The organism is Leifsonia sp. 2TAF2, from assembly GCF_052115085.1.
In the GTDB taxonomy this organism is placed as follows: domain Bacteria; phylum Actinomycetota; class Actinomycetes; order Actinomycetales; family Microbacteriaceae; genus Leifsonia.
Genome location: NZ_JBFRFY010000001.1, coordinates 566067 through 621434, shown reverse-complemented (window position 1 = coordinate 621434; position 55368 = coordinate 566067). Strand labels below are relative to the sequence as shown.

General features: G+C 68.8%; 53 protein-coding genes (2 of these 53 running past the window's edge). 13 read left to right on the top strand and 40 right to left on the bottom strand.

Annotated elements, in window-relative coordinates:
• On the bottom strand, window positions 1-988 hold the 5' portion of the coding sequence (locus AB4Z18_RS02925; protein ID WP_441781206.1) for a substrate-binding domain-containing protein. It extends 110 nt beyond the left edge of the window; 988 of the gene's 1098 nt are visible here — the first part of the coding sequence; the start codon lies at window positions 986-988; the stop codon falls past the left edge of the window.
• Between the two features lie 151 nt (window positions 989-1139).
• On the opposite strand from AB4Z18_RS02925, the gene AB4Z18_RS02920 reads away from it, so the two are divergent.
• Window positions 1140-2135 (top strand): LacI family DNA-binding transcriptional regulator, encoded by a 996-nt coding sequence (locus AB4Z18_RS02920; RefSeq protein ID WP_441781205.1) that lies wholly within the window; start codon window positions 1140-1142, stop codon window positions 2133-2135.
• Window positions 2132-3028 (top strand): PfkB family carbohydrate kinase, encoded by an 897-nt coding sequence (locus tag AB4Z18_RS02915; RefSeq protein WP_441781204.1) that lies wholly within the window; start codon window positions 2132-2134, stop codon window positions 3026-3028. The genes AB4Z18_RS02920 and AB4Z18_RS02915 overlap by 4 nt, the downstream gene beginning before the upstream one ends.
• Window positions 3029-3072: 44 nt before the next feature.
• On the opposite strand, the gene AB4Z18_RS02910 is transcribed toward AB4Z18_RS02915, so the two are convergent.
• On the bottom strand, window positions 3073-3516 hold the full coding sequence (locus AB4Z18_RS02910; RefSeq protein WP_441781203.1) for a DUF1905 domain-containing protein: 444 nt from the start codon (window positions 3514-3516) through the stop codon (window positions 3073-3075).
• Window positions 3517-3664: 148 nt separating this feature from the next.
• Here AB4Z18_RS02910 and AB4Z18_RS02905 point away from each other — a divergent pair, with 148 nt between their 5' ends.
• Window positions 3665-4237 (top strand): dihydrofolate reductase family protein, encoded by a 573-nt coding sequence (locus AB4Z18_RS02905; RefSeq protein ID WP_441781202.1) that lies wholly within the window; start codon window positions 3665-3667, stop codon window positions 4235-4237.
• Window positions 4238-4253: 16 nt separating this feature from the next.
• On the opposite strand, the gene AB4Z18_RS02900 is transcribed toward AB4Z18_RS02905, so the two are convergent.
• The 11 genes from AB4Z18_RS02900 to AB4Z18_RS02850 form a co-directional block, all read right to left on the bottom strand.
• The gene (locus tag AB4Z18_RS02900) at window positions 4254-5882 is read right to left on the bottom strand and encodes a GH39 family glycosyl hydrolase (RefSeq protein WP_441781201.1); all 1629 of its coding nucleotides are present in this window, start codon (window positions 5880-5882) and stop codon (window positions 4254-4256) included.
• Between the two features lie 32 nt (window positions 5883-5914).
• Window positions 5915-9139 carry a glycoside hydrolase family 2 TIM barrel-domain containing protein gene (locus tag AB4Z18_RS02895; RefSeq protein WP_441781200.1) on the bottom strand — a complete coding sequence of 1075 codons (3225 nt, stop codon included), beginning with the start codon at window positions 9137-9139 and terminating at the stop codon, window positions 5915-5917.
• 53 nt (window positions 9140-9192) lie between these two features.
• Window positions 9193-9606, bottom strand: a complete 414-nt coding sequence (locus AB4Z18_RS02890) for an RbsD/FucU family protein (protein ID WP_441781199.1) — start codon at window positions 9604-9606, stop codon at window positions 9193-9195.
• Window positions 9603-10673: an aldo/keto reductase family protein gene (locus AB4Z18_RS02885; RefSeq protein ID WP_441781198.1), complete on the bottom strand. Its 1071-nt coding sequence runs from the start codon at window positions 10671-10673 to the stop codon at window positions 9603-9605. The genes AB4Z18_RS02890 and AB4Z18_RS02885 overlap by 4 nt, the downstream gene beginning before the upstream one ends.
• Before the next feature lie 53 nt (window positions 10674-10726).
• The gene (locus AB4Z18_RS02880) at window positions 10727-11707 is read right to left on the bottom strand and encodes a zinc-binding dehydrogenase (protein ID WP_441782962.1); all 981 of its coding nucleotides are present in this window, start codon (window positions 11705-11707) and stop codon (window positions 10727-10729) included.
• A 20-nt stretch (window positions 11708-11727) separates the two neighbouring features.
• Entirely contained in the window at window positions 11728-13278 is a 1551-nt protein-coding gene (locus AB4Z18_RS02875; protein ID WP_441781197.1) for an alpha-L-fucosidase, read from the bottom strand.
• Between the two features lie 20 nt (window positions 13279-13298).
• On the bottom strand, window positions 13299-14168 hold the full coding sequence (locus AB4Z18_RS02870) for a carbohydrate ABC transporter permease (RefSeq protein ID WP_441781196.1): 870 nt from the start codon (window positions 14166-14168) through the stop codon (window positions 13299-13301).
• Window positions 14161-15120, bottom strand: a complete 960-nt coding sequence (locus tag AB4Z18_RS02865; protein ID WP_441781195.1) for a carbohydrate ABC transporter permease — start codon at window positions 15118-15120, stop codon at window positions 14161-14163. The genes AB4Z18_RS02870 and AB4Z18_RS02865 overlap by 8 nt, the downstream gene beginning before the upstream one ends.
• The gene (locus AB4Z18_RS02860; protein ID WP_441781194.1) at window positions 15117-16388 is read right to left on the bottom strand and encodes an ABC transporter substrate-binding protein; all 1272 of its coding nucleotides are present in this window, start codon (window positions 16386-16388) and stop codon (window positions 15117-15119) included. Before AB4Z18_RS02860 ends, AB4Z18_RS02865 begins: the two co-directional genes overlap by 4 nt.
• A 90-nt stretch (window positions 16389-16478) precedes the next feature.
• A complete protein-coding gene (locus AB4Z18_RS02855; RefSeq protein ID WP_441781193.1) occupies window positions 16479-17465 on the bottom strand; it encodes a Gfo/Idh/MocA family protein in 987 nt (328 codons plus the stop codon).
• Window positions 17462-18295 (bottom strand): sugar phosphate isomerase/epimerase family protein, encoded by an 834-nt coding sequence (locus tag AB4Z18_RS02850; RefSeq protein ID WP_441781192.1) that lies wholly within the window; start codon window positions 18293-18295, stop codon window positions 17462-17464. The genes AB4Z18_RS02855 and AB4Z18_RS02850 overlap by 4 nt, the downstream gene beginning before the upstream one ends.
• A 98-nt stretch (window positions 18296-18393) precedes the next feature.
• Between AB4Z18_RS02850 and AB4Z18_RS02845 the strand changes: the two genes are divergently transcribed.
• The 5 genes from AB4Z18_RS02845 (at window position 18394) to AB4Z18_RS02825 (ending at window position 23073) form a co-directional block, all read left to right on the top strand.
• On the top strand, window positions 18394-19428 hold the full coding sequence (locus AB4Z18_RS02845; protein ID WP_441781191.1) for a LacI family DNA-binding transcriptional regulator: 1035 nt from the start codon (window positions 18394-18396) through the stop codon (window positions 19426-19428).
• Entirely contained in the window at window positions 19425-20147 is a 723-nt protein-coding gene (locus AB4Z18_RS02840) for an SDR family oxidoreductase (protein ID WP_441781190.1), read from the top strand. Before AB4Z18_RS02845 ends, AB4Z18_RS02840 begins: the two co-directional genes overlap by 4 nt.
• Before the next feature lie 41 nt (window positions 20148-20188).
• On the top strand, window positions 20189-20926 hold the full coding sequence (locus AB4Z18_RS02835) for an SDR family NAD(P)-dependent oxidoreductase (RefSeq protein WP_441781189.1): 738 nt from the start codon (window positions 20189-20191) through the stop codon (window positions 20924-20926).
• Window positions 20927-20974: 48 nt separating this feature from the next.
• The gene (locus AB4Z18_RS02830) at window positions 20975-21955 is read left to right on the top strand and encodes an NAD-dependent epimerase/dehydratase family protein (RefSeq protein ID WP_441781188.1); all 981 of its coding nucleotides are present in this window, start codon (window positions 20975-20977) and stop codon (window positions 21953-21955) included.
• Window positions 21956-22077: 122 nt separating this feature from the next.
• Window positions 22078-23073 carry a LacI family DNA-binding transcriptional regulator gene (locus AB4Z18_RS02825; RefSeq protein ID WP_441781187.1) on the top strand — a complete coding sequence of 332 codons (996 nt, stop codon included), beginning with the start codon at window positions 22078-22080 and terminating at the stop codon, window positions 23071-23073.
• Window positions 23074-23092: 19 nt separating this feature from the next.
• Here the strand turns inward: AB4Z18_RS02825 and AB4Z18_RS02820 are convergent, their stop codons facing one another.
• Window positions 23093-24280, bottom strand: coding sequence for a metallophosphoesterase family protein (locus AB4Z18_RS02820; RefSeq protein WP_441781186.1), 1188 nt, complete (start codon window positions 24278-24280; stop codon window positions 23093-23095).
• Window positions 24281-24706: 426 nt separating this feature from the next.
• Between AB4Z18_RS02820 and AB4Z18_RS02815 the strand changes: the two genes are divergently transcribed.
• Entirely contained in the window at window positions 24707-27589 is a 2883-nt protein-coding gene (locus AB4Z18_RS02815; protein ID WP_441781185.1) for an alkaline phosphatase family protein, read from the top strand.
• A gap of 71 nt (window positions 27590-27660) precedes the next feature.
• On the opposite strand, the gene AB4Z18_RS02810 is transcribed toward AB4Z18_RS02815, so the two are convergent.
• Entirely contained in the window at window positions 27661-28317 is a 657-nt protein-coding gene (locus AB4Z18_RS02810; RefSeq protein WP_441781184.1) for a TetR/AcrR family transcriptional regulator, read from the bottom strand.
• Between the two features lie 25 nt (window positions 28318-28342).
• On the opposite strand from AB4Z18_RS02810, the gene AB4Z18_RS02805 reads away from it, so the two are divergent.
• Window positions 28343-29200: an alpha/beta fold hydrolase gene (locus AB4Z18_RS02805; RefSeq protein ID WP_441781183.1), complete on the top strand. Its 858-nt coding sequence runs from the start codon at window positions 28343-28345 to the stop codon at window positions 29198-29200.
• 54 nt (window positions 29201-29254) lie between these two features.
• Here AB4Z18_RS02805 and AB4Z18_RS02800 read toward each other — a convergent pair whose 3' ends face one another.
• Together AB4Z18_RS02800 and AB4Z18_RS02795 are read right to left on the bottom strand one after the other, a co-directional pair.
• Window positions 29255-29446 carry a hypothetical protein gene (locus AB4Z18_RS02800; protein WP_441781182.1) on the bottom strand — a complete coding sequence of 64 codons (192 nt, stop codon included), beginning with the start codon at window positions 29444-29446 and terminating at the stop codon, window positions 29255-29257.
• A 233-nt stretch (window positions 29447-29679) separates the two neighbouring features.
• Window positions 29680-29883 carry a hypothetical protein gene (locus AB4Z18_RS02795; RefSeq protein ID WP_441781181.1) on the bottom strand — a complete coding sequence of 68 codons (204 nt, stop codon included), beginning with the start codon at window positions 29881-29883 and terminating at the stop codon, window positions 29680-29682.
• Window positions 29884-30013: 130 nt separating this feature from the next.
• Between AB4Z18_RS02795 and AB4Z18_RS02790 the strand changes: the two genes are divergently transcribed.
• Window positions 30014-30328, top strand: coding sequence for a hypothetical protein (locus tag AB4Z18_RS02790; protein ID WP_441781180.1), 315 nt, complete (start codon window positions 30014-30016; stop codon window positions 30326-30328).
• Window positions 30329-30422: 94 nt separating this feature from the next.
• Here AB4Z18_RS02790 and AB4Z18_RS02785 read toward each other — a convergent pair whose 3' ends face one another.
• The 15 genes from AB4Z18_RS02785 to AB4Z18_RS02715 form a co-directional block, all read right to left on the bottom strand.
• A complete protein-coding gene (locus AB4Z18_RS02785; RefSeq protein WP_441781179.1) occupies window positions 30423-32270 on the bottom strand; it encodes a glycoside hydrolase family 3 protein in 1848 nt (615 codons plus the stop codon).
• A 9-nt stretch (window positions 32271-32279) separates the two neighbouring features.
• Window positions 32280-33494, bottom strand: coding sequence for an acetyl-CoA C-acetyltransferase (locus tag AB4Z18_RS02780; RefSeq protein WP_441781178.1), 1215 nt, complete (start codon window positions 33492-33494; stop codon window positions 32280-32282).
• Window positions 33487-34137 (bottom strand): CoA transferase subunit B, encoded by a 651-nt coding sequence (locus tag AB4Z18_RS02775; protein ID WP_441781177.1) that lies wholly within the window; start codon window positions 34135-34137, stop codon window positions 33487-33489. The genes AB4Z18_RS02780 and AB4Z18_RS02775 overlap by 8 nt, the downstream gene beginning before the upstream one ends.
• A gap of 1 nt (window position 34138) precedes the next feature.
• Window positions 34139-34921 (bottom strand): CoA transferase subunit A, encoded by a 783-nt coding sequence (locus AB4Z18_RS02770; RefSeq protein ID WP_441781176.1) that lies wholly within the window; start codon window positions 34919-34921, stop codon window positions 34139-34141.
• Entirely contained in the window at window positions 34914-36092 is a 1179-nt protein-coding gene (gene pcaDC, locus AB4Z18_RS02765) for a bifunctional 3-oxoadipate enol-lactonase/4-carboxymuconolactone decarboxylase PcaDC (protein ID WP_441781175.1), read from the bottom strand. The genes AB4Z18_RS02770 and pcaDC overlap by 8 nt, the downstream gene beginning before the upstream one ends.
• On the bottom strand, window positions 36089-37213 hold the full coding sequence (locus tag AB4Z18_RS02760; RefSeq protein ID WP_441781174.1) for a lyase family protein: 1125 nt from the start codon (window positions 37211-37213) through the stop codon (window positions 36089-36091). The genes pcaDC and AB4Z18_RS02760 overlap by 4 nt, the downstream gene beginning before the upstream one ends.
• On the bottom strand, window positions 37206-37763 hold the full coding sequence (gene pcaG / locus AB4Z18_RS02755) for a protocatechuate 3,4-dioxygenase subunit alpha (protein ID WP_441781173.1): 558 nt from the start codon (window positions 37761-37763) through the stop codon (window positions 37206-37208). The genes AB4Z18_RS02760 and pcaG overlap by 8 nt, the downstream gene beginning before the upstream one ends.
• Complete coding sequence (gene pcaH / locus AB4Z18_RS02750) at window positions 37756-38532, bottom strand: protocatechuate 3,4-dioxygenase subunit beta (protein WP_441781172.1); 777 nt, start codon at window positions 38530-38532, stop codon at window positions 37756-37758. Before pcaH ends, pcaG begins: the two co-directional genes overlap by 8 nt.
• A 9-nt stretch (window positions 38533-38541) precedes the next feature.
• Window positions 38542-39705, bottom strand: a complete 1164-nt coding sequence (locus AB4Z18_RS02745) for a 4-hydroxybenzoate 3-monooxygenase (protein ID WP_441781171.1) — start codon at window positions 39703-39705, stop codon at window positions 38542-38544.
• Between the two features lie 16 nt (window positions 39706-39721).
• Entirely contained in the window at window positions 39722-40921 is a 1200-nt protein-coding gene (locus tag AB4Z18_RS02740) for an alpha/beta hydrolase family protein (protein ID WP_441782961.1), read from the bottom strand.
• A gap of 20 nt (window positions 40922-40941) precedes the next feature.
• Window positions 40942-41742, bottom strand: coding sequence for an SDR family NAD(P)-dependent oxidoreductase (locus tag AB4Z18_RS02735; protein ID WP_441781170.1), 801 nt, complete (start codon window positions 41740-41742; stop codon window positions 40942-40944).
• The gene (locus tag AB4Z18_RS02730) at window positions 41739-42728 is read right to left on the bottom strand and encodes a fumarylacetoacetate hydrolase family protein (RefSeq protein ID WP_441781169.1); all 990 of its coding nucleotides are present in this window, start codon (window positions 42726-42728) and stop codon (window positions 41739-41741) included. The genes AB4Z18_RS02735 and AB4Z18_RS02730 overlap by 4 nt, the downstream gene beginning before the upstream one ends.
• The gene (locus AB4Z18_RS02725) at window positions 42725-43858 is read right to left on the bottom strand and encodes an FAD-dependent monooxygenase (protein ID WP_441781168.1); all 1134 of its coding nucleotides are present in this window, start codon (window positions 43856-43858) and stop codon (window positions 42725-42727) included. The genes AB4Z18_RS02730 and AB4Z18_RS02725 overlap by 4 nt, the downstream gene beginning before the upstream one ends.
• 68 nt (window positions 43859-43926) lie before the next feature.
• Window positions 43927-44925, bottom strand: coding sequence for a cyclase family protein (locus AB4Z18_RS02720; protein ID WP_441781167.1), 999 nt, complete (start codon window positions 44923-44925; stop codon window positions 43927-43929).
• Between the two features lie 2 nt (window positions 44926-44927).
• Window positions 44928-45947 carry a VOC family protein gene (locus tag AB4Z18_RS02715; protein ID WP_441781166.1) on the bottom strand — a complete coding sequence of 340 codons (1020 nt, stop codon included), beginning with the start codon at window positions 45945-45947 and terminating at the stop codon, window positions 44928-44930.
• Window positions 45948-46171: 224 nt separating this feature from the next.
• Between AB4Z18_RS02715 and AB4Z18_RS02710 the strand changes: the two genes are divergently transcribed.
• Together AB4Z18_RS02710 and AB4Z18_RS02705 are read left to right on the top strand one after the other, a co-directional pair.
• Window positions 46172-47440: an ROK family protein gene (locus AB4Z18_RS02710; RefSeq protein ID WP_441781165.1), complete on the top strand. Its 1269-nt coding sequence runs from the start codon at window positions 46172-46174 to the stop codon at window positions 47438-47440.
• A complete protein-coding gene (locus AB4Z18_RS02705; RefSeq protein ID WP_441781164.1) occupies window positions 47437-48756 on the top strand; it encodes a restriction endonuclease subunit R in 1320 nt (439 codons plus the stop codon). Before AB4Z18_RS02710 ends, AB4Z18_RS02705 begins: the two co-directional genes overlap by 4 nt.
• On the opposite strand, the gene AB4Z18_RS02700 is transcribed toward AB4Z18_RS02705, so the two are convergent.
• The 8 genes in view from AB4Z18_RS02700 to AB4Z18_RS02665 are tightly spaced (at most 43 nt apart) and all read right to left on the bottom strand, a layout consistent with a single transcriptional unit that may run on beyond the window.
• Window positions 48738-49607, bottom strand: coding sequence for a ThuA domain-containing protein (locus AB4Z18_RS02700; RefSeq protein WP_441781163.1), 870 nt, complete (start codon window positions 49605-49607; stop codon window positions 48738-48740). The two genes, AB4Z18_RS02705 and AB4Z18_RS02700, sit on opposite strands and share 19 nt — an antisense overlap.
• Window positions 49607-50614, bottom strand: a complete 1008-nt coding sequence (locus AB4Z18_RS02695) for a sugar phosphate isomerase/epimerase family protein (RefSeq protein WP_441781162.1) — start codon at window positions 50612-50614, stop codon at window positions 49607-49609. Before AB4Z18_RS02695 ends, AB4Z18_RS02700 begins: the two co-directional genes overlap by 1 nt.
• 43 nt (window positions 50615-50657) lie before the next feature.
• Complete coding sequence (locus tag AB4Z18_RS02690) at window positions 50658-51842, bottom strand: Gfo/Idh/MocA family protein (RefSeq protein WP_441781161.1); 1185 nt, start codon at window positions 51840-51842, stop codon at window positions 50658-50660.
• Window positions 51839-52255 carry a C-glycoside deglycosidase beta subunit domain-containing protein gene (locus AB4Z18_RS02685; protein WP_441781160.1) on the bottom strand — a complete coding sequence of 139 codons (417 nt, stop codon included), beginning with the start codon at window positions 52253-52255 and terminating at the stop codon, window positions 51839-51841. Before AB4Z18_RS02685 ends, AB4Z18_RS02690 begins: the two co-directional genes overlap by 4 nt.
• 12 nt (window positions 52256-52267) lie before the next feature.
• The gene (locus tag AB4Z18_RS02680) at window positions 52268-53050 is read right to left on the bottom strand and encodes a nuclear transport factor 2 family protein (protein ID WP_441781159.1); all 783 of its coding nucleotides are present in this window, start codon (window positions 53048-53050) and stop codon (window positions 52268-52270) included.
• A 16-nt stretch (window positions 53051-53066) separates the two neighbouring features.
• On the bottom strand, window positions 53067-54119 hold the full coding sequence (locus tag AB4Z18_RS02675; protein WP_441781158.1) for a sugar phosphate isomerase/epimerase family protein: 1053 nt from the start codon (window positions 54117-54119) through the stop codon (window positions 53067-53069).
• Window positions 54116-55225 (bottom strand): sugar phosphate isomerase/epimerase family protein, encoded by a 1110-nt coding sequence (locus AB4Z18_RS02670; RefSeq protein WP_441781157.1) that lies wholly within the window; start codon window positions 55223-55225, stop codon window positions 54116-54118. The genes AB4Z18_RS02675 and AB4Z18_RS02670 overlap by 4 nt, the downstream gene beginning before the upstream one ends.
• Window positions 55222-55368 carry the 3' end of a C-glycoside deglycosidase beta subunit domain-containing protein gene (locus tag AB4Z18_RS02665; RefSeq protein WP_441781156.1) on the bottom strand. 252 nt of this gene lie beyond the right edge of the window, so the window shows 147 of its 399 coding nt (coding positions 253-399); its start codon lies off the right edge, out of view — the gene reads right to left on this strand; its stop codon occupies window positions 55222-55224. Before AB4Z18_RS02665 ends, AB4Z18_RS02670 begins: the two co-directional genes overlap by 4 nt.

The following is a 55368-nucleotide window of genomic DNA, read 5'->3' as shown; positions in this document are numbered from 1 at the left end:
ATGAGGTCTTCGGCTTCTCCCCGGTCTTCGCGAGCTTGACGATGGCCTCCATGCCGAGCGACGCCATCTTGGACGGGTACTGCTGGCTGGTCGCGCCGATGATGCCCGACTTCACCTGGCTGACGCCGGTGCATCCGCCGTCGATCGAGACCAGGATGACGTCCTTGGTCTTACCGGCCGCCTGGAGCGCCTGGTAGGCGCCGTACGCCGCCGGCTCGTTGATCGTGTAGACCACGTTGACGTTGGGGTCCTTGGCGAGGATCGTCTCCATGGCCGTTCGGCCGTCGGCTGCATCACCGTTCGTCGGCTGGTGGCCGGCGATCGTGTACGAGCCGCCCTTGCCGCCCGTGTAGTTGCCGCTTTTGGCCTCGCTGCCGTTCTTCTTGGTGTCGGGGACGGTGATCCCCATCCCCTTGAGGAAGCCCTGGTCGCGGTTGAGGTCGACGGAGACGACCTGGGTGTTGAACAGGTCGAGCATGGCGATGTCGGCGGACTTGCCGTTCAGCTGCCCGGCGGCCCACTTGCCGATCGCTTCGCCTGCGGCGAAGTTGTCGGTGGCGAAGGTGATGTCGACCGAGGACGGCGGCGTCGGAACGGTGTCGAGCGCGATGACGAAAAGGCCTGCCTTACGGGCCTTGTCGATGGCGTTCTGAACGCCAGGCCCGTTGGGGGTGATGAGGATGCCTTTGTCGCCGCGGCCGATGGCGGATTCGATGGCCTGCACCTGAGTGGAGACGTCACCGTCCTGCTTGCCTGCGGCGAGGGTGAGGTTGACGCCCGCCTTCTTGGCGTCGGCCTTGGCGGCGTCTTCCATGGAGACGAAGTACGGGTTGGTGGTCGTCTTCACGATGAGGGAGACGCCCACTTTGTCAGAACCGGAGCCGGAGCCGGAGCCGGAGCAGCCCGCGAGACCGAGGGCGGCTATCGAGGCGATCGCCGTAGCGGCGAGAATGCGCTTGCCGGCGGAGTGAGGTGCTGTGAGATTCAACGGTGAACTCCTCTAGGTGCGTGGATCCGCCGTCAATTGACAACGGTGTCATGGTTAGGTTTAGAGCATGGAGGAGGCTATAGTCAAGCAACATCACTCAATTGGAGACAAAAACGTGACATCGGTGTCAGGTTCCCCCAGACGGTCGACGATGCGCGATGTCGCCACTCTGGCCGGCGTAGGCGTCAAGACGGTCAGCCGCGTCATCAACGGTGAGCCGCACGTGTCCGCGGCGACGATCGAACGGGTCCAGAGAGCCGTCGCCGACCTGAATTTCCAGCCCGACCTGCACGCGGGCAATCTCCGCCGCACAGACCGACGCACCGGCACGATCGGGCTTCTGGTCGGAAGCGTCTCGAACCCGTTCTCCGGCGCGCTGCATCGCGCCGTCGAGGACAGAGCTGCGCAGCGCGGAGTCGCGGTCTTCGCCTCCAGCCTCGACGATGACCCCAACCAGGAGGAGAAGGCGGTCGACGCGTTCCTGAAGCGCCGGGTCGACGGCCTGATCCTCACGACCATCAAACCCAGCCAGGCCTATCTCCTGGCGGAACAGAGGCACGGCACGCCGCTGGTGTTCATCGACCGCGAACCGACCGGGCTGGAGGCCGACGCCGTCGTGTCCAGCAACGCCGACGGCGCGGCCGAAGCAACGCGCCATCTCATCGGGTACGGCCACCGGCACATCGCCTATCTCGGTGACCGGCCCGAGATCCAGACCGCCCGCGAACGCAAACGCGGCTTCATGGAGGAGCTCGGCCGGGCCGGCATCGCCACAGGAGAAGTCACGATCGTCGAGGCCGTGACCGACGAGGCTCAGGCGGAGGCCGCGGTCGCATCGCTTTTCACCGCATCCACCCCTCCGACCGCCATCTTCAGCGCGCAGAACCTGATAACGATGGGCGCTCTCCGCGCCCTCCGGCGCCTCGGGGCCCACCGCAGGGTCGCGCTGGTGGGCTTCGATGACGTCGAACTGGCCGACCTCCTGGAGCCGGGCCTCACGGTCGTGGCCCAGGATGCAGCCCAGATCGGGCACCGTGCTGCCGAACGCATCTTCGCCCGGCTCGACGGCGCCGAATTGGAATCCCAGACCTTCGTCGTGCCCACCACTCTGATCCGCCGCGGTTCCGGCGAGATCCGGCCATCGTGACCACGCCGACGATCTCGGTCATCGGCGATGCGCTGATCGACGAACTCCGCTCGCCCACCGCCGTCGAGGAACACGTGGGTGGTGCGGGCCTCAACGTCGCGGTCGGGCTCGCTCGGCTCGGACTCCCCGCTTCACTGCTCGCCATGGTGGGCGATGATCGGGCCGGCGACGACATTCGTGCGTACCTGGCATCGTTCGGTGTCCGCCTCATAGCGACGAAGGCGCCGTTGTCAGCGCGCGCGGTCTCCGATCGGAGCGCGGGCGAACCGCGTTACGTCTTCAACGACGCAGCGCGTGCACGGCGAATCGCTTTCGACAACACCCAGCGGGCGACGCTCGACGACTCCGCCCTCATCGTCGTGAGCTCGTTCCCGTTCGACGATGCCGGACAAGCGGAGCTCCTGTCCGGGGCGGTCCGCGCTTCACCGTCACGGCTCGTACTGGACCCCAACCCGCGTGAGCACCTGATCTCTGACGTGGATGCGTTCCGAACCGGCTTCGAGGACCTCGCCCGGCGAAGCCTTCTCGTGAAGATCGGCGACGAAGATGCAGGACTCCTGTACGCGGAGCCCCTCGCCATCGTGGCGCGCCGACTGCTCGGGCTGGGCCCGTCCGCGGTGCTGGCCACCGAGGGCGCGGCCTGGGCAACTCTTCTGCTGGCGTCCGGCGTCACCGTTCACCGGCCCGTCCACCCGATGACCGCCCCCATCGTGGACACCATGGGCGCCGGAGACGCCACCCTCGCCTCGATCACCGCGACGCTCGCCCGCGTCGGTATGCCCGAAACGGCCGAAGAGACGACCCGCGTGCTCGACGAGGCCATGTCCATCGCCGCCGCGACGTGCCGCATACCCGGGGCGCTGCTGCGACTGCCGGGCGAGCACGCGGCGTAGCTCTGGAGCTGCGTCGGCTGCGTCGATCATCGGCCGCCGCCCGCTCATCCGTCGGCGAGAACCGCGAGCGCCTTCTCCACACGGCGATCCCGCGTCTCGGCCGTCTTCGCCTGATCGATAGGCTCGATCAGCGCCCGCTGCCTGCTGTACGAGAGGGCGGCGTAGGCGGCGGCGAGCGCCGGAGACGCATCCAGCGCCTCCCGGACCTCGGGCGGCAGGGGCACCTCCCGCGGCGCGTCGTCGAGGGTCAGCGTCACATCGACCTCGTCGCCCCCGGCGACCCCCGAAGCGGCTCGGTGCTCGGCGCTGAGCGGGATGAGAAACTCCCCACCCATGCTGGCCACCGTCGACCGATACTCGTACGACCCGATCCGCACGACAACGGCCGGCTTCTTCCCGGAGCCCAACTCCTCAACGACCGCGTCCGGAACCGGAATGCCGGTAGCCGTCTTGCCCGCCTGACGGATGGTGGCACGAAACGATGGCATGAGTGTCCTTTGCTCGGCGCAGAGCGTCTCCCTCAGCCTGGCACACTCCGCGGGAAGCTGCTGTCGGCCAACGGCATCGAGTGAGCCGGGCCCTATTCGCGCCGGGAGACGGCCACTAACCTTCGTGGCACGAGGATGGAGGCAGCGCATGGCCGAGTTGATGATCGACTACATCACGTCGCTGGACGGGTACGGGTCGGCCGAAGGGTGGCCAGGACTGTGGGGCATGGGCGGCCCGGAGTATTACGAGTTCTTGCGCGAAGACAGCACACAGCCGTTCACCCTGCTCATGGGTGCTCGCACGTACCGGCTGTTCACCGGCTTCGCAGCGACGGGCGAGGAGGACGTTTCACCGCTCACCAGCCGGGAGAAGGTGGTGTTCTCCCGCAGCCTCCGCGAACCACTGGACTGGCCGAATACGACCCTGGTCGACGGCGACGCGGTGGAGTTCGTGCGACAGCTGAAGGAGGGTGACACTCCACTTCGAACGCTCGGCAGCCCGAGCTTGTGCCGGTCGCTGCTCAACGCCGGCCTGGTGGACCGGCATCGGGTGGTGGTGTTCCCCGTCGTCAACGGCACCACCGGAAGTGACCGGATCTACGACGGCTGGCCCGATGTCCTCTTCCAGACGACGTCGCTCCGAAGCTTCGACGGTCGGCTGCAGCTGTTCGAGGGCGTGCCTACGCACGTGGGCGACGGTCCGCCACCGAACCTGAGGTGAGCACTCACTGCGGCGTTCAGAGCGCGAAGACCGACGCCACTGCCCAGGGGGCGAGGACGAGGTCGATCTCGAGGGTGCCGCTCTCCGAGACGACCAGGGTGTGGCGCTGGAGGGCGTCGCCCTGCTCGCGCAGGTAGGCGGCCTGGCGACGCGAGAGGTTGAGGGGCTGACCGATGGCGCTCCACGCCTCGGCTGCGTCGCCGTATCCGGGCGTGAGGATCTCGACCGCGAAGGCCGCGCCCGGCTCCAGCCCGCCGATAGTGTGCCGCAGGCGCTGTTCGGGCCCCATGCCGGCCAAGTCGCGCGTCGCCTCATAGGTGTTGCGCGAGCCGACAGAACGGTTGTTCATATCGTCGGGGTAGTTGTAGAAGAGAGCGGCGAGCTTTCCCGTCGCGCTGTGCTGCGAGACGACGCCCCGCGCGGTGGAGGCGATCAGCCGGTCGCCCAGCCGGTTCAGCATCGCGAAGGCGTGGAAGGTCGGCTTGTGGATGCCCTGCTCGTTCACCAGGCCGAATCCGCCGTGGAACGGTCCGAGCCCGGCGCCGCCCTCCTCGAAGATGTCGGTGAAGGTCCAGTAGGAGATGGAGTCGGCTAGGTCTGCGGAACGGAGATACGCCCGCGTGATGTAGGTGGCGGCGAATACGGTGTCGTGGATATGGTCGCGGCTCGACGGCGAGCTCGACCACTCGGTGATGTGCACCTCCGCCTCCGGATAGGCGCTCTCGCCGATCAGCCGCCGCAGTACCGTCAAGTCGTCCGGCGTCGCATCCGCGTACCGGGTGAGGCTGACGGCCTCGCCGTTGGCTCCGAAGGCGAAGTCGGTGGGGTAGAGGTGCGTCGAGATGAAATCGACCGGCAGGTCCCGCTCCGCGCACCAGACGAGGAAGTCCTCGATCCACACCGGTCGCCAGTCGAGCGCATCCGGGTCGGATGCCGCGGCCGTGGCGTGCTCAGCCGAGCGGTCCTCGGTCTCGCCCGCGTAGCGGTCGTCCGGCACGAAGACGCTGGTCGACGGGCCGCCGACCTTGAGTTCCGGGTCGATCGCCTTGATCGCCTGCACGGTTCGGCCGTACAGCTCGAAGTACTCGGTCTTCGTGCCGGTCCAGAAGTGCGGAACCAGGTTGGGCTCGTTCCAGACCTCGAACCGCCACTCCCGCACCTCGGCCAGACCGTAGCGCTCGATCCAATGCTCGACCGAACGCACCACCAACTCCACCCACCGATCCATGTCGTTCGGCGGGCTGGCGTGCGCACCCCACCAGAACACGGTCTCGGTCTGGGTGGCCAGCTCGCGCGGCATGAAGCCGAGCTCCACGAACGGCCGCACCCCCAGGTCGATCAGGAAGTCGAACACCTTGTCCACGTAGGAGAAGGTGTGCACCGGGGTGTCGAGAGGCACGTCCGGCCCGAAGCCTCCGCCGTAGGAGCCGCGGTACACGAACATGTCGTCGTGGAACACGCCGTGGAAGCGCAGGTAACGGAACCCGAGGCGATCCACCGCCTCACGGAACTGCTGCTGCCAGTCGGCTCGAAGCGCTTCATTGGCGCGGCCCGCTCCGGCGCAGAGGCTCCAGATGTGCGGGAGATCGGTCGATTCGGTGACGCGGTCGTCGATGGTGATGACGGGGAGCGAGGCGGATGCCATGGGGTGATCTCCAGATAGGTGGTGCCGGGTGGTCAACCGAAAGTGTGGATTCGCGTTGCCACTGCTGCCGGATCCTGCCCTTCGCGAAGGGGAAGGACACGGTAGAGGACGCTGTATGGCCCTTTGGCCGGCGTGTTGCTGTACTCGTCCGGGCGCGTCAGCAGGTCCCAGTTGCCGCCCTGGAGGCCTTCCTGCGCAGCGTCCACACGTACGACGGTCCGCCACGATTCCGGCACCTCGTGCCAGTGACGGTGCCCGGCCAGCTCGTCCGGGCTGTTCGGCTGGACGTTCAGGTACATGCTCCCTCCAGCTACAAGCAGGACTCCCCTCCCAGCCTCATCGGTGAGGGCGGCCCAGCGGGTGTCGGCTTTGTTGGCGCTGTCCTGCGGTCGGCTGTAGCGGGTGACCTGATCCGCGACCGATCCGGAGTAGCGACCGAAGAAGGCCGATTCGCGTCGGTCAGCGGTCGACTCCCACGGGCCGCGGCCATACCATTCGACGGTTGCAAGCTCAGGCCGCAGGCCGAATGTCGTCCCGATTACCTGCGGGTTGGGGGTATCGGGGACCGGCTCGAATGTCGACAGCACATCCACCTGCCCGTTGCCGTAGATCGTGTAGACGATCGACTGCGGCGACGTCGTGATGCGGTTGCTGGGCCGGAACGGCATCGTCGTGGTGACGGTGCCGCGCACCGTCACCCGAACGCCACCCGGAACCGACGACGACTCGATCTCGTCGATGGCCCACTCTTCGCCGACGCCGCGCCACGGCTGAGACGGCTCCGGAAGGGTCGTCCTGAATTCAGGGATCGACAGCTCCGGATCGTTCGGCGCACGCCAGTAATTCGGCATCAGGTCGCTTGCCAGCAGTTCGCGGTCGTCATATCGCAATGACGTCAGCCGGCCGGTGGAGCGGTCGATGCTGACCGCGAAGCCGTCGCCTGCGACCTCGATCAGCTCCTCGGTCTGGCGGACGTGCGGCGAGGCCAGCTCGGCCGACGGAAGGAGCGAGAGGGCGGGAGCAACGACGGGCAGCGCAAACTGTGCCCTGGCGACGATGTGGCCCGCCTCCGCCCACGACGTGGGAGCGTCGAGAACGATCGAGAGCTCCAGCCGATACTCGGAACCGGCCCGCAGCTGCTCCGGCAGCGAGCTCGGAAGTGTGACGTCCGCGCTTCCCAGCGGCCCTATGGAAAGCTGCGAACCAGGAATGCTCCCGCTTCCGATGGCTCTTCCGTCCTCAGTGACCGCCCAGTGCAGGCTGTGCCCACCCAGGCTGGTGAACAGGTACTCGTTCGTGATTCTTATGGTCCAGTTGTCGGGGTCCAAGAGGGTGATGCTCACCGGTTGGTAGGCCAGCTTGGCCTCCTCCACCTTCGGTGTCGGCGTTCGATCGGAGAGCAGCAGCCCACTCATGTGTGCGCCCTCTTCGTTGGGATCGTCGCCCCAATCGCCGCCGTAGGCGAGGAACTCCTCACCCGGCCGTCCCGGGATTCCCCACCACAGGCCCTTGTCGGCCCAGTCCCACAGGAAGCCACCCTGTACCCGACCCGGATTCTCGCGGATGGCCGCCCAGGATTCAGCCAAGAAGCCGGAGGCGTTCCCCTGGCTGAATGCGTACTCGATGAGCACGTAGGGCCTCGGATCGCGGCCGGCGCGGTCGATCAGCTCGGACACCGGCGGGTAGAAGTCACCGTCGAAGTCGGAAATGTCCGAGGGGACTACGGCCAAGCCGGAGCCGGTCGAATCCTGGTAGCTGACCGGGCGGGTCGGGTCGTACCCCTTGGCCCAGTTGTACATGGCCTTCATGTTCGAGCCGACTCCTGACTCGTTGCCGATCGACCAGGCGATCACGCACGCGTGGTTCTTGTCCCGGTCGACCAGGTTCCGCATCCGCCACAGCAGGGGCTCGCGTAGTTCTGGTCGATCGCCCGGGATGTTCGGTCGCCCTTCAGCGTCGACGCGGTTGATGTGGGTCTCGTTGTTCGCCTCGTCGAACACGTACAGTCCGTACTCGTCGGCGAGTTCGTACCACCGCGGGTCGTTCGGATAGTGGGAGGTGCGGACGGCGTTGATGTTGTTCTGCTTCATCAGGCGGATGTCGGCGGCCATGTCAGCGGAGCTGAGGGTGCGCCCGGTACGCGGATTCCACTCGTGGCGGTTGACGCCTCGCAGAGAGATCGGCTGCCCATTGATCCGGTACACGCCGTCGACGATCTCGACCCGGCGGAAACCGACGCGCGTGGATACGCGATCCAGGACCGACCCATCGGGGTCGCAGAGCTCCACGACCAGCGTGTACAGCTCTGGGTGCTCAGCGGACCAGAGCCGAGGCGACACGACGGGCTCCGTCAACGCCGCGGATGCATCCTCGCCGGGAGCCACCGGTTCGACCGACGCGGACCGTGACCAGAGTTCGGCAGCCCCCGGATCCGTTCCGTCGAAGAGCGTCGCCCGCACCTGGAACTCCTGCCCCGTGCGCGCGCCGGCGTCGTCGCGCACCGCGACGCTCAGCTCGAGAGTCGCCGTCGAGAAGTCGTCAGCCAGCGGAGTTCTGACGGTGAAATCCCGAATGAGGACCGGCGGCCGCGAGACCAGAAGCACACTGCGGAAGATGCCCGAGAGCCGCACATTGTCCTGGTTCTCCAGGTAGGACCCTGTGGACCACCGGTACACCTCGACGGCCAGCACATTGCGTCCGCTCTGCACGTACGGGGTCAGGTCGAATTCGCCACGGGTGTAGCTGTCTTCGCGATAGCCGATGCGCTGGCCGTTGATCCAGACGTAGTACGCGGATTCCCCACCCTCGAACTGGATGAACGTTCGTCGGCCCGCCCAGCCGTCAGGCAGCTCGAAGGTCGTCCGGTACTGCCCGACCGGGTTGTAGCGCGTCGGGGCGTGTGGGTAGTCGCCGGTGGGAGCGGGCTGTTCGTTCCTCCCGTTCGCCCCGGTCCACGGCAGGACCGTGTTGACCCCGATCGGGAAGTCGTACCCGTGCAGTTGCCAGCTCGACGGAACCGGGATGAGATCCCAGCCCGAATCGTCGATGTCGGTGTCTGCAAAGTCAGCGACTTGCGATTCCGGGTTCGGTGACCACCGGAACTTCCACTCACCGTCGAGGCTGACCCGGAACGGCGACGCGGAGCGGTCAGCCCTGAGCGCAGCCGCGAGCGTGTCGTAGGTCACCAGAGTGGCATGTGCGGGTTCACTCCCCCACTCGTAAACCGCGGGGTCGTTCCACTCGGGCGTCGCTGTCATTCTCTCCTCGAATCCGGTCACGTGTTCAGGTGTTGCTACTCGGGCGGACCGCGTCAGCGCAGACCGACCGTGAGCAGCAGGTTGCCGTACAGGCGCTCGTCGCCGGTGGCGATGACGACGCCGACGTCGGGCGAGCGCACCCGGTCGTAGAACGCGAACCGGTCGACCTTCTCCATGGGCACATCCGTGCCGAGCCTGCGCGCGTAGTCGTCCTGTGCCGGAGCCGGGACCCCGGGCGGGGTCTGCATGACAGTCGCCGACTCGATGTTGACGACGGTGAGCACCGCGTCCAGCACCGACGTGACGTCGAGCAGCCCGGGACGCAGATTGAGATGGATCAGGCGCACCCCCGGTCCGGTGGCGGTCAGGTACGGATAGTTCCCGTCAGCGATCAGCACCCCGGAGCCGTGGCCCGACGAGGCGAGCGCCTCCAGGAGCGGTGGATGGACGAGCGGGCCGGTGATCATGCGGTCACGTCCACTTCTGCGCGGCCGGCTGCACGGCCGGTTGCGCGGTCTGCGGCGTAGCCGTCCCAGCCGGGGATCGTGCCGTCGACGTCCCACAGGTCGAGCCAGCTGTCGGCGCCGGGCCACAGGAAGACCTGGCCTTTGATGAGGCGGTTGTTCTGTTCCGCCGATCGCAGTTGCTCGAGTTCGGCGGGGGTCAGCGGGTCCTCGGTCACGGCCCGCAGGTTGGCGACGAACTGCGGTTCCTTCACCGAGAACGGGATCGGGACCTGCCCGCGCTGCACCGCCCACTTCAGGCAGATCAAAGCCGGATGCACGCCGTGCGCGCGGGCGATCGACACCACGACGGGATGCTCCATGTCCGAGACGTCCGAGACGATGCGGTCGCGTTCGGGTCGCGACGGCGAGCCCAGGGGCGAGTAGCCCACCGGCTGGATCCCGTGATCGAGGCAGAACCGGAAGAGCTCGGGCTGCTGGAAGCACGGGTGCAGTTCCATCTCGTTCAGCGCCGGTGCGATCCGCGCGTCGGCGAGGATCGCCGTGAGCTTCGGGATGGTCACGTTCGAGGTCCCCAGGTGCCGCACGACTCCCTCGTCGACGAGCCCCTCGAGCGCGTGCCAGAGCGCCATGTACTCCTCGTGGATGTACGGGCGCGCGTCCGGGTCGCGGTCGGCCGCGTCCGCGAACGGTGCATGGTGGTTCGGGAACGGCCAGTGCACGAACACCGCGTCGAGCACGTCCAGTCGGAGGTCGCTCAGCGACCGACGGACCGAGGCGATCGCTGCGTCCGGCTCGTGCGCGTCGTTCCACACCTTCGACATGACGAAGAGCTCATCGCGGGGCACACCGCCGGCGATGGCCTCTTGAAGGACGGCACCGACCTCCGCCTCGTTGCCGTACACCGACGCGCAGTCGATCAGGCGGTAGCCGGCCCGAATCGCACCACCGACCGCAGCGGCGACCTCCTCCGCCCGGTAGTGGTCGGACCCGAAGGTCCCCACCCCTATCGCGGGCATCACTGCCCCGCTCGCGAGTCGGCGAGTCGGCACGCTGTCGATCGTGATCATGTGTGTGTTCTCCGTTTCCATAGGTTCTGGGGTGTGCATCGGCGGGCGACGCTTCAGGTGAGTCGCACCATCGCCTTGACGACCTCGCCACGATCGATGGCGTCGAAAGCGACGCCGATGTCGGGAAGGTCGACACGCAGCGTTACGAACGAATCGACGTCGAGATAGCCGGACTGCACGAGCCGCAGGATGCCGGGCAGTACGGCGGTCTCCTGGGTCGAAGCGACGCTCAGACGCACGTCGCGCGGTGCCGCCATCAGGTCCAGCTCGGCGGTGGCCGCGGGGGCGCTGTACACGACGAGCCGGCCGCCCGGGCGGAGCCAGCCGTACTCGACGTCGACCATCGATGCCTGGCCGGAGGCTTCGAACACGATGTCGGCGTCCCGTCGCCGCCTGAGCTCACCGGCGGCATCGTCGGCGAGCAGTGTCTCCGTCGCTCCGGCATCTGCGGCCTGTTCGAGCCGTTCGGCCCGGCGTCCCACGGCGATGACCCGGGCGGCGCCCAGGAGCGACGCGTACCGCACGAGGGAGAGCCCCGCGACGCCGGTGCCGACCACGACGACCGTCGCGCCCAGCAGGTCCTCCCGGCAGGCGACGCTGAAGGTTTCGCTCAGGCTGATCGCGAGGGCCGCGGACAGCGGGTCGGAGCCGGGCTCCAGCCGCACCCAGGGCGCCGTGCCCGGTGTCAGCTCCCGGTCCTCGGCCTCCGACCGGATGTCGTGGACCACGCCGCGCTCGGCGAACCCGCCCCAGTGCATCGCGAGCGGCGCCGACTCGGCGCTGTAGGCAGCGGGCCGCGTCACGAGGTCGCCGACGGCGATCGTGCGCACGCCGGAACCGACCGCCGTCACGCGGCCCACCGACTCGTGGCCCAGGATGCTGGGGTACGAGACGCCGCCGCGGAAGGTGCCGGCGCGCAACATCTTGTCCGTGCTCGAACACACCCCGCACCAGAGCACCTCGACTTCGGCGTCGTAGTCGCCGATCCGCGGATCGGGCACCTCGACGACCGAGCCGCGGCCGGGTCCGTCCATCACGAAGGCTCGCATCGTCGTTAGATGTTCAGGCCGTGGAAGAAGTCGATGCGCGACTCGGCAGCCTCCGGAGCCAACTCGATCCGCACCACGGCGCCGCCGGGGCCCGATAGCTCGGAGTCGGGAAGTACGACCTCCAGGTGCTCGCCCGTGCGGGTCCACTCCGGCTGCTCCCGCGAACCCAGCACCCGCACGTCGACGATCGGCCGGTCGACGAACCGGCTGTCCGAGCCGAAGCTGCGGATCCGCATGCGGCCGTCGTCCGGACGGACGAGTCCGATCCCGTAGACGTAGTCGTGGCCGACCTCGGTCATCCTGGTGAAGCGGATGTCCTCTGCGGTGTAGACGGCTGCGGCGGCGTCGGTGAACGAGCCGGCGGCTGGGGCCGTCGGCCCCTCGCCGAACACGACCCAGGGGCTGGAGCCGTAGATCGCTTCGCCGTGCACGGCCAGCCAGTCGCCGACGGCCTCGAGCAGCGCGGCCTCCTCCTCGGGGATCGTCCCGTCCGGGCGGGGCCCGATGTTGAGCAGCAGGTTCCCGTTCTTCGCGACCACGTCGACGAGCTCCTGGATGAGCTCGGAGGCGTCCTTGTAGTCGTGTCCCTCCACCCAGCTCCACGACGTCCGCGACACCGACGTGTCGTTCTGCCAGACATCGGGCCGGATGCCGCCCATCGTGCCGCGCTCGATGTCCAGCACTGCAGAACCGGGCGCGAACGAGTCCCACTTGTAGTTGATGACGACCTCTCGGCCCCACTCCGCCGCCCGGTTGTAGTAGTAGGCGGCCAGTCGGCGGATGTAGGGCTCGAACGACGGCTCCTCGATCCCGGTGTCGAAGTAGAGGATCTGCGGCCGGTAGGAGTCGATGATCTCGACCGTACGCAGCAGCCAGTCCTCCAGGAACCGCTCGGTGGGGTTCATCTCCTTGCGCAGCGCCGGGCCGTACAGGTCGGCGTAGGCGGGATCGCGGACGTCGGAGTCGAACTCCGCACCCCCGTTCATGAAGAACCAGTGCTCCGCCCGGTGGGTGGACGCGCCCGTGATCAGCCAGGCCTGGTCGACCGCCGAGAAAAGGTCCCCCATCACGTCGCGCTCCGGTCCCACCTGAGTCACCTTCCAGCGCGAGCGCGCCGTGTCGTACATCGCGTAGCCGTCGTGGTGCTCGGCGACCGGCACCACGAACTGGGCGCCGGCCCGCTTGAACAGCGCGACCCACTCCTCGGGGTCGTAGCGCTCCATCCGGAAGTGCGGAAGGAAGTCCTTATAGCCGAAGCGGTCGTGCGGCCCGTAGGTCGCCACGTGATGGTCGAACGCGGGCGTGCCGCGCCGGTACATCGTGCGCGGGTACCACTCATTGCCGAACGCCGGCACCGAGAAGGCTCCCCAGTGCAGGAAGATGCCGAACTTGGCGTCGCGGTACCACTGCGGAGCACGGTAGCGGGACAGCGACTCCCAGGTGGCTTCGTACGGCCCGGCTTCGATGACGGCGTCCACCATTGCGAGCGCCGGACGGTTGTCCGACACGTCGGCCGGCGCCGGCAGGGTCGTGGGGTCAAGCGGTTCGAGTTTCACAGGTCTCCGTCCGTCGGGGCTCAACGGCCGCCGAAGGCGCCCGCGCCGATCGCGGCCACCAGTTGTCTCTGGGCGAAGGCGACCACGATCACCACGGGGGCGATCGTCATCACGCACGCCGCCATCAGCAGCTGCCACTGCGTTCCGGTCTGTGTCGTGAACCCGGCGATCCCGATGGGGATCGTCCACTTCTCCGAGCTGTTGAGGATGATCAGCGGCCACAGGAAGCTGTTCCAGCTGCCCAGGAAGGCGAAGATCGCCAGCACCGACAGGGCCGGCCGCACCAGCGGGACGATGACACTGATCAGGATGCGCCAGGTGGACGCTCCGTCGAGCCGGGCGGCCTCCTCCAGCTCCGCCGGGATCTGGAGCATGAACTGCCGGAGCAGGAACGCCCCGAAAGCCCCGAAGAGGCCGGGGATGATGAGCGCGAACCAGGTGTCGGCAAGGCCCGCCTGGTCGAAACCGAGGAACAGGGGCACGACGGCGACCTCGCTCGGCAGGGTCAGCGTGATGACGAACAACAGGAAGACGGCGCTCCGGCCGGGGAACCGCAGCCTCGCGAACGCGAACGCCGTGAGGGTCGCGACGACCAGGGTGAGCACCGTCGAGATGGCGGCCACGACCAGGCTGTTCAGGAGCAGGCGCCCGAAGTCGACCTCGGTCCACGCATCCACGAAGTTGGACCAGAGGACCTTCGAGCCGATGAAGGTGATCTGCGCGGCGAACACCTCGTTCGCCGGTTTCAGCGCGGTGAAGAAGGTCCAGATCAGCGGGAACGAGAACACGAGCGCGAACAGCCACGCCGCGGTGGTGTTGGCAGCGGAACCGATGGTCCGTCCCCGGCGACGCCAGCGGGAACCCGAGGCCGGTAGCTGGTGCTCAGTCATAGTGGACCCACTTCCTCTGCCCCCAGAGTTGGAACAGCGTGAAGATCGCGATGATCACGAACAGCACGGTGGCGATGGCCGACGCATAGCCGAGCTGGTTGTTCGTGAAGGCGGTCTGATAGAGGTACAGCATGATTGTCATCGTGCTGTTGCCCGGCCCCCCGCCCGTGATCACGTAGGCCTGTGCGAAGGTCTGCCAGGCGCCGATGACGGTCAGCACCGTGGTGAAGAACAGCGCGGGGCTGACCAGCGGCAGCGTGATCGAGAAGAAGCGGCGGAACCGGCCGGCCCCGTCGATCCGCGACGCCGCGATGACATCGGGGCTGATCGAGTCGATACCTGCGCCGAGCACGATCATGTTGTACCCGAACGACTGCCAGAGCGAGACGCCGATCACGACGGCCAGCGCCCAGTTCCCGTCGCTCAGCCACGGGATCGGGCCGAGTCCGATCCCCGCAAGCGCCTGATTGACGGCGCCGTCCTTCTGGAACAGCAGACGGAAGACCGCGGCGTTCGCCACCATCGGTGACAGGGCCGGGATCAGGAAGATCACCCGGAGCCAGTTGCGACCCGCGATGCGCGTCTTCAGCCAGAGCGCCATCGCCATCGAGATCGCGATGTTCGCCGGCACGTAGACGAGCACGAAGATCGCCGTCACCATGACGCTGTTGAGGAACTGCGGGTCGCGCAGCAGCCGGGCGTAGTTCTCCGTGCCCGTGAACTGGATGCCGCCGAGCAGTGTCGAGTCGGAGAACCCCAGGATCAGCGAGGCGATCTGCGGGATGACGATGAACAGCGCCAGCCCGATGAGCCCGGGGAGCACGAAGGCCCACCCCACCCAGCGGGGGCCCCCGAGGAGCCGGCGACGAAGCCGGCCCCTCGGGCGCTCCGGTGGGGCGACCGACCCGGCGGAGACCTCTTCCTCCGCACGGTCCAGACGCACGAAGGTCATTGCCCGAGGCCGGCCTTCACCTGCTGCAGCACCTCGGCCACGGTGCTCTTACCCGAGAACGCGTCCACCTCGTACTGCGTCAGGAGCGTGTCGAGCTGCGCCTGGTTCGACGGCACGGGCGAGGGCGTCGCGTCACCGGTCATCTGCTTGATGACCGAGGTGAACTCCGGCGATCCGACGTTCTTGGACCAGGCGTTCAGCGCGTCGAGCCGCGCGGGCACGGAGGCCTGGGATTTGGTGACGAACTCGAGTCCGCTCTTGCTCGTCATCGCCTCGATGGCCTTGAATGCTTTCTGCTTGTCGCCGCAGGTCTTCGTGATGCCGAAGCCCGATCCGCCGATGAACCCCTTCGAGGTGCCGCTCTTGCTCGGAATGACGGCGATGCCGACATTGTCCTTGCCGAGACTCTGCTGCGCGTGCTGCAGATCCCACAGACCCTGCATCTCCATGGCCGACTGGCCGGTGTTGAACGCGTCGATGTCGGGGAAAGTGCCACCCGCGGCCGCCTCGAGCGGCTTCGCGACCTTGTACTTGTTCGACAGGTCGACGAGCAGCTGCAGCGCGTCGCGGAAGTTCGGGTCGTCGAGCTTCGGACCGTTCTTGTCCGCCCACGGGTGGCCGTCGGCCGCCATGAGGGTGCTGATGGGATTCGACGCCTGGGGGATCGCGAAGCCGTACACGCCGTTTCTCGTGGTCGCCTTCGCTGCCGCGATGAATTCGTCGGTGGTCCAGTTGTTGGTGGGTTCAGCCACACCCGCGTCCTTGAACATCTTCTTGTTGTAGAGGACGACCGTGGGCCCGGCGTTGAACGGGATGGAATAGAGCTTGCCATCGACGCTGAGCTGCTCGAGCATCGCCGAGCTGTATGCCGACAGGTCGAGCTTGTTCTTCTTCGCCAGGTCGTCCAGCGGCTCCAGCCCCTGCACGTATTGGCCCACGCGGCCGTTCTGGAACGTGACCAGGCAGGGCGCGCTGCTGCTCTTCATCACGGTGGGGAGCTTCGTGTAGTAGTCGCCGATCGGCGGGCCGGAGAAGCTCACCGCCATCTTCGGGTCGGCGTGCTTGCCTCCCGCGATGTAGTCGCTCCACTGCTGCTTGTCGGCCTTACCGCCGATCCACGTGTACATCTTGAGTGTGCTGCCGTCGAGGCCCGACGTTCCACCCCCGCCTCCGGAACAGGCAGCGAGGCCGAGGGCGAGCACTCCCGCGACCACGACGGAGACGCCGACGCGTCCCGGGCCCCTCGTGTTTTTCCACCGTGACTTCATGAACTCCTCCTTGAGTACTAGGGCGAAACGTTACGACCTTAGGGCAGGCTAGGAGGACGGGCATGCGAAGTCAAGAGTTTTCGGTGGACACTAAACGTTTCGTGCGGTCTCCTTCAGAAGATCGTGCGCGAGGATGGTCTCGGCGACGGTCATCGTTTTCAGCGCATCCCCGAAGTGGGACGACGGAAGACGACGCGTACGCACCGCCTCGATGAATTCGGCACTCTTGGCGCGGAAGCCTCCGAGCACGTAGAGGTCCGGCGAACCCGCCACTTCGGCGGCACCCAGCTCCTCCCGCCCATCGGCGTCCCAGACGGTGCCGCCGATCTCGAGGTCGCCTTCCGCCATGATCCCCGGCCCGTGGACTTCCACCCCGAACGTCCTCCGGCCGCTGGTCCAGTTCGTGATCATGACCCCGACGGCGCCGGTGTCGAACGCGAGCGTCGCCGTGATGAAGGTGATGTCGTCGACGATCACCCGGCGCGTCACATCCGACACGGCGATGACCTCGCCGCCGCAGAGGTGCCTGAGGGTGTCGATCACGTGGACGCCGTCGTCCATCATCCGGTCGCGCGCCGACACCATGGGAGTCGGATCGTTCTTGTAGAACCGGCAGACCGCATGGACGACCTGGCCGCGCTCGCGTACCCGTCCGACCATGCGCTCCAGCAGTGGGGACGACCGCCGCTGGAAGCCGACCTGGGTCACGCAGCCGTTCTCGTCGGCGAGGCGAGCGAGCGTGCGCGCCTGATGGACCGTGAGGCCGAGCGGCTTCTCGACGAAGAGGTCGAGGCCGCGCTCGAGGCACGCGCACCAGATGCCGAACATGAGCTCCGGCGGCCCGATGACATAGACGGCGTCCGGTCGCGTCTCGTCGAGCATCGCTGCCCAGTCGCTGAACAACGCCATGACCCCCCATCGCTCGCCGGTCGCCCGGAGGCGCTCCGGCGAGAGGTCGCAGATGCCGACGATCTCCACCTCCGGCAGCGAGGACAACGACGGATAGTGGACGAGGTTCGCCATCTGCCCGGCGCCGATGACGGCGACCCGCACCGGCCCGTGCTCCGCGGCACTCATCGGACCACTCCCGCGACGCCCTGAGCCGCGGCTCGCAGGCTGCGCGCGTATTCGAGATCTCGAGTCACCTTCGCTACGAGGTCGCTCTCGTCGGTATATTCCGCCGTGAGGCAGATCGGACCGGCGAACTCACGTTCGACGAGGTAGCGGATCGCGCGATCCCATTCCGCCATACCGCTGCGAGCGTCGGTGAAGACCGGCTCCCAGACCGGATCCCCCTGTGAGGACGCCGGATCGTCGACCCGCTCGTAGTACGCGCTCTTCAAGTTGACCATCCCGAGCCACGGCCACAGAAGTTCCAGGCCGTGCTCGGGCCGCTTGCGCGCGAGGCCGTCGTGCGCTGCGTCCCAGATCGCCGCGACGAATCGGGGATCGACGTCCTGGAGGAGCGCGAAGAGCTCCGAGGAGTCGGCGATGTAGTCGTCGTAGTGCGGCTGGACAGCGACTCGGACTCCGTGGCGCTCGGCCCGGTCGGAGAGGCCGGCGAGCGTTCGGCGTATCTCCGCGCCGGTCGCGGCGTAGCCCCCTGACCCGATGGGCACCATGATCCGGATCAACGGCACTCCTGCGTCCGCGCAGGCCGCGAACGTGGCCTCGTCCGTCCCCGAGGCGATGCTGGTGACCGCGATGCCGGCTCGCGCGAGTTCACGTACGGCCGCCGGCAGGGCAGTCGACACCTCATCCGGCGTCACCTGGTAGCCGGGCCGCACCGGGAGTTCGACGGCGTCGAACCCCATGCCTGCCACCAGGGCCCCTAGGGCGCCGACCTGCGGCTCGCGCCACGGTTTGGTGAAGACACTCCACGTTGTCGCGGCATCTACGTGTGGCATGGCGGACTCCTCGTTCAGGGCGTCGGGAAAAATTAGTGCAACGATACAGTGGCTTGTGCAACGATACAGTAGCCCGAAACACGTCAACCAGAGGAGAGGTGAGAGCGATCGCGACCATCAGGGATGTGGCTCGGGCCGCCGGAGTCTCGCCCTCCACCGTTTCGAACCTGCTCAACGCGCGCGGACACCTCATGCAGCCGGAGACCCGCCGGCGCGTGCTCGAGGCCATGGAGTCGCTCTCCTACCGGCCGAGCCGGGTGGCCCAGCAGCTGCGCGGTGCCCCGAACCCCACGCTGGGGCTCATCGTCCCGTCCGTGGCCAACCCGTTCTGGGGATCGTGGGCGGCCCACCTCGAGGCGGCGTTCCATGCGCACGGCCGTCAGATCTATCTCTGCAACAGCGAGCGCGATCCTGAGCGCGAGCGCGCCTACGTCGAGCAGCTCTGGGCCGACGGCATCGAGCACATCGTCCTCTCCACCTCGCTGCCGTCGCTCGAGCACCTGCGCCCGGCCATGGACGCGGGTGTGCAGATCATTGCGTTCGACCGCGAGCACCAGGACACGGACCCGCCGGAATTGCTGAACGTCAGCATCGACAACGAAGCGGGCGCGTGGATGGCCACGCAACATCTCATCGAGCGAGGCCACCGGCGCATCGCGTTCGTGTCCGGGGCGATGCGCACGATCAGCCGGCAGCGACGCTTCGCCGGCTACTGCCGGGCGCTCGGCGAGAACGGCATCCCGCTCGACGACGCACTCGTCCCGCGCTCGTCCGAATTCGGCGATGCGGACAGCGGCCCCCTCGCCCGCACGGCGGTGCATGCCCTGCTGGCGCTCGAGGACCAGCCCACCGCCTTGGTCGCCGTCAACGACATGTTCGCTCTCAGTGCATCGGCTGCCATTCGGGATGCGGGCCGCGATATCGCCGACATCGCCGTCGTCGGGTTCGACGACATCCCGGTCGGGAGCCTCATCTCGCCCGCGCTGACCACGGTTCAGCAGCCGCTGCGCGAGATGGCCGAGGCGGTCGTCCGACTTACGGAGAACGAGGCAGGCGACGGCGAGCCGAGGCCCTCGCTCGTGTTCCCGCCGACCCTTGTAGTGCGGGCCTCGACCGAACGGAGGATCGGATGACCGCATCCGGAACCCGAGTGCTCATCGCGGGCGCGGCCGGCGGGGTCGGCCGCGCTGTCGCCCTGGCTGCGGCGTCGGAAGGCGCGACCGTCCTGCTGCTCGGACGCGATCGGGACAGCCTCGATGCCGTGCGAGCGGAGGTGGCCGAGGTCGGCGGGACCGCGCACGCCGCGGTCGCGGATGCGACCTCGGCGGCGGAGGTCGACAGCGCCGTCGCGGCCCTCCGACGCGACGCGGGCGGCATCGACGTCGTCGTGAACGCCGTCGGCGTCAACCTCAAAGCACGTCGCCTCGACGAGCTCGACGAAGCCGGCTGGCGCTCGGTCCTGGACACCAACCTGACTGCGGCCTTCTTCCTCACCCGCGCGGCGCTTCTCGGCTTCCGCGCCGACGGTGGCGGACTGCTCATCCACATCTCCTCGGTCGCCGCTCTCGCGCCTGACATGTCGGGGGCCGCCTACCAGGCCAGCAAAGCGGGTCTGGCCGCGCTCGCGCGCGCCACCGCGCTCGAGGCCGGCGGTGACGGCGTGCGGGTCACGACGATCTCGCCCGGCCTCATCGACACGGGCTTCGTCCGCCACCGCCCGACGGCGCCCACGCCCGAGGAGCTGGCGGGAGCACTGCGCCCCGAAGACGTCGCCGACATGTGTCTCGCCGTCATCCGCTTACCCGCTCGCGCGACCGTCAGCGAGGTCGTCATGTGGCCGACCGCACGTTGAGCGAAGCCGCTTCCCCTGTTCCGACCGAGACGGAGATCTCCATGACCGCACCCTCCCCCGCACGAACCGTCCTGATCACCGGAGGCGCGACCGGCATCGGGCTCGGGATCGCCGAGGCGTTCCTGAGCGCGGGCGACCGCGTGGCGATCACGACGAACGTCTCGCCGGTACCCGAGCACCTGGCCGACCGGGTGATCGCCGAGCGGATGGATGTCACCGACAGCGCTGCCGTGACGGCGACCGTCGCGCGGATCGGCGAGGCGCTCGGGGGCAGGATCGACGTGCTGGTCAACAATGCCGGTGGCCTCGTAGCCCGCCGTCCGATCGACGCGGCGGACGACGCGCATTGGCAGCACGTCATCGAACTCAACCTCTCCAGCGTCTTCTACGTCGTGCGCGCGGCCCTCCCCCTGATGGCCGAGGGCGGCCGCATCGTGAACATCTCGTCGCTTGCGGCCCACAACGGCGGTGGACAGGGAGCGGGCGCGTACGCCGCGGCCAAGGCCGGCGTCGAGGGCCTCACCCGCGCTCTGGCGAAAGAGCTCGGACCACGCGGAATCGCCGTTTCCGCCGTCGCCCCCGGGCTCATCCTCGAGACACCGTTCCACGAGCGTTTCACCCCTGAGGCCGACCAGCGCGCGACCATCGCCGCCACTCCCCTCCGTCGTGCCGGGACACCCGCCGACGTCGCCGCGGCGACGGTGTACCTTGCCTCGGAGGCAGGAGGCTTCGCCTCGGGAACCGTCGTCGCGGTCAACGGCGCCGCGGCCTTCCACTGAGCGAAGCGGTCACCGTACGGTCGACGACCACAGGAAGAGAGAGCAGACATGCGCATCGTCGTCATCGGAGCAACAGGGCACGTCGGCAGCTATCTCGTGCCACGCCTCGTGGCGGACGGGCACGACGTGGTCGCGATCACACGCGGCACCTCGGCCCCGTATCGCGACGACCCGGCCTGGCAGAGCGTTGAACGCGTGATCGCCGACCGCGATGCGGAGGATGCGGCGGGCACCTTCGGCTCCCGCGTCGCCGGGCTCGGAGCAGACGCGGTGGTCGACCTGATCTGCTTCACCCCGGAGTCCGCACGGCAGCTCGCCGATGCCCTCCGCGGACGGACGCGCCAACTGGTGCACATCGGCACGATCTGGACGCACGGCACCCTCACGGAGGTGCCGGCTCCCGAGGACGCCGTCAAACGGCCCTGGGGCGAGTACGGCATCCAGAAGGAGGCGATCGAACGTCTGCTGCTGGCCGAGTCCCGACGCGAGGACGGCCTCCCGGTGGCGATCGTGCACCCGGGTCACATCTCCGGACCCGGCTGGAGCATCGTCACCCCGCAGGGCACCACCGACCTCGACGTGTGGCGGACGCTGGCGAGCGGGCGCGAGCTCCTGCTGCCGGGATTCGGGCTCGAGACCGTGCATCACGTGCACGCCGACGACGTCGCGCAGCTCATCCGGCTCTGCCTCGAACACCCGGACGAGGCGAACGGGGAGTCGTTCCACGCCGTCTCCGAGCGCGCGCTGACGCTGCGCGGATTCGCGGAGGAGGCGGCGAGATGGTTCGGGCAGGAGGCGAACCTGCGCTTCGTGCCGTTCGAGGAATTCAGCGCATCCCTTCCCGAGGAGCACCGCGACGCAGCTTTCCAGCACATCGCCCGCAGTCATTCGATGAGCATCGAGAAGGGGCGCCGACTGCTGGACTACGCGCCTGCGCACTCGTCGCTCGCCGCCGTGGCGGAGTCGGTGGAGTGGCTCCGCCAAGCCGGCCGTCTGGGCGACGGCGTTCCGCCCGTCCACGTCGGTTGAGAGGGACTCGCTCGGTCGAAACGATTCGCACCGCGCTGGCGCGGGATTATGCTGAGCGGACGCGACTCCCAGGCATCGGCAACGTGAGGGGTGTGGGCGGCAACACCAGGGAAGACGGGGCTGTGACAACATACAAGGACATCCAGCGGGCCACAGGACTCTCGCTCGCCACGATCTCCAAGTACTACAACGGGCGAAACGTTCTGGAAGCCAACCGCGAAGCCATCGAGGCGGCGGCGCGCGACCTCGACTTCCGGCCGAATCAGCACGCTCGGACGTTGCGTTCGCGACGGTCACGGACGGTCGGGGTGCTGCTGCCGGCACTCGACAACGACTTCCACCTCACGATCATCGCCGGGGTCGAGGAAGCCCTCCGTCCGCGTGGCTTCAGCGTCATCGTGGCCGCCAGTCCGGATCCGAACGACGATCCCGTGAACCTGCTGATGGATCGTATGGTGGACGGAATCGTCGCGGTCACCCCGCCGCACGACGTGCCCGCGCTGCGCGCCGCGGCCGAGCGCGTGCCGGTTGTGATGGTCGACTGGTACATCGACGATGTCCAGGCCGACGGCGTCTTCATCGACAATGCGGCGGCGGGAGCACTCGGCGCCAGGCACCTGCTCGATCACGGTCACCGCCGCATCGGATTCGTCGGCGGTGAACCGGTGATCTCCTCGATGCGCCTGCGCACCGAGGGGTTCGAGCGAGCGCTGGCTTCTGACGGAGTCCCGGTGGACCCGTCGCTGGAGCGTCTCGTGCCCCTGACGGTCGAGGCGGGCTACCGTGCCGCTCAGGAGCTGCTCGCCCTGTGGCCGCGCCCCACCGGGCTCTTCACCGCGAACTACGAGCTCACCCTCGGCGCCGTGACCGCCGTGAACGATTCCGGGCTGCGCATCGGCCGGGACATCTCGGTGGTCGGGTTCGACAGCCGCGAGCTCGCCCAGGCGCTCGTGCCCAAACTGACGGTCATCGTGCAGCCGACCCGCAAGATCGCCAAGCATGCTGCCCGCCTGATCGCCGATCACATCGAGTCGCGGGGCGAGCGCCCCGCACCGACGATCGAGTACCTCGAAGCGCGCCTCATCCCGGGCGGCTCCGTGACGCGCCTGGAGGAGTGACGCGGCCCGGCAGGCCAGGTCAGCCCTTGCAGTTGCCGGAGCCCGAGTCCGAGTAGTTCAGCGCCGCCGCGCCCAGACCGGGACCAGCAAGTGCCGGGGTGTACGAGTACGAGTAGCTGTGCTGTTTGAGCGTGAACTTCATGGTCCCGAAACCCTGGTCGTAGCCGGTGACCACGTTCTGGTTGGCGTAGGTCCCGTCGGTGTTCTTGGCCAGTGAGTCGAGCGCTTCGCCGCCGGTTCCGATGATGAACTCCGGGATGCCGTTCTTCGGGTCGTAGGCGCCGGACGGGTCCATCGGCTTGAGACGCGCATAGGCGTGCTCGTGTCCGTTCAGAACCAGGGTCGCGTGGTTGGCGTAGAGCAGCTTCCACCAGGCGTCGGCGACCTGGCCTTCCTGCCCGCCCGCACCGGCGGCGGCAGCCGGGACCGTCGCGGTCGAGCCGGCAGTGGCGCTGAAGGTCGGCTGGTGCCAGTAGGCGATGGTGCACTGCTGCTGGTTGTTCTTCAGGTCGTTCGCCAGCCACTGGGTCTCCTGCGAGAGGAGACCACCGTCGGTGGTCGAGCAGTCGTTCTTGAAAGCGGCGGAGTTGCATTCCACGTTCAGCGAGACGATGTGCCAGTTGCCGAGGTTGTACGAGTACCAGCCTTGGTTGGCGTCGGTGTCGTCGCCGGCCTGACCTTCCGTGTTGGGCGTTCCGGTCTCGTCGTGTCCGTTGAAGTACGCGAAGTAGCCGGAGCCGTTCTGGCCGGTCTCGTTGTCGCCCTTCTTCGTGTAGGGGTAGTACTCGTGATTGCCCGGGGCAGGGCGCTCGAGGAACTTGAGGCCGCCCCACGCCTGCTCGAACGACGCCTCGAAGTCGCTCAGCTTGCCGACCTGGTACTGCTCGTCGCCGAGCAGCGCGACAGCATCCGGCTTCATGGCGGTCGCCTGCTTCGCCGTCGCGAACTCGGCCGTGTAGCCGCCGAGGCTCGGGCTGCCGCATTTCAGAGCGGAGGGGTTGGCGGCGTTGTCGTCGTCGTCGGGCTCGCAGGCGATATCGCCGACAGCAGCGAGCGTGTACGTCTTGTTGTCGTCGGCTTTGACCGGCGACGCGTACGGCCAGCCGTTGTCGATCGCGGGAGCGGCGACGGCGGCGGCCGCCCCCAGAAGCGTTGCCGCGACAACACTTGCGACGAGGAGTGTGATCTTGCGAGTGCGCATGGGCATGCGGAATCCTCCGGTTCGGCCAGCGAGAGCGGCCGCTTGGGCCAGAGCAAGCCTTGAACCGCCAGGCGACGCTTGCGTTAACGGTCAGTGACTCGTCAGCGAACGGCGCCTTCGATTCCTCGCAGGTTCACCGCCTCCGTCGATGGACGCCCGCACTCTGAGAAAGCAGACAGACTCGGCCTCCCGGCGACGCGCGACCGTGTGCGCGGTTTCCGCGCGCTCGCTGGCATGCGGCCACCGACACGCCGGGCGCAGTTTCCGTTAGTTACCGCGCATTAAGGAACCGTTCGTTTGACCCCCTGACGAGGGTCAGAACAGTGTCGTGTCTGTGGCCTCCCTCTGAGGCCGCTGAGCCGGTCGGCACGTACTCGCACTGTGCCCTCGGTTCGCTACTCAGCACATCCAATTCGGGAAAGGTCTCCTCAGATGCCCGGCAATACTCCACGACGCAAACGGTCCGGCCCGCGTCGTTTCTCCAGCCTCACCAGGGGGCAGCGCGTCCTCGCGGTCACCGCGACCACCTGCGCGCTCGCCCTCCTCGGTGGCGGTATCGCCACCGCCTCCACCATCGCCTTCGGCAACCACCAGGTCGGCAGCGACTACCCCAACGGCGAGCAGGTCTCCGACAACCAGGTGATCCAGCCGGTCGGGTCTCGCCTCACCACCCCGTTCGGCAAGCTGATGGGATCGACCGTCAGCCCCGACGGCCGCTTCCTCGTGGGCACGAGCACCGACCGCTCGGTCGACCTGCAGGTCTTCGACCTCGACACCTACAAGCCTGTGGCCGCCGCCGGCACCCTGGCCGCGACCTCGTTCGCGACGGCCGCCACGAACGCCGGCTACGGCGCGATGAAGTACCTCAAGATCTCGGACGGCACGGTCGGCCAGGAGGGGCCGGTCTTCTCTCCGGACGGCACGTTCCTTTTCGAGCCGGTCGCGACCGGCATCGTGCGCTACCCGTTCAACGCGGACGGTTCGCTCGGCGCGGGCACGAAGATCAGCATCCCCAACTCGGCCGGCGGCCAAGAAGCACTGACCGCCGGGATGACGTTCTCGCCCGACGGGTCGACGCTCTACGCCGCGGTCAACGGGCAGAACACGGTCGTCGCCATCGACCCGGTCGCCGGCACCATCACGCAGACGTTCGCGGTGGGGATCGCGCCGCGTCAGCTGACATTCGTCGGGTCGCATCTGTATGTCTCGAACGAGGGCGGCCGTCAGGCGCTCCCCGGTGAGGCGACGATGGACTCGTACGGCACCGCGGTGCCCGCCGACACCACCCTCGGCACCACCACGACCGGCTCGGTGAGCGTCATCGACACGAGCGCTCCGTCGGTGCCGGCCGCCACCATCCCGGTCCAGCTGCACCCGACCGCGATGCACCTCGACGGCACGACGCTGTACGTGGCGAACACCAACAGCGACACCGTCTCCGTGATCGACACCCGCTCGAACAAGGTCGTCCAGACCTTCGCGACCCAGCCGTGGGCATCGTCGCAGACCGGCTACCAGCCGACCGCGATCACCCAGCAGGGCGATCACCTGCTGGTGTCGCTGGGCCGCGCCAACGCCATCGCCGTCTACACCGTCGACCGGAAGGACCCGCGCGACCCGGCCAGCTACATCGGCCTGCTGCCGACCGACTACTACCCGGAGAACGTCACGGCGGTAAAGGGCTCCATCGTGGTCACGAACACGCGCGGAATCGACGCCCGGGGACCGGCGCTGACCTTCAACAAAGGCCAGGGGACGACCCCGGCGACCGGTCACGCCACCCATGCCACCACAGCGTCGCTCACGAAGTTCGCGCTTCCGAGCGACAAGCAGATCCAGAAGTACACGGCCACCGTGTTCGCTCAGAACGGCTGGGACGGCAAGTCCGTCAAGCCCGCCGAAGGCGAGGAGGGCGTGAATGGTGGGGCGAGCGCGATCCCGAAGCGGATCGGAGAGCCCTCGCCGATCAAGCACGTGTTCCTCCTCGTCAAGGAGAACCGCAGCTACGACCAGCTCTACGGCGACATGAAGCAGGGCAACGGCGACGCGACGCTGACCCAGTTCGGAGCCAAGGTCACCCCCAACCAGCACGCGCTCGCGACACAGTTCGGCCTGTACGACAACACGTACGACATCGGGACGAACTCGGCCGAAGGCCACAACTGGCTGATGCAGGGCGACAACCCCGCGTACACCGAGACCAGCGCCGGCGAGTACACCCGCTCGTACGACACCGAAGAGGATGTGCTGGGCCACCAGCGCTCCGGCTTCCTGTGGACGTCCATCCAGTCCGCAGGCAAGACGGCGAAGAACTTCGGCGAGTTCGAGTACGGCGAGGGCAAGCCGGCCGGCGCCACCTGGCAGCAGTACTACTGCACGGCGAAGGATGTGATGGCCGGCGGCGACCCGTCGAAGCTGTTCGACCCGTCCATCCAGCTCCACGCGAGCTCGGCCATCCCGTCGCTCAACGCCATCACCGACCCGAATGCCGCGCCGTTCGACCTGGCGGTGCCGGACATCTACCGGTACGAGACCTGGAAGCAGGACTTCGAGAAGAACGGCCCGTCGAACCTGAACATGGTGTGGCTGTCCAGCGACCACACCGGCGGCACGGCGGACCCGGAAGCGCAGGTGGCGGACAACGACCTCGCCGTCGGCAAGATCGTGGACGAGATTTCGCACTCCCAGTACTGGAAGGACTCGGCGATCTTCGTCGCGGAGGACGACACCCAGGATGGTGCCGACCACGTCGACGGCCACCGCGCACCCATCCAGGTGATCAGCCCGTACGCCGCCCACGGGAAGACCGTGAGCACGTACTACTCGCAGATCAACCTGGTGCGCACCATCGAGCAGATCCTCGGCGCACAGCCGATGAACCAGAAGCTCGCGGCGGCGACCCCGATGACGGACGCCTTCACCGACAAGCCCGATCTCACGCCCTACAACGCGGTCCTCAACCAGGTGCCGCTCACCGAGGGCGTCGTCACCGCTCCGTCGTGCGGCTTCGACACCCTGGGCGCGACCGGCGATGCGGCGAAGCAGGTCAACGCGGACGCCGCCAAGGCTGCCGAGGTTCCGGCGGCCGAGCAGGCGACCGCGGCCAAGTGGCAGAAGTGGGCCGGAAAGCAGCACTTCACCGGCACCGCCGGCCACCCGGCCATCCCGGACTACGACAACCCGGACCTCATGAACCGGTGGACCTGGTACCAGACCCACCACTGGACGTCCCCGTATCCGGGCGACGCGAAGATCTACGGTCCGGACGACGTGCCGGGAATCGCCCCCGGTTCGGTAGACCACGACGACGAGTGACACGTCGGCGCTAAACACGGCACCGGGCCCGGCAGGACGACTTCCTGCCGGGCCCGGTTCTTTGCGCGAAGCTACGGGGTCGGGGCGGCGGCGAGCAGCGGGCGGAGCAGGTCGGCGACGGCCCGCTCGGTTTCGGCCGGAGTGAGCTTGCCATCGAAACGCAGGATCCGCCAAGCGGTGGCGTCGCAGATCACCACGATCTGAGCGAGCCGGATACTGCGGGTCTCGTCGTCGAGTCCGCGATCGAGGTAGCGCTCGAAGGTTCGGCGGCACCAGTCCACGTGATAGGCGCGTCCTCGGGCAGCTCGTTCATCGAGCCCGGGCACAAGCGGGGCCTCGGAGTACATCTTGAGAATGAGGGCACCGTAGACCTCGTAGTGCGCCACCAGTGCCGCGATCGTGCCGGCCGCACCGGCCCCGGCCGACGCTCCATCGGGTGACTCGCGGACGGCGGCTCCGTGGGCGGACTCGCGCGCGGCGACGATCCGGCCCAGCTCGCGATCGACGACCGCGACCATCAACGGCCCCTTGCCCCCGAACCGGCGGATGAGGGTTTGCACCGTGACCCCCGCATCCGCGGCCACATCGTCGAGTCGGATGTGCTCATAGGGGGTTGTGGCAAAGCGCGCGAGCATCGCGTCGATGATGCGTTCGGCCGTAGCCCCCGCGGACGCCGCCCGAGCCGACATCCGGTACTCGCGTTTGGCGGAGGGGTCTGGCGCTTTCATGTGAATCAGACTAACATCAACTTTCATGTCAATCTCATTCACATCAAATGATCGCCTGCGGGCCGTGCCCACTCGCCTCGGCACACTCAACGCGCGGTACATCAGCTCCAGCGGCGGAGGCCCGCTGACGGTGTTCTGGTCGTCGATGTTCGTCGACAGCCACACCTGGGACCGCGTGCTTCCCCTCCTCCGACGTGCGAGGCCCGACCGCAGCTACGTGCTCATCGACCCGCCCGGCCTCGGTCGGAGCGAGCACCTTCACCGGCCCAGCAGCATCAGCGAGGCGGCCGGGGCGGCTCAGGATACGCTCGAGCAGCTGGGCGCCGACGCCCCGGTCGACTGGGTGGGCAACGCATTCGGCGGCCATGTCGGCTACGAGCTGGCCGCGCAGCCCGGCGTGCTGCGCTCGTTCGCGGCCATCAGCTCGCCGGTGGAGCCGATCGCCGCTGCGCTTCGGGCGAAGATCCTGGTGCTCGCACCGGTCTTGCGGCTGGCGGGGCCGGTGGGACCGGTGCGCTCGGCGGTGATCCAAGCGATGCTGACCGACGCCTCCGCTGCCGACCCACGCATCCGGAACCTCGTCGTCGAAAGCCTCGAACGCCCGGGGAGAGCCAGCATGAGCCGGGCCTTGCGATCGTTCATCCTCAACCGGGTGGACGTCTCGACGCTGCTGCCGCAGATCACCGTGCCGAGCCTGTTCGTGGCTTCCGACGACCGCGGCGACTGGAGCCCCGCTGACGCGGAACGTGCGGCGGCCGCGGCGGGACCGCTCGCGCGGGTCGTCACAATCAGGGCGGCGCGAACCCTCATCCCTCTCGAACAGCCCGAAGCGCTGGCGACCGAGCTCCTGGCCTTCTGGGATGCCGTCGATGCCTCTGTGTAAGCCGCATGCGTGTTGCTGAGGTGTGACTCGTCGAAGAGGGGCCTCATCCGGCTCTCAGCCAAGCGGGACTTCCACGGGCTCGTACGACCACGGCCCCGGACACTGACCCAACAGCCCCGTGCGCTCCGCGTGGATCGGGATGTCGTGCACCACGTCGTGGAGCACCTCGGTGGTCGTGGCCACGACCACGCGCATGGTCTTCGGCTGCTGGGTCGTGCTCTCGAGGAAGGGCGCCCGCTGAGGCACCAGGTGCCTGCCATCCCGGTTCGCCGATACTGGCGCCGGCTCACAGTCGCCTCCGAAGCAGGCCGACACAGTAGCGTCGGCAGGAAGCGCTTCCCGGAACGTCAGCGCGACCGGAGAGGTGTCTACGTATCCGATCGCGGGGCACGCACTCAGTGCGCAACACGACAATGCAAGTGCCGTAATCAGACTGACCACTCCTGACGCGCCGGCTGTTCTCGTGCGTCGTCGCATCGTCAGGCTCGTCCACCTGACGGTGTCTCGGTGGGGCGCTTTGCCTCGACCCGTCGATTCCTCCGTCGCGCTGCCCGCACGACGGACCAGGCACTCACAGCGATCGAGATGACGAGCGCCGTCACGAAGATCCCGAGGATCAGCCGAGACGTCGCGATACCCGAAAAGTCGTCGATCGTCGGGCCGTGCAGATCGTCGAGGCGCATAGTTCTCCCTACTGCAACGACAACCACACGAACGTCGAAATCGTTGGCTTGACGCTAGCGGGCTAGAGGTCTCCGTCGATTATGGACGGCCACCTCGTACACTGACCACATCGGGCGGTTGGGGGATCGGATGTCGGAGCAAGGGCTCGTCGTCGCGCCAGCGCCGACCGGGCTCGGCCGGCGCACCATCGCCGCGAACATCCTGGTAGCGGTCGCGGCGCTCGTCCTCATCTTCATGGCGGCGGCTGACGGCCTCATGCTCCGCCAGTGGAACTTCGTGGCGCGGATGGTCATGATCGGCGTTCTCGTCGCGGTCGGGTGGATTCCGGTGGCGCTCGTGATCATCGCTGCGTCGCTGCGACCGTACTGGCTCACTTTCATCGCGCTGAGCGTCGTCGCCGGGGCGATCCTGGCGACCCTGTTCATCATCTGGTTCGTCCCCTGACTCCAGGTCGTCCTTCCGACGCCGCCCGCCGGAAGCGGTGACGAGCTGGCGTCGGGGTCGCTCCGGGGGGCTGCCGATCGCCTGGTGTCGAGGGTCACTTTCGACGAGTGGCTGCAAGGCGACGATCATCGGCGCCCGGCCCACCTTTCGGACGACCAGGGGCGCCCAGTTCGGTGATGCCGTGACCGAAGCGGAACAGCGGATCGGAAGTGTCGAAGGGCACATCGGACCGAGCCGCCTCCACCGCCTCCATGGACCGCGGGAGGTCGAACGGAAGATGACCTTGGGGAGCGAATCGTCCGGTCAGCACGTCGAGGAGCGCCTCGGCGCTCGCTCCCCAGTTCACCGTGACGGCGGCCGCGATCTCGACGATCGGTTCGAGGATGGCCGGCCGGTCGGCGAAGACGTCGACGATGGTGGGCGCGTGCTTCGCGAGCTCGCGAAGGTGATCGATGAGCTCGTCCGGGAACTCCAGTGAGCCCGAATGGAACATGCTCTCGAAGGTCGTGCGCCGCTGCTCGAACGGCGCCTGCAGCCGCACGATGATCGCGTCCGCCTCCTCCGGCGTCGGCACGAACTCGGCGTACCCGGCGAAGCGCTCGGGGTCGATGCCCTCGACGTACAACCGGGAGGCAGCGGCCAGGGGCAGCGCCGGCGAATCGGCGGACCCGTTGGTCAGCACGGTGATGGATGCGCGCTGCGCTCGCTCGCCGGCGGCACGGAACTCCGGATTCCCGACGATCGCGTCCGCCGCAGCGGCGTCGACGTACGGCGTCTCGAAGAGGCCGAGCTCGAACTTCTCGCGGAGGATCCGACGTGCGGACTCGTCGACGCGGGACTCCGTGACCTCCCCCGAGACGACGAGGTCGACCAGCAGCTCGGGACAGGCATCGCCGCCGAACTGATCGACACCCGCGTCGATGACCTTCTTCATCCGCTCGCGCGGGCTCAGGTGTTCGACTCCCCAGGCACGGGCCGGGAACGGGTCGCCGAAGATCTTGTGGTCGGTCAGGAGCCCCCAGTCGGTGCAGACGAGTCCGTCGAACCCGAACCGGTCGCGCAGGAGCCCGGTGACCACGGACTTGTTGAACCCGAATCCGACCTCTTCGTACTCGGTCCCGACGGGCATCCCGTAGTAGGGCATCATCTGACGCGTTCCGGCGGCGATGAGGTCCTCGAACGGCTTGAGGTGGACCTCGAAGGCGCCGCCGGGGTAGACCTGCTCCCTGCCATAGGGAAAGTGCGGGTCCTCGCCGTCCTTCTGCGGGCCCCCGCCCGGGAAGTGCTTCGTCATCGTCGAGACGGATCCGGGACCGAAGGAGGTGCCCTGGAACCCGCGCACGTACGCCGAACCCAAGCGGCCGGTGAGTTCCGCATCCTCGCCGAAGGTCGCCAGCTGGCGCGACCAGCGCGGTTCGGTGGCGAGATCCACCTGGGGATGCAGGGCGACCCGCAGTCCGACGGCCACATACTCCTGCCGGGCGATGTCCGCGAACCGCTCCACGAGCTCCTCATCGCCGATCGCCGCCAGCCCGAGCGGCTCGGGCCACTGCGAGAAGGGCCCAGCCAGCATCGCGGTTCCGGGATTGTCGGTGAACGAGTGCCGCGGATCGCTCGACAGGGTCACCGGGATGCCCAGGCGGGTGGAAGCGGCGATCTCCTGTAGGGCGTTGTGCCACTCGGCGAGTTCCCGGGCGGTGGCGTCACCGCCGCCCACCACGTTGAAATGCGACAAGTGTCGCCCCTCGACGAATTCGACGGGAGCCGGGGTCCCGAAGACGGGGTTCGGCTCCGTGAGCGCACCCACGCCGATCATGGTGTGGAAGAAGAGACCGGCCTTCTCCTCGAGCGTCATCGCGTTCAGAAGAAGATCGATCCGTTCGCTGGTCGGGAGGTCGGCGTTCAGCCAGGGCCGTTCGCCGGTCGGTTCGGTCGACGTCATCTCAGTCCTTCACAGTCGCTCGAAGACGGCGGCAAGCGCTTGTCCGCCGCCGATGCACATGGTCTCGACGGCGAGGGTGCCGTCGAGGGCGGGCAGCTCGTGTGCGAGTGTCGCCAGCATCCGCAGGCCCGTCGCCCCGATCGGGTGGCCGATCGAGATGCCGCTGCCGCGCGGATTGAGCCGCGGGTCCTCGGCGTCGATGCCCCAGTCGGCGAGACAGGCGAGAACCTGCACGGCGAACGCCTCGTTGAGCTCGATCACGTCGATGTCGGACCAGCCGAGCCCGGCGCGCTGCAGGGCGCGGTTCGCGGCCGGGACGGGGGCGACGCCGAACACACGCGGATCGTTGCCCGCGACGGCCCACGACCGCAGCCGCAGCATCGGCGTGAGGCCGAGCTCCGCGGCGCGCTCGGGCGTCGTGACGATCGCTGCGGCGGCCGCGTCGTTCTGGCCGCTGGAGTTGCCGGCGGTGACCGTGGCGTCCGGATCGTCGCGGCCGAGGATGGGGCGCAGGCCGGCGAGCGCCTCGAGCGTCGTGTCGGCGCGGGGATGCTCGTCGCGAGCGATCACGACGTCGCCGCGACGGCCGGTCACCGTCACGGGCACAAGCTCCGCATCGAACGCGCCGGACTCCTGGGCCGCGACGGCGCGCTGGTGGGAGCGCAGGGCCAGCGCATCCTGATCCTCGCGCGGGATGCCGTACTCGCGGCGCAGCGTCTCGGCCGAACCGACGTTGCCCTCCGGCGTCGGGAAGTTCCGGCCGCCGACGGTCTCCCGACCGCGGGCCAGCGCGTCGTGCAGCATCAGCCCGGCGGGCGGCAGCCCGCGGCGGCCCTGCTCCGTATAGAGAGGGGCGTTCGACATCGACTCGGCGCCCAACGCGATCAGCACATCGCTCGCACCGGTCTGCACCTCCATCGCCGCGTTGATCACGGCCTGGAGTCCAGACCCGCACCGGCGGTCGAGCTGGTAGCCGGTCGTCGTCACCGGGAAGCCCGCGTTCAGGGCGGCGACGCGGCCGAAGGCGGGCGCCTCCATCGTGGGATACCCCTGGGAACCGATCACGCCCTCCACGACGGCCGGATCGATCCCCGTGCGCTCCAGCAGGGCCAACAGCACCGTCTCGGCGAGCGCGAGCGCCGGCACGGGGGCGAGTGCGCCTCCCATCCGGCCGACGGGCGTCCGCAGGGGCGAACAGATCACGACCTCGCGCAGCTCAGGCATGGATGCTCTCCAGCGCGATTGCGAGCGGCGCGCCGGTCGCCGCGACCACCTGCTCTTCGGTGGTTCCGGGGGCGAGTTCTCGGAGCACCAAGCCGTCGTCGGTGACGTCGATCACGGCGAGGTCGGTGATGATCCGGTCCACGCACCCGCGGCCGGTGAGCGGGAGTGTGCACTGCTCCACCAGCTTCGGCGTCCCGTCCTTGGCGACGTGCTCCATCACGACGATCACGCGCTCTGCGCCGTTGACCAGGTCCATGGCGCCGCCCATCCCCTTGACCATCTTGCCGGGCACAGCCCAGTTGGCGATGTCGCCAGACGCGGAGACCTGCATGGCGCCGAGGACGGCAGTCGCGATGCGGCCCCCGCGGATCATCCCGAAGCTCATCGCCGAGTCGAAGTAGCTCGCGCCAGGGAGCACGGTGACCGTCTCCTTGCCCGCGTTGATGAGCTTCGGATCCTCTTCGCCCTCCCACGGGTATGGCCCGACGCCGAGGATGCCGTTCTCGGAATGCAGGACGACGTGCACGCCCTCCGGCAGGTGGTTCGGGATGAGCGTCGGCAGGCCGATCCCCAGGTTCACGTAGGAGCCGTCCTCCAACTCCTGCGCGGCGCGGGCGGCCATCTCGTCACGGGTTCGCGGCATGTCAGGCTCCTTCGGGGCGGACGCGGACGGTGGTCTTCTCGATCGGCAGGTCGGCGGACTGCTCGGGCGTCAGCGCGACCACCCGGTCCACGTAGATACCGGGCAAGTGGATGTCGTCCGGGCCGAGCACGCCCGGCTCGACCAGCTCGTCCACCTCGGCGATCGTGATCCGGCCCGCCATCCCGGCCAGCGGGTTGAAGTTGCGGGTCGACTTCTCGAAGCGCAGGTTGCCGTGCCTGTCGCCGACGGCGGCGCGCACCAGGCCGTAGTCCGTGCGGATCGCGGTCTCCAGCACATACTCGCGCGAGGCGCCGAACACGTCGAACGGGCGCAGCTCCTTCGGCCCGCTCGCCTCGGCGACCGAGCCGTCCGGCGCGTACCGGATCGGCATCCCGCCGTCGGACACCGCCGTGCCGGCCCCGGTCGCGGTGAAGAAGGCCGGGATGCCGACCCCGCCCGCCCGCAGGCGCTCGGCGAGCGTGCCCTGCGGGGTGAGCTCCACCTCCACCTCGCCGCCGAGGTACTGCCGCGCGAACTCCTTGTTCTCGCCGATGTAACTCGCGATCACGCGGCGGATGCGGCCGGCGGCGAGCAGCTCGCCGAGCCCCCAGCCGTCGACGCCGCAGTTGTTGCTGACGACCTGGAGACCTCCGACGCCGCGCGCAAGCAGGGCGCGGATCGTGACGATGGGGACGCCGGACAGGCCGAAACCGCCGACGGCGAGAGATGCCCCCTCGGGGATGTCAGCGACCGCCTCGGCGGCCGATGCATAGGTCTTATCCATTCGTTTCCTCCATGAAGACGTCGCGCATGATCGCGAGCGCGCTGTTCGCGGCGGGCAGGCCCGCGTAGATGGCGGTGTGGTGGATGACCTCGGCGATCTCGGTGCGCGTCAGGCCGTTCCGCAGTGCCGCCTTCACGTGCATGCGGAGCTCGTTCTCGTGCCCGCCGGTGACAAGGCTCGCCAGTGTCGCGATCGAGCGCTGCTGCCGGCTGAGCTGCGGACGCGCCCACACCTCGCCCCAGGCGTAGCGGGTGATGAAGTCCTGGAAGTCGGCGGTTTCGGGCGTGATTGCTGCCGTCGCCCGGTCCACATGCGCGTCGCCGAGGACCTCCCGGCGCACGCGCATCCCGTCCTCCGTCGTCGGGCCGGACGGCGCCGCGGTGCGCAGCAGGGTGGTCGACAGCAGCGCGGCGGTCTGGGCCGGGTCCTCCAGCGGGACGAGATGGGCCGCGTCCGCGAGTTCCACGAACCGCGCGCCGGGGATGCCGTCGGCCAGCTCTCGCATGAGCGCGGGCGTGGTGACCTGGTCGTGGGAGCCGGCCACGACGAGGGAGGGAGCGCGCACAGTGCCGAGGTCGGGGCGCCGGTCGAACGTGGCGAGCGCCTCGCAGCACAGGGCGTACGACTCGTCGTCCACGTCGATCAGTGTCTTCAGCGCGTGGCCGCCGGGGCCGTCCGGGTGCGCGTCCAGGTACCCGGGAGCGAACCAGCGCTGCGCGCTTCCCGCCACCACCGACGCGGTGCCGGAGGCGCGGACCTGCGCCGCCCGCTCCGCCCAGCCGTCCGGAGTGCCGATGGCCGCGCCCGAACAGAACATCGCCAGGCTCAGCACCCGTTCGGACGCCGTGATCGCCAGCTCGAGCGCGACAGCACCACCCAGAGAATCGCCGGCCACGTGGAACGCTCCCCCGCCGATCTCGTCGACGATTGTGAGCACCGCTCGCGCCAGGTCGGCGACGGTAAAGCCGTCGCGAGCGACGGGCGACGCGCCATGACCGGGGAGGTCGACACGCAGGATGCGCGGCCGCGCGACATCCTGGGCCAGCTGAGCGACCGCGCCGTCCCACAGCTCGGCGGTCGTCCCGAGGGACGGGAGCAGTACGAGAAGCGGCGCGGCCGCCGCCGAGGGTGCCGCAGGGGTCATCGCACCCCGAAGTCGGAGCTCCGTCATGGGGTCGTGATCCTCTCGAAACGGGCGATCGCGGCCTCGACGGCCACGACGGCGGCATCGATCGCCGACGACGGGGCCGCGACGCCCGCAGCGGCCGGGCGGTCGATGCGCGCGTGGGAGACGGCGTGGGCCAGAACGGCCGCGCTCTCCTCGACCAGCCGGAGGGTCCCGCGCCAGTCCTGCCACTCCGCGTGCCATTCGCCCGCAGGACGGGCGTCATAGCTGAGCGCCGCGATGTGCACGGTCGAGACCATGCCGCCGACGCGGATCCCATTGGCCGTCAGGATGACGGCGTCGACAGGATTGCGCTTGTGCGGCATCGCCGAGGACGCTCCTCCCTGCAGCGGCTTCACGACACCGTCGCGCGCGAGCAGCGCCAGGTCGCGGCCGATCCGTCCGGCCGCGGCGCACACGCGCGCGGCCGCATCCACCACCGCGAGCACGGGTGTCCGTTCCGTGTGCCAGGACCGCCCGGGGTCGGCCAGCGCGAGACGTGCGGCGAGCTGCGAGCGCAGGACAGAGACCGCGTCGGGGCGCCCGGAGATGCGCGGGAACGCCTCACCGGTCCCGACGGCACCGCCGACCTGCACCGGGAACGCGGTCGCGTCGACCGCCTCCATCGCCGAGACGACCCCGTCGAGCCAGGAGGCGAACACGGCTCCCAGGGTGCTGGGCTCGGCATCCTGCATCAGCGTCCGCGCCATCAGGGGCGTGCGCGCGTGCTCGCGAGACAGCTCCCCGAGGGTCTGCGCCGCTGCGGCCAGACTCCCGCGCGCGCTGCCCAGCGCCTCGCGCGACACCATCATGAGCGCGCTGTCCACGACGTCTTGACTGGTCAGCCCTTGGTGCACGAGTCCGCTGGACTTCCAGACCTGGGCACGCAGCGCCTGCACCAGGCCCACGACGGGGACGCCGGCCAGTCGGGTCGCGGTGAGCAGCTCATCCTTGTCGATGCGCGACGGGTCGAGGGTCGTCCGCACTGCGACGCCGAGCAGTTCGCTCCAGACCTCCAGGTGCGCGCTCTCGAACGCGACCATCGCGTCCAGCACCCGGTCGTCCGAGGCGGCCATGCCGTCGGTGGCCGCTGGTTCGAGCAGCCCCCAGTCGAACGCGTCAGCCACGTCCGTCCCCCATGAAGTCGAGGAACACCGTCTCGCCCTCCCCCTGCAGCCGGATGTCGAACCGGTAGCTGCGCTCCCCATCCTGCTCCACAACGAGAGTGCCGCGGCGGTCCTCGGGCACGGTCGCGAGAAAGGGATCGTCGGCCGAGAAGTACGCGCGCGTGAACAGGTGGTGCAGCAGCCCGCGGGCGAACACGGTCACGAGGAGATACGGCGCGCGACCGTCGGCGGTCGCACCCGGCCGGACGGTCGTGAACGTGTAGTGCCCTGCTCGGTCGACGGCGGCGCGGCCGAAGCCCGTCACGGTGTAGCCGTCGCGGTGGAGGCTGCCCCGCTCGGCGATCACGGCGCCCGACGCATCCGGGCCCCAGATCTCGAGGATCGCGTCCGGCACCGGTACGCCGGCGCCGTCGTACACGGTGCCGTGCAGCCGGATCGACTCCGGGTCCGCCCGAGGCGTCACCTCGGAATCGCCCTCGTACGGCAGCGCGTAGCCGAAGAACGGCCCGACGGTCTGCGACGGCGTCTGCAGGTACTCGGCCTCAGGCATGTTCGCCCTCCTCCGGCTCCATCCACGTCGCCTTGGCGCCGGTGAGCACGATGTCCCAGCGGTATCCCATCGCCCACTCCGGCACGCTGAGGTCGTGATCGTAGCTCGCCTTGAGCCGATCGCGCGCCGCCGGATCGACGATGGACTGGTAGATCGGGTCGAGCGCGAACAGCGGGTCGGTCGGGAAGTACATCTGCGTGATCAGCCGCTGGGTGAACTGCGAGCCGAACAGCGAGAAGTGGATGTGCGCCGGCCGCCAGGCATTGCAGTGGTTCTTCCAGGGGTAGGGCCCCGGCTTGATGGTCACGAACCGGTACGAGCCGTCGTCGCCGGTGATCGCCCGGCCGACGCCGGTGAAGTTCGGGTCGAGCGGCGCGGGGTGCTGGTCGCGCTTGTGCACGTACCGGCCCGACGAGTTCGCCTGCCACACCTCGATGAGTTGCCCGCGCACCGGGCGGCCCTCGCCGTCGAGCACCCGGCCGGCCACGATGATCCGTTCGCCCAGCGGTTCGCCGCTGTGCTGGATGGTCAGGTCGCTCTCCTCCGGCGTCACGTCCGAATGCCCGAACGCGGGCGAGACGAGCTCGATCTCCTCCGGGTCGGCGCGCACCAGCTCGTGGGTGGGATGCCGGAGGGTCGAGCTGCGATAGGGCGCGAAGTCGCGCAGCGGGTGGATCGGGAGCGGTGCGGCCGCGGTGGCTGCGGCGTGCGCCGCCGCCTGCACCTCCGCGATCTCGGCGCTGATCTGCTGCTGGCTGAGTTCGGTCATCGTTCCTCCTCAGAAGGGAAGGCCGGCGTACTGCTCGGCGAGCGCCGCCTGCGCGTGCCGAGACCCGGTCGTGTACTCGAGCTGACCGACCTGACTGCGGTAGCGGAAGGCGCGGGTCGACTCGTCGGCGATCTCGCGGTGCACGTGCAGCATCTCGGTCATCCACTGGGAAAACTGCTGCACCTTCCACTGCCGCGCCAGCGCCGACGCGCTGTAGCGGGTGAGCGGGGAGTCGTCGCCGCCATAGCGCGCGGCGAGCGAGCGGCCGAGCAGCGCGACGTCGGCGATCGCCGAGTTGAGCCCTTTGGCACCGGTGGGCGGCACGATGTGCCCGGCGTCGCCGACCAGGAAGAGCCGGCCGTGCTCCAGGGTCGACGCAACGAAGCTGCGCATCGGGGTGATGGACTTCTCGGTGATCGTGCCCTCGTGCAGCGTCCAGCCGTCGACGCCGAGCCGGGTCTGCAGCTGCTCCCAGATCCGGTCGTCGGGCCACTCGTCGATCGACTCGGACGGATCGACCTGGAGGTACAGCCGGGAGACCTCGAGCGAGCGCATCGAGTGCATAGCGAAGCCCTCCGGGTGGAGTGCGTAGATCAGGTCGTCCGTGGACGGCGCCACGTCGGCGAGGATGCCGAGCCAGGCGTACGGGTAATCCCGCTCGAGTGCCGTCACGCCCGGGATGGCCGGCCGGCACACCCCGTGGTAGCCGTCGGCGCCCACGATGAAGTCGCAGTCGATCCGTTCGCCGTCGGCCGTGGTCACGTACGGGGCGCCCGAGTCGATGCCGTGCGGCGCGACGCCCTCGACCTCGAAGCGGACATCGGAGCCGAGCCGGTCGTGCTCGGCCAGCAGGTGCCTCACCAGCGCCTGCTGCCCGTACACCGTGACCGTGCGCCCGACCAGGTCGACGAAGTCGAGGTGGCGGCGCTGCCCCTCGTACTGCAGGTAGATGCCGTGGTGGGTGAGCCCGCGCGCATCCAGGTCGGAGTCGAGCCCGAGGTCGCGCAGGATGTCGACCGACCCCTGCTCCAGCACTCCCGCCCGGATGCGGCCGAGCACGTACTCGCGGCTCTTCTGCTCCAGGATGACGAAGCCGATGCCGGCTCGTTGCAGGATGTGGCCGAGGAGGAGCCCCGCGGGGCCCGCCCCGATGATGGCGACCTGGGTGCGCATGGTTCTCCGGTTCCGGTCAGCGGGCGTCGGCGGCGACGGCGGGCGCCCCGCCGGCGGCCGACGGCTCGAGGGCGGCGAAGGTCTCCGCGACCCAGTCGGCGATGATCCCCGCGACGTACGGCATGTTGTCGATCGAGATGTGCTCGGTGCCGCCCTCCGGATCGTCGAAGATCCGCAGCTCGCGCCGAGGGCTGTTGACCGCCTGCTCGTACGTCTCGTGGGCATAGCGGACGGGGATCTGCCGATCGCCCGCGCCGTGCGTGATGAGCAGCGGGACGGTGATCTTCTCGGCCACCCCGTTCAGGTGCATCCCGCTGGTCTTCTCGATGAACTCGTCCATGTCGTGCACGCCCCACACCCAGAACACATGGTCCCAGTAGTGCGGCACGGGGTTCTCGCCCTCACGGTTGCGCCGCGCCTCCTGCACCGCCGCCCAGTTGTGGTTGGCCCCCCAGGCCACTGTGAGCGCGAGGCGCTTCTCGAAGGCCGCCGCCCGCGGGGCGTAGTAGCCGCCGAGCGACCAGCCGACGATACCGATCTGTTCGGGGTCGGCGCCGAGCTCCTGCGCGTTCGCCTCGATCCAGTCGATGATCGCCGCCGCCCATACCTCCGTGTCGTAGCGTGCCGTCAGGCCCCGCAGCCGCAGCGCCTCCCCCGAACCCGGAGTGTCGATCATGAGGGTCGAGATGCCGCGCTCGGCCAGCATCTTCGGGAACCCGGAGTAGAACATCATCTCCTTGGTGGAGTCGAGGCCGTTCCACTGGATGATGACGGGATGCGGCCCGTCGCCGGGAGCGCGGTAGAAGTAGCCGGGCAGCGACGAGTCGCCGTAGGGCACCTCCACCCGCGTGAGCGGGATGTCGCTGAGTTCCACGTGCTTCAGCAGCAGGTCGATCGACTTCTGGTAGGCGGCGTTGCGTCCCTCCCACCGCGGCGACTGCAGGCGCTCGGCCTGGGAGGTGTACAGCGACGCCCGGTAGTACGTCTCCCCCGCGCCGATCCGGCGACCCGCGGCCTCATCGGCCTGCGCCTTCGCCACCAGGCGGTCGGCGACGGCCTCCCACGAGGCGTACAGCTCGGCGGTGCCGGCGTCGTCGCCGTTCTGCGACGCGAGCAGCACCGGCTTGCACGCCCGGTCGACCTCGTCGATGAAGCCGCCGTTGTTGAGGGTGGCGACGACGGCCAGGCTCCAGACGTAATTGGTCGGGAAGTACATGAACACGAGGGGCTCCTTACTTACTGCGAAACGTGCTGCACGCCGGCCGCGATGCGGTCGGCGAGGTATTTGGCCCCGGCGGAGGAGGCGAATCCTCCATCGACCGGGAGGTCGGCGCCGGAGAGGTAGCGGGACGCGTCCGAGATCAGGAAGACGGCGAGGCCGGCGACGTCGTCGGCCTCCCCGAGACGTCCGAGCGGCGTCAGCTCGAGCTGCGCCTCCCGCATCGCCTCCGGAGCGTTGGCGGTCATGTCGGTCTCGATGAAGCCGGGATGGATGGTGTTCACCCGGATGCCGCGCGGGCCGTACTCCGTCGCCGCGACGCGGGACAGCCCCCGGAGACCCCACTTGGAGGCCGTATACGCGGCCGTGTAGTGACCGGTGAGTCCGGCGACCGAGCCGACGTTCACGATCGACGAGCCGTCGCCCATGAGCGGCGCGAGGGCGCGCATCCCGAGCATCGGACCGGTCAGGTTGACCGCGAGCACCCGGTCCCAGTCGGCGCGTTCGGTCTGGCCGATCCCGGCGCGGTGCGTGACCCCGGCGTTGTTGATCAGGCCCCGGAGCGGGGTCCCACGCAGGGTTCTGGCGAGCTCCGCGGCGAGTTGTGCCCACGCTTCCTCGTCCGTTACGTCGAGGTGGCGGAAAGCGATGCGGTCGTCCAGCGCACCGTCGGGCTCGACGACATCGGTCGCGATCACCCGGGCGCCGAGCTCCGCGAGCATCCGCGCCTCGGCAGCGCCCTGACCGCGAGCGGCGCCGGTGACGACGATGGTCGTGCCGTCGAGCCGGGCGAACGCGTCGAGGAAGGTGGAGCTCATCGCGCGACCTGCTCCTCGCGGCTGCGGTGTCGCGAACGTTCCCGCGCTGCGGGTAGCTCGGGCGCTGGGACGGCCGCGCCGACAGGTCCCACCAGCTCGCCGATGCCCTCCACCACCATCCGCACCGTGTCGCCGTCGGTCAGCGGAGGCGGAGTGAGCTCCCCGCGGCGGCCCCACAACTCGGCCAGGCAGCCGCCGTTTCCTGTCGTTCCGGAGCCGAGCACATCGCCGGGAACGACGCGCGAGTTGCGCGAGGCGTAGGCGACCAGCTCCGGGAACGGCCAGCCCATGTTCGAGACGAGGTCATGCCCGATGCGCTCGTCGTTGACGTACACCTCGGCGCGGATCGCGAGGAAGCCGTCGTCGTCGAGGTACGGCTCGAACTCGTCGGCGGTCACGATCCAAGGCCCCAGGCTCATCCCGAAGTCCTTGCCCTTGGCGGGCCCGAGCCGCACCTTCATCTCGCGCGACTGCAGGTCGCGGGCCGACCAGTCGTTCATGATCGTGTAGCCGAAGATCACCCCGGCTGCGTCGTCGGCGGTCAGGTTCGCGCCGTCGACACCGGATGCGCCGCCGATGACCGCCGCAACCTCCAGTTCGAAGTCGAGCCGTGCGCTGACGGGGGGCCGCAAATGCTCGCCGGGACCGAGCACCGTGTGCGGGTTGGTGAAGTAGAAGGTCGGCGCCTGGTACCACTCGGGCACGACCTCGCTTTTGCCGTCCACCGAGGCGCTGACGCCCTCCACGTGCTCCTCGAAGGCGACGAAATCGCGGATCGATGCGGGGACGAGCGGCGCAAGCAGCCGGACGTCGGCGAGCGCGGTCCCGTGAGAGTCACTCACGCGGGCGAACAGGGCGTGCGCTTCCGACAGTCCTCGCGTGAGGACATCGCTCACGGTCCGGGAATCCGGGAACGGGACCACACGATCCCCGATCACGAAGCCCTCGCCGGCAACGCCATCGGCCGCCCAGCGTGCGATCCTCATGCCGGCTCCGCCATCCTGTGCGAGATGCCGAAGATGAGCCCGGCGGCGTCGGCCTCCCTGTCGTGGTCGATCTGCCATTGGCCGAGCTGCACGGAGGCGTCGACCACGGCCTGTGCGCGCGGGAGGCGACGGGCGTGGAACTCGTCCCAGAGGGCGTCGTCCACGGTGTCCCTCGCGAGCAGCAGCTCGGTCAGCACGACCGCATCCTCCAGCGCCTGCGCCGCGCCCTGCGCGATCGTGGGCGGGCAGGTGTGCGCGGCGTCGCCGATCACCACTGAGTGCCCGCGGTTCCACGGGGCAGGCACGATGTGCTGCGTGAACCAGGTGTAGTTGACCTTCGCGCCCGCCTGCAGGTCGGCGCGGATGTCGTTCCACGGACCGCCGTAGGCCTGCGACTCCGCGAGCATGAGGGCGACCGCCTCCTCGTCGGTGAGTCCGACGCGTTCCTGCGCCGGCTCGACGAGGAACGCGTACATCGTGTCCTCTCCGGTGGGCGTGTAGCCCGCGATGTACACCGGCCCGCCGTAGTACAGCTCGCTGTGCTCGACCGAGGCCGGGCGCGAGACGAACGACCGCCAGATGCCCATGCCGGTCGGCTGCGGCTTGGTCGTGATGCCGATCAGCTCCCGGACGACCGAGTTGAGCCCGTCGGCGCCGACCAGGAGGTCGTAGGTGCCCGCAGGCGAGCCGTCGACCTCCACCGCGACACCGTCGGCGGTCTCCGCGACGCCGGTGACCTTCGTGCCGAACCGGACGTTCGCGCCCGCTGCGACCGCGTGGTCGAGCAGGATGCGCGCGAGGTCCGGGCGGTACATGCCGCCGGTCGCTGGGAAGTCGGGACCGCCCGTTTTCACCTCAGGCAGGTCGGCGACGACCGGCGCGTCCGGACCCGGCGCCCGAAGCGTCAGCCCCTCGAAGAAGTAGCCCTTCGCCTGCACGTCGTCCCAGACGCCGAGCGCGGCGAACGCGCGCAGCGCGTTCCCCTGCAGGGTGATGCCCGAGCCGAGCGCGCTCAGCTCGGGTTTCGACTCGAAGACGTCGACCTCGACACCGGCCTTGGCAAGCTGGATGGCGGTGGCAAGCCCTGCGACGCCGCTTCCGGCGATCGCGACCTTCGTGACGGCGGTCATAAAAGAACCTCTCTGTTCTTCTGGATGCTCTGCTGTGCTTCCGGATGCTCCGCTGGGCGGAGACCCCGCTACAGCAGCGCGATGGGGTTGATCGGCGACCCGACGGCCGCCGTGATCGGCAGCGGCGGGGCCGAGAGGAGGAAATCGTATCTCCCGAGCCTGGCGCACTCGGACGCGAGCTCCTCCAGGTCCCACATCTCGCCGATGGTGAGCCCGATGTTCGGGATGACGACCTGGTGCAGCGGCTGGAACGCCGGTACGTCGAACTCGTTCGGCCGCACCTCGAAGCCCCAGGTGTCGGTCGCGATCGCGGCGATCCCGGTGTCGTGCAGCCAGCCGGCGGTGGTCAGCGAGAGGCCGGGGGCCGGTCCTCCGGCGTACTCTCCCCAGCCGGCGCGGCGCACACGAGCGAGCTGGCCGGTGCGCACGAGGACGATGTCGCCGGTGCCCACCGCGCTCGTCGCGCCCTGCGCATCCACACACGAGCGGAGGTCGGCGGCCGTGATCGCGTAACCGTCCTCCAGCTCACCGGACTCGGGCCGCAGGTGCCGCCCGAGGTCGAGCAGCACCCCGCGCGAGACGATCGCGGAGGCCGCGTGCTCGATGCCGGTGACCAGGTCGCCGTCGCTCGTGACGACGTCTCCCGCTCGCCGACCGTTCCAGGCGTAGCCGTGGTCGAAGATGTGACCCAGCCCGTCCCATTGCGTCGAACACTGCAGCGGCATCGCGATCACGTCGTCGGCGCCACCGAGCCCGTGCGGGAAGCCCTGGGTGCCGCGCTCCGCATCCGTGCCGGTGTCGAGCATGGTGTGGACCGGATTGGTGCGCCGGCGCCATCCCTTCTGCGGGCCGTTCATGTCGAAGGACTGCGCCAGGGAGATCGCCGACCCCTCGCGGACGAGGGCGGCGGCCTCCGTCCGCTTGGCGGTGTCGATGAGGTTGAGCGTGCCGAGCACGTCATCCTCGCCCCACCGGCCCCAGTTGCGGTACGCCTCCGCCCGCGCAGCGATTTCGGCTTCCGGATCCTGGCGGTTCAGGTCCGCCGGGTCCTCGCTCGGTGCCGTCATCGTCAGCCGCGACCCTGGACGGCGTACGGGTTGAGCAGCGCCTCCTTGATCTCGTCGGGCACGCCCTCCTCGGTCGCGCTCGGTCCGTCGGCGGCCGGGAACGACTCGGTCATCGACATCGGCATGGCGCCGTTGCGGTAGAAGTTGTTCGACCCGAGCGACGGCTTCCACGTGTTGGGCTGCCAGTCGGGCACGTAGTTCCGGTATCCGCCGGTGTTCAGCTCGATGCGCAGCGACGAGGGCTCCCGGTAGTAGAGGAACGTCTGCTCGCCGATCCCGTGGATGGAGGGGCCGTACTCGATCGGGACGCCGTCCTCCAGCAGGGTGTCGGCCGCGATGAGCAGCTCTTCGTAGGTGTCGACCCAGAACGCGTAGTGGTTGACGCGTCCGGCGCGCGTCGAGCCGTCGAGGACGACGCCGAGGTCGTGTGACTTCTCGTTCGTGGTGAGCACCGAGAAGACCGAGATGGGCGCCTCATCGAGCACCGTCCGGGCCATGATGCGGAAGCCGAGCACCTCGTTGTACCAAGCGGCGAACCCGTCGACGTCGCTGGTCGCGATCGTGACGTGGTCGAGCTGGCGCGGGGCGCCCGCGACCTTGCTGCGCTTCTCCGGACGATCCGGGTAGATGGACGCGACATGACCGGGGGCCTGGTGGCGGGTGACGTCCCAGTGCAGGGTCATCGAGTGGCCCCAGGGACCGGTGAAGCGGTAGGCGCGGCCGATGGCGGGCACATCGTCGAGCCATTCGCCCTCGATGCCGGCGGCTTCGATGCGCTTGGCGGCCTCCTCGAGCGCCTCGGCGCTCGACGTGCGCCAGGCCATGGTCGCGAGCGTCGGCTCGGTGCCGGGCGAGACGACGACCGAGTACGCGTAGTAGTCGCCCCAGCAGCGGAGGTACACGGCTCCGTCGACGCGATCCACGACGGTCAGACCGACCTGTTCCTCGTAGAACTTCACGGACGCCTCGACATCCGGGGACGTGATCTCCACGTAAGACAAGTGGGAGAGAAGCTTGATCATCCTTGATCCTTTCCAGACGGGCCGAATGTGATGCCCGGTCTCTACTTTCAAGGCAGCGTCCGGATCAGGGAACCGCGTATCGGCTATGCCGGGGATCAATGAGACTGATTTCCTTGGTCGGCATCGTTCTTTCTTCCGTCTCACAGCGGCGCAAGATTCAGCGACTTCGACGCAAGTAGCCTCCGTTTTGCCTTTTTGACACCGTCGTTGTGTCAGAATCAAGCATGGCTAGGGATTCCGCACTCAGGTTCGGCGCTCAGACCGACGAAGCCATGAGCCTCCTGCGCGTGATAAATCTCGTCCGCACGGGCGAGGCCGACACGCGACCCGAGATCGGCAGGCTCACAGGGCTCGGCCGTGGTGTCGTCGCCCAGCGCGTCGAGGCCGCGATCGAGATGGGCTTCCTGGAGGACGGCGAGTACGGCCCCTCCTCCGGCGGCCGCGCGCCGCGAACGCTCCGCTTCCGCGCCGACCAGGCCATGATCGTCGTCTGCGCGCTCGGCGCCCTCCACATCCGGGTGGGCCTCGCCACCCTCGATGGCGAGGTCATCGCAGAGGGACACCGCGCGTGGGACATCGGCCGTGGACCCGCCGAGACGATCGACACCGCCCTCGGGATGCTCGACGAGCTCCTCGCATCCCACCCGGAACGCCCCGCGTGGGCGGTCGCGGTCGGTGTTCCAGGTCCCGTCGACTTCGAGACGGGGTCCCCGGTGGCGCCGCCCATCATGCCCGGCTGGAACGGCTTCGACGTGCGCCGCCGCTTCGAGCAGCGCTTCGACGCGCCGGTCTGGGTGGACAACGACGTCAACTTGCTGGCGCTCACCGAGAGAGCTCATCGCCGCGACGACAACGTCGACCTGATCTACTGCAAGGTCGGCAGCGGCATCGGCGCCGGCCTCCTCTCTCGCGGCCGCATCCACCGCGGCGTCAACGGGGCCGCCGGTGACATCGGGCACGTCAGGGTCCGCGACTCGACGACGCCGTGCCGGTGCGGCAAGCTGGGCTGCCTGGAGGCGGAGGCATCCGGCTGGGCCATCGTGCGGGATGCCGAGCGGGCGCTCCAGGAGGGCGCCACCGGCGTTCTCGCGAACGTGGTCGCCCGCGGGGAGCCGATCACCCCGGAGTCCGTGTCCATCGCCGCCCAGGACGGGGACGCGCTCGCCATCTCGCTCGTGCAGCGCTCGGCCCGGCTGATCGGAGAGTCGATCGCCGCACTCGTGAACATGTTCAATCCGGGCGTGATCGTGGTCGGCGGCGCTCTGTCGGCAGCCGGCGAGCTCTTCCTGGCGGAGGTGCGTCAGCGCGTCTACGAGCTCTCGCTGCCGCTCGCGACCCGCGACCTGTCGATCGTGCGGTCGGTCGGCGACGAGCGGGAGCCGCTGCGAGGCGGCGCCGAACTGGCGATCGAGGAACTGTTCGAGGTGACCTTCCCCCGGTGGTTCGCGGACGGGCGCCCGAGCATCGAGGGGATCAAAGCGGCGGCGGCATGATCCCGTTCCTGGGCGACGACGCCCTGGTCGCCACCGCCGACGGGTTCGACGTCCGTCTGCGCTTGCCGTGGATCCGATCCCTGCCGCTGTCGAGCGTTTCGGGAGTGCGGGTCCACCTCGACGGTGACGAGTGCTCCGTCGAGGTGCCGGGCGGCGACGGCTGGTGGTTCGTGCAGGACCGGCTCACGCTGCGCGTCCGCCGCCCGCTCGCGTCCGGGGTGCACACGATCCGTGCGTCCTTCCGGTTGCTGATCCCGTATCTGCCGGGCGGACAGGGCGCACCGCTGGAGCTCGACTTCGAAGGCGAGCGACGGGTGGAGGTTGTCGGCGCGACGCCATGGACCCTCGCGGCAAGCGCTTTCAACTGGACGCCGGAGGTGATCCGCGCCGAGCGCCCGTCGACCGACATAGCGGTCGGGATCGTGACCTCAGGAGTGTCGACCGTCGTCGAGCTCGAGCCCGGGCAGCTGTGGCGATCGTTCCCGTCCACCTCCACGGCGGAGGCAGCGGAGCTGCGCGAGCGGCTCGAAGCCGCTGGAGGCCGGGTCAGCGTCGTCGGAGCGAGCCTCGATGACTGGCTGAGCCCCACGCGTAGGCGTGACGACGACGAGCGGCTCGAATTCCTCCTGCCGCAGTTGCGCACGGCACACGATCTCGGCGCAGCGGGCGTGCGGCTGCCGATCGGGCAGGCCGGACCCGCGCTGCTGCGCAGACTGCAGCCCGTGCTGCACGACCTGGACCTGACCCTCTACGAGGAGCTGCAGGGCCAGCAGACGCCCGACATGCCGCCGGTCGCGCGCGCCATCGACGACATCGCAACTCTCGACGACTCGCGGATCCGGCTGCTCGTCGACACCAGCATGTTCATGCCGGCGCTGCCGGTGGCGTATCTCGCGGCGCTGGCGCCGAGCATCCCGGAGCCGCTGCTGCAGCGGCTGACGGATGCCTGGCTGGAGCCGGAGACGATGGAAGCGGTGGTGACCCACCTCCGCTCGGGTGCGGTGCCTCCCTCCGCCCACGCTCTCTACATGAACCTGCTCGTGCGGTTCGGCCGGTCGCCGGTCGACGCCGTACACGGCATCCTGCCCTTGGTCGGCGCGTTCCACCTCAAGTTCTGGGACCTCGACGACGCCGACGACCGTGTCTCGCAGCCGCTCCGCGACCTCGGCGCCCTACTGCGTGGGGCCGCACCCGGCTTCGCCGGCACGCTGTGCAGCGAGTGGGGAGGGCACGAGTGGCTCGACGCCAGCCCCACGGAACAGACGCGTGCGCACCTGTCCCTGGTCGGGGCCGCCCTTCAGCCCTCGCGGTTGTAATACGGCCAGGGCAGGAACCGGCGCTCGCCGCGACGGTCGGGACCGCTGAGCCCGACCTCACCGGTGGCGGCCCACTCGACGCCGCGCGGGAACATCCGGATGAACTCGATGCGGCGGAACGTGTCGATGTCGTGGCCGATGGTGATGGTGAACGATCGGCCCGCTCCGTATTCGTTGATCCACGCGATCGGCTGGTCGGTGTTCATCCCGGGGAGCGCCGCGACGCCCTCCGGCGAGATCGCGACCGGGTAGTGTGACATGGGCCAGACCGGCGCGTTCTCGTACGACTCCAGGTCGTCGAAGGTCGTGAGCAGCACCTGGGCTCCATCCAGGATCTCCACGCCGGTGAGGATGTCGTCGCCCGTCACCGTCCAGCGCGCGCTGATGCCCTCCGTGATCGGGTGCCGCGGCTCGACGGTGTCCAGTTGCGCTTCGCCCCATGGCCGGGGCCGGAGCCCTCCTGCCACCGTCAGCCGGGAACCGCGCATGACGTTGTACTCGTCCGGATAGCCCCAGTCGTCCTCCTGCGCGGCCGAGCCGTGGAACCAGACGATCCCCTTACCGTCGTCGTGGACGAACTTCAGCAGAGCCGCATCCGTCTCTGCGCCGAAGCCGGTCGCCTTCTCGTGGTAGCCGTCCCGGCCCTCGAAGACGACGATCACCACGTCGTACTTGTCGATGATCCGAGGCCCGAGCCCCCGCGGGTCCTCCACCACCCGCACCCGGAACCGGCCGGTGTCCTCCAGCAGGGTCGTGATCCACTGGTTGTGCAGGCGGAAGCTGCGGTGCTCGTTGTCATGTTCGCGGGTCATGTGGCCCGACAGGATGAGCACATCCAGTGGATCGGGCATCAGTCTGCTTTGGTAGAGAACGCGGCGTCGAACGCGGCGTCGGGCGGGGTGATCGAGTTGAGTTCGCGCACGAAGGCGATGGCCTCCGGCGCGCCCTGGAGGCGGTCCATCCCGGCGTCCTCCCACTCGACGGAGGTCGGGCCGGTGTAGCCGATGAAGTTCAGCGCCCGGAAGATCGCCTCCCACGGCACCTCGCCGTGCGCGGTGGAGACGAAGGTCCAGCCGCGTCGCGGGTTCGCCCACGGCAGGTGCGAGCCGAGCACGCCATTGCGGCCGTCGAGGTTGGTGATCGACTCCTTCACGTGCACGTGGAAGATGTGGTCGGCGAAGTCGAGGACGAACGCCACCGGGTCCAGCTGCTGCCACATGAAGTGCGACGGGTCGAAATTGATGCCGAAGCTCTTACGATGGCCGATCGCTTCCAGCGTGGCCTTCGCGGTCCAGTAGTCGTACGCGATCTCGGAGGGGTGCACCTCCAGCGCGAACCGCACACCGACCTCCTCGAAGACGTCGAGGATCGGGTGGAAGCGGTCGGCGAAGTCCTGGTAGCCCGCGGCGATCCACTCGTCGGAGGCGGGCGGGAACATGGCAACGGCCTTCCAGATCGACGAGCCGGTGAAGCCGGTCACCGTCTTCACGCCCAGTGCTGCGGCCATCCGGGCGGTCAGCTTCAGCTCCTCGGCGGCGCGCTGCCGCACCCCTTCCGGGTCGCCGTCACCCCACACCCGATCGTTCAGGATGTCGCGATGGCGCTGATCGATCGGGTCGTCGCAGACGGCCTGGCCGGCGAGGTGGTTGGAGATCGTCCACACCGTCAGGCCGTTGCGCTCGAGGATGTCGCGGCGCGACTGCACGTACTCCGCGTCATCCCACCGGGACACATCGAGGTGGTCGCCCCAGCAAGCGATCTCGAGGCCGTCGTAGCCCCACTCCCCGGCGAGCCGCGCCACCTCCTCGAAGGGCAGGTCGGCCCACTGGCCGGTGAACAGGGTGATCGGTCGCGTCATCGTTGACTCCTCTTCCGTGTGCGGATTCAGTCTGCGGAGACCTTCAGTATGCGGAAACCGGGTCGCTCACGGCGACGCGGACCCAGGCGGAATCGTTCGCCGAGCTCTCCTCGACGGCGGCGAGCGCGCGCTGCACGCTCAGGCCCTCGGCGAAGGTGGGATGCGGATGGGTGCCTTCGGCGATGGCGGTCACGAGATCGACGACCTGGTGACTGAAGCCGTGCTCGTAGCCGAGCAAGTGGCCGGCGGGCCACCAGGCGGAGACGTAGGGATGCGTCGGCTCGGTGACGAGGATCTTCGCGAAGCCCTGAAGTTCTTCCGGCGCGGTGCGGTCGTAGAACTGCAGCGCGTTGAGGTCCTCCAGGTCGAAGCGCAACGCGCCCGCGGTGCCCGAGACCTCGATCGAGAGCGCGTTCTTGCGCCCGGTCGCGAACCGGGTGGCCTCGAACGAGGCCAGCGCACCGCCGGACAGCCGGCCCGTGAAGATCGCGACGTCGTCGACCGTGACCTCGCCGTAGCCCTCGCCTGCGCTGCCCGAGAGTCCGGATCCCGTCGCCTGCAGCGGTCGCTGCTTCACGATCGTGTCGAGCACACCGGTCACCGCGTCGACCGTCTGACCGGTGACGAACTGGGTCATGTCCAGGATGTGGGCGCCGATGTCCCCGAGCGCTCCGGAGCCGGCGTGCTCCTTCTGGAGCCGCCAGGCCAGCGGCATCTGGGGGTCGACCAGCCAGTCCTGCCGGTAGGCGGCGCGGACCTGCTGCACCTCGCCGATCGTGCCCTGTGCGATCAGGTCGCGGAGCAGCGTGACCGCCGGCACCCGGCGGTAGGTGAAGCCCACCATGGCGACGACCCCGCGCTCGGCAGCACGGGCGGCGGCCTCCGCCATCGCCTCGGCCTCCGCGACGGAGTTGGCGAGGGGCTTCTCGCAGAGCACATGCTTGCCCGCCTCCAGAGCGGCGATCGCGATCTCGGCGTGGGAGTCGCCGGGAGTGACGATGTCGACCAGGTCGATGTCGTCACGGGCGATCACCTCCCGCCAGTCGGTCGCCGATTCGGCCCAGCCCCACTGCTCGGCGGCCCGGGCGACAGCATCCGCGTTCCGTCCGACGACGACGGCCATTTCCACCTTTTCGGGCAGAGAGAACATGGCCGGTGCTTGGCGCCAGCCCACCGAGTGGGCCGACCCCATGAACCCGTAGCCGATCATCGCCACCCGCAGGGTCATGCCAGCACCAGCTCCCGCTCGACGGGGACGCGGTTGGTCACGTAACGGCCGGGGCCGCCGTCGACGCCAGGCATGATCTGCATGTAGAGCAGGCGCATGGTGAGCACGACCTCCACGGTGAGCTTCTCGCCCGCTTCCGGCGCGTGGCCCAGCGGGATCACGACGTCGGGCCGGTCGGCGACGAACCACAGCGTCTCGGACTGCTCAGGCAGCTCCTCGATGCGGTAGCTGCGACCGTTCAGCTCGAAGCGGAGCTCGTCGCGCGGGATCGGGACCCCGTTGACGCTCGCCGCGACGTCGTCGACGGCGGACAGCCAGAGGCTGCGGTACCAGGGCAGCTGCACCGAGACGGCGATGCCGTCGGCGGTGCGCCGGACGTCCTGCTCGGCGAAGAGCGAATTGTGGGTTGCCATGATCCGAATCCCTTACTTGAACGTGTCGGCGAACGTGTCGTGCGGCACAGGAGGCTCGGGCTCGAGCTTCTGCACAGTCGACGGGCTGTACGGGTGGTTCTCGCTCGGCACCGGCTCGTCCGCCGGCGGCATGAACACGGGCTTGCCGTCGTCGCCGAAGTACATCAGGTCGAGGTCGAAGGCGTCCTGGTTCTTCTCGCCGAAGCTCACCCAGTTCTCCTCGAACGGCGCCCGGGCCAGCTCGTAGCAGCGGAACTTCCAGATCTTCCACTCGCCGTCCTGACGCAGGAAGTCGATGGCGTACTTGCACCAGACCCAGTGCGCCCAGACCTTCTTGCCCTGCACCTCTCCGGGTGAGTACATGTAGTCGGGGCTGTTCTTGGCGACCTCGGGATCGGTGAGACCCGACTCGGTGCCCGCCATCAGCCACACGCCCTTCGCGGTCTCGCCGTCGCCGGCCACCTCGATCACCGGGGTGGTGGTCGCGTGCAGGATCAGCTTGCCGACGGGCGACGGGCGGTCGCGGTGGTACCGGGTGACGCTCTCCCACGTGGTGTATTGGCCGGCGTTCGTGTAGCGGGCGCGGATGCCCTCTGTGCCCTCCTTCACCCAGAGCGGGATGATCCGCTCGTCCTGGAACGCGTTGTGGAGGTACATGTAGCGGCTGAACAGGTTCTCGATGTCCCCGCGATCAGCCGCACGGCGGGCGAGGGAACGGGTCTGGGCGAGCTCCTCGCGCAGCGCAGCCAGCTCCTCCCGGAGGGCGGCGGTGGGCTCGGCGATGGTGTCTGACATGGTGTGTGCTCCTCGATCAGGCGGGGACGCCGGCGACGGCGTCTTCGATGGTGCGGCGCATGAGCGCGTGCTGCTTCTTGACGAGGTCGATCGGATCGGCCTCCCCCAGGTCGGAGAAGGCGTGGCCCTCCCACTCGCTGGAGAGGTACCCGCGGTAGCCGCCCTCGACGAACTGGCGGACGATGCGCGGGATGTCCATCGCGGGCTCCTGGCCCTCCGCGTCGATGTCATAGAACTTCGCGTGCACGTGGAAGATCTGCGGCATGATGTCGAGCCACTCCTCCGGCGGCACCAGGCCGTGCATGTTGAACGCGAGCCGGGTGAATGGACCGAATCGAGCAGGGTCCACGCCTTCGCCGGTGAGGTAGTCCTCGAACTTCTGATTGCGCACGTGCATGGGCGTCGGCTCGTGCCAGATCTCGTCCATCACCGGGAAGTGCTTCTCGTCGAGGCCCATCTTGGCCAGCTGCGACAGCAGCGTCGGCGACAGGCTGTGCATCGTGGAGGAGAAATCGGCGGTGAAGCCGAGCCGGTCGCTGCCGAGCTCCTCGTACAGCTCGCGGATCCCGAGCACCTTGGGGTCGTTCGGCCCCTGCGGCGCGTGGATCTCGTAGCCGAGCCGCTGGTCGTACTTCTCCGCCAGCGGCAGGAGGCTGCGCAGCAGCTCCCGGCCGGCCGAGCGGATGACGACCCGCTTGAACCCGAGCGTGTGCGCGGTCTTCAGCTGGCGGGCGAGGAAGTCGTGCTCCTCCTCGGGCGTCATGTCACGGTCCTTGCGACGGCCCATGTCGAGGTTGGTGCCGACAGCGCTGGGCTCGAGCTCGTACTTCTCCAGCGAGTCGAACCAGAGCTTCTCGAACTCGGCGTCGACGTCGGGGTAGGTCCGCAGGAGCTGGGCGATGTTGAACTCCACGCCCGGCCCGATGCCGTTCTCGGCGACGGCGGCGATGAGGGTCTCCGGCGTGAAGACGCCGGCCGCGAACTCGCTCGTCATGGAGTAGAGGGTGGTGCCCAGCTCGATACCGGTGCCGGCGATGCCGCCGGCTTCGGCGTTGTCGTTCGCGGTCATCGGTTCGCTCCTTCGATGCTCGGCAGCCACTCGGACAGCTGGACACGCGCCTCCGCGGCGTCGGTGACCATCCGGCTGCCGGCGTTCTGCGCGGCCGACCGCTGCACGGCCTGCTCGTCGCGGATGATCTCGAACGGCGACTGCCAGTAGTTCCAGTGCCAGCCCTCGTACTCGCTCGAGATCGCGCCGTTGTAGCCGTTCTCCGCGAGCAGCGCGATGAGGTCGCGCACCGGCACAGACGGCTCCTCGTGGGCGTCGTCGATGCCGAAGAACTTGCCGTGCACGTGCTTGATCCACGGCATGATCTCCAGCCAGTCGTCGACGCGTGCCGGGCCGAACAGGCCGGTGCCGTTGATGGCGAAGTCGATGCCGAGGTCGGGCCGGCCGTTCTGGGCGGCGAGGCCGATGAAGCGGCCGAAGCGCTGGCCGTGGTCGGCCTGGTCCGCCGGCGGCCCCGCCTGGTAGAACTCGTTCCAGAGGTCGACGACCTGGCCGAGCAGCTCGTCCGTGGCGCCCCGGCGGCGGTAGGCCTCCAGCAGTGACGGCGCGAAGCCTACGGTCGTCGCGCCCCAGTCGGCGGTGAAGCCCAGGAACGGCGAGCCGACCTCCTCGAAGCGATCCCGCAGCGCGAGGATGCGCGGGTGCGACGCGTACTGGTCGGCGTGCACCTCCAGGGCCAGCGTGACGCCGTACTGCTCGGCGATGGGCGCCAGCGCTGCCATCGAGTCGGGAGTGATCGAGATCTGCACGCGGGCGATCGGGAAGCCGAGCTTCGCGGCCGCCTCGATCTGGCGACGCATGTACTCGATGAGCTCGTCCTGGTTCAGCAGCCGGTCGCGGTGGATGCCGATGTCGGCGTTGATCGCGAGCGACGTCGGAACCAGCCCGACCTCGGCGATCAGGTCGCGGAACCAGCCGGCGTAGCCGTCGTCGATGGCGGGGAACCCTCGGAAGCTGGAGAAGCCGATGATCTCCAGCCCCGGGCCGTAGCCGTCGGCGGCGACCTTGCGGATGAGGCCCTCGAGGTCGTACTCGCGGGCGTGGAATGCGCGCGTGAAGCTGTACAGCGTCACGCCCTGGATCGGGGATCCGAGGTTGCCGGTCATGCCGTCGCCGCCTTCATGGTCTTGGTGTCGTGCTCCTCGATGTGAAGCACTTCGTTCTCGCCGATCACGATGTACGGGATGTAGAGCGTGAGTTCCACGGAGACCTCGTGCTCGCCGCCGTCCGCGGCGACCGGCACGTCGCC

Bases quoted from the DNA above. Each gene is read 5' to 3' on its own strand.
- AB4Z18_RS02805 (WP_441781183.1), top strand. From the start codon at position 28,343: ATGTCAATCTCATTCACATCAAATGATCGCCTGCGGGCCGTGCCCACT.
- AB4Z18_RS02870 (WP_441781196.1), bottom strand. From the start codon at position 14,168: ATGACTGAGCACCAGCTACCGGCCTCGGGTTCCCGCTGGCGTCGCCGG.
- AB4Z18_RS02900 (WP_441781201.1), bottom strand. From the start codon at position 5,882: ATGGCATCCGCCTCGCTCCCCGTCATCACCATCGACGACCGCGTCACC.
- AB4Z18_RS02770 (WP_441781176.1), bottom strand. From the start codon at position 34,921: ATGGATAAGACCTATGCATCGGCCGCCGAGGCGGTCGCTGACATCCCC.
- AB4Z18_RS02850 (WP_441781192.1), bottom strand. From the start codon at position 18,295: ATGCCACACGTAGATGCCGCGACAACGTGGAGTGTCTTCACCAAACCG.
- AB4Z18_RS02715 (WP_441781166.1), bottom strand. From the start codon at position 45,947: ATGATCAAGCTTCTCTCCCACTTGTCTTACGTGGAGATCACGTCCCCG.
- AB4Z18_RS02820 (WP_441781186.1), bottom strand. From the start codon at position 24,280: ATGCCCATGCGCACTCGCAAGATCACACTCCTCGTCGCAAGTGTTGTC.
- pcaDC (WP_441781175.1), bottom strand. From the start codon at position 36,092: ATGACGGAGCTCCGACTTCGGGGTGCGATGACCCCTGCGGCACCCTCG.
- AB4Z18_RS02855 (WP_441781193.1), bottom strand. From the start codon at position 17,465: ATGAGTGCCGCGGAGCACGGGCCGGTGCGGGTCGCCGTCATCGGCGCC.
- AB4Z18_RS02795 (WP_441781181.1), bottom strand. From the start codon at position 29,883: ATGCGCCTCGACGATCTGCACGGCCCGACGATCGACGACTTTTCGGGT.
- AB4Z18_RS02675 (WP_441781158.1), bottom strand. From the start codon at position 54,119: ATGACCGCGAACGACAACGCCGAAGCCGGCGGCATCGCCGGCACCGGT.
- AB4Z18_RS02670 (WP_441781157.1), bottom strand. From the start codon at position 55,225: ATGACCGGCAACCTCGGATCCCCGATCCAGGGCGTGACGCTGTACAGC.
- AB4Z18_RS02790 (WP_441781180.1), top strand. From the start codon at position 30,014: ATGTCGGAGCAAGGGCTCGTCGTCGCGCCAGCGCCGACCGGGCTCGGC.
- AB4Z18_RS02730 (WP_441781169.1), bottom strand. From the start codon at position 42,728: ATGAGGATCGCACGCTGGGCGGCCGATGGCGTTGCCGGCGAGGGCTTC.
- AB4Z18_RS02895 (WP_441781200.1), bottom strand. From the start codon at position 9,139: ATGACAGCGACGCCCGAGTGGAACGACCCCGCGGTTTACGAGTGGGGG.
- AB4Z18_RS02725 (WP_441781168.1), bottom strand. From the start codon at position 43,858: ATGACCGCCGTCACGAAGGTCGCGATCGCCGGAAGCGGCGTCGCAGGG.
- AB4Z18_RS02700 (WP_441781163.1), bottom strand. From the start codon at position 49,607: ATGCCCGATCCACTGGATGTGCTCATCCTGTCGGGCCACATGACCCGC.
- AB4Z18_RS02910 (WP_441781203.1), bottom strand. From the start codon at position 3,516: ATGCCATCGTTTCGTGCCACCATCCGTCAGGCGGGCAAGACGGCTACC.
- AB4Z18_RS02735 (WP_441781170.1), bottom strand. From the start codon at position 41,742: ATGAGCTCCACCTTCCTCGACGCGTTCGCCCGGCTCGACGGCACGACC.
- AB4Z18_RS02680 (WP_441781159.1), bottom strand. From the start codon at position 53,050: ATGTCAGACACCATCGCCGAGCCCACCGCCGCCCTCCGGGAGGAGCTG.
- AB4Z18_RS02685 (WP_441781160.1), bottom strand. From the start codon at position 52,255: ATGGCAACCCACAATTCGCTCTTCGCCGAGCAGGACGTCCGGCGCACC.
- AB4Z18_RS02785 (WP_441781179.1), bottom strand. From the start codon at position 32,270: ATGACGTCGACCGAACCGACCGGCGAACGGCCCTGGCTGAACGCCGAC.
- AB4Z18_RS02860 (WP_441781194.1), bottom strand. From the start codon at position 16,388: ATGAAGTCACGGTGGAAAAACACGAGGGGCCCGGGACGCGTCGGCGTC.
- AB4Z18_RS02775 (WP_441781177.1), bottom strand. From the start codon at position 34,137: ATGCCGCGAACCCGTGACGAGATGGCCGCCCGCGCCGCGCAGGAGTTG.
- AB4Z18_RS02815 (WP_441781185.1), top strand. From the start codon at position 24,707: ATGCCCGGCAATACTCCACGACGCAAACGGTCCGGCCCGCGTCGTTTC.
- AB4Z18_RS02885 (WP_441781198.1), bottom strand. From the start codon at position 10,673: ATGATCACGATCGACAGCGTGCCGACTCGCCGACTCGCGAGCGGGGCA.
- AB4Z18_RS02890 (WP_441781199.1), bottom strand. From the start codon at position 9,606: ATGATCACCGGCCCGCTCGTCCATCCACCGCTCCTGGAGGCGCTCGCC.
- AB4Z18_RS02880 (WP_441782962.1), bottom strand. From the start codon at position 11,707: ATGGACGGACCCGGCCGCGGCTCGGTCGTCGAGGTGCCCGATCCGCGG.
- AB4Z18_RS02745 (WP_441781171.1), bottom strand. From the start codon at position 39,705: ATGCGCACCCAGGTCGCCATCATCGGGGCGGGCCCCGCGGGGCTCCTC.
- AB4Z18_RS02720 (WP_441781167.1), bottom strand. From the start codon at position 44,925: ATGACGGCACCGAGCGAGGACCCGGCGGACCTGAACCGCCAGGATCCG.
- AB4Z18_RS02835 (WP_441781189.1), top strand. From the start codon at position 20,189: ATGACCGCACCCTCCCCCGCACGAACCGTCCTGATCACCGGAGGCGCG.
- pcaG (WP_441781173.1), bottom strand. From the start codon at position 37,763: ATGCCTGAGGCCGAGTACCTGCAGACGCCGTCGCAGACCGTCGGGCCG.
- AB4Z18_RS02780 (WP_441781178.1), bottom strand. From the start codon at position 33,494: ATGCCTGAGCTGCGCGAGGTCGTGATCTGTTCGCCCCTGCGGACGCCC.
- AB4Z18_RS02830 (WP_441781188.1), top strand. From the start codon at position 20,975: ATGCGCATCGTCGTCATCGGAGCAACAGGGCACGTCGGCAGCTATCTC.
- AB4Z18_RS02740 (WP_441782961.1), bottom strand. From the start codon at position 40,921: ATGTACTTCCCGACCAATTACGTCTGGAGCCTGGCCGTCGTCGCCACC.
- pcaH (WP_441781172.1), bottom strand. From the start codon at position 38,532: ATGACCGAACTCAGCCAGCAGCAGATCAGCGCCGAGATCGCGGAGGTG.
- AB4Z18_RS02905 (WP_441781202.1), top strand. From the start codon at position 3,665: ATGGCCGAGTTGATGATCGACTACATCACGTCGCTGGACGGGTACGGG.
- AB4Z18_RS02695 (WP_441781162.1), bottom strand. From the start codon at position 50,614: ATGACGCGACCGATCACCCTGTTCACCGGCCAGTGGGCCGACCTGCCC.
- AB4Z18_RS02810 (WP_441781184.1), bottom strand. From the start codon at position 28,317: ATGAAAGCGCCAGACCCCTCCGCCAAACGCGAGTACCGGATGTCGGCT.
- AB4Z18_RS02840 (WP_441781190.1), top strand. From the start codon at position 19,425: ATGACCGCATCCGGAACCCGAGTGCTCATCGCGGGCGCGGCCGGCGGG.
- AB4Z18_RS02865 (WP_441781195.1), bottom strand. From the start codon at position 15,120: ATGACCTTCGTGCGTCTGGACCGTGCGGAGGAAGAGGTCTCCGCCGGG.
- AB4Z18_RS02690 (WP_441781161.1), bottom strand. From the start codon at position 51,842: ATGACCCTGCGGGTGGCGATGATCGGCTACGGGTTCATGGGGTCGGCC.
- AB4Z18_RS02705 (WP_441781164.1), top strand. From the start codon at position 47,437: ATGATCCCGTTCCTGGGCGACGACGCCCTGGTCGCCACCGCCGACGGG.
- AB4Z18_RS02920 (WP_441781205.1), top strand. From the start codon at position 1,140: ATGCGCGATGTCGCCACTCTGGCCGGCGTAGGCGTCAAGACGGTCAGC.
- AB4Z18_RS02710 (WP_441781165.1), top strand. From the start codon at position 46,172: ATGGCTAGGGATTCCGCACTCAGGTTCGGCGCTCAGACCGACGAAGCC.